A 42096-nucleotide genomic window follows, 5' to 3' on the forward strand; every position below is an offset into this window, starting at 1 on the left:
GAAAGATTAAGATATAAATAAAGTCGCTCATGTATGACGACCTGAACCACGAGGACCATTATGTTCTGATGCAGGAGGGTGAAGCGATGTATAAGCTTGGCGATATAGAAAGGGCCTTTTACGTGTTTTCTCGTGTGGAAGAATTGTATGGTGAACGGGGCTTCAAAGGCGAGCAAAAGGCCTATCTCACGTTCATTAGGGAGGAACGCGGCAAACGAGCGGCCAGCAGTTCTTGATCCAGCAAATGAAGCTCTCTTATCCATTCGCTTTAATCGCTTCTGCCTACTGCTGCCTTGGCAGCGTTGCGCCAGTAGCGGCCATGGCGTCAGCCGAGACGGATATAGAAGTTCAGGCTGTCAGCATTCCTTTATCGAGCAAAGCATAGTAGCTCGACTGTCACTCACAAAAAGAGGGCACCATGAGACCGAGCTTACGGGCTAAAGCTATTTCAGTCTGCGAGGACAAAATCGGGCGAAAGGGCGAAGGTGTCGGTCTGTCATTCTATGCGTTCTTTGCGAACAAGAACGATGACCCCGACCTCCTTATGGAAGCTGCCGAGTGGTGGATCAAAACCAATGCGCTGGACCATTTCGAGAAAGCGGTCAAAATCCGTGAGATGATCAAATCCGGGCAATAGGCAATGACCGCTTCGGGCCAAATCCTGCCTTTCAGTGCGAGATATTATGCCGAGTTTGCCAGGCGCGTTTGCCGGAAATCTCGGACTTTGGAGAACGGGCTCGGTATAGTATCCGGCTCGGGATAAGTGCGAGATCTGCACATCAATATGCTGAAGTTGGAAAGTCGGAACTTTCATTGAGTTAGAGAAAAAAGCTAATCCTCCAGCGCCATGGTGAGCGCTGCCTCACAATGAATCAGCGTGGTATCGAACACGGGCACCGACACGACATCTTGATTGAGCAACATGCCGACTTCGGTACAGCCAAGAATCAGGCAGTCAGCGCCGCGCTCGACGAGACGCGCGGCAATTCCGCGATAAGCAGTTCTGCTTTGCTCCGTAACGACATTACGGCAGAGCTCTTCGTAGATAATCCGATGGGTCTCGGCTCGGTCGGACGCATCCGGGACGAGATGAGAAAGACCCGCCGCTTTCAGCCGGTCTACATAGAATGATTGCTCCATTGTGAATGCAGTGGCAATGAGGCCAGGCCTTCGCAAATCCTGCTTCTTGATGCGCGAGGCGGTCGCGTCTGCAATATGCAGCATCGGAATAGAGACGCCATGCATCATCGCATCCGCAAGCTTGTGCATCGTGTTTGTCGCAAGGATGATGAAATCTGCACCGCCACGCTCCAAGGCCTTCGCCTCCCGGCTCAGAATGTCGCCTGCGTCGTCCCATCTTCCCGATGCTTGGAGGGTCTCTATCGTAGCGAAATCAAGCGAACGGATGAGCAATTCAGGCGAATGAAGCCCTCCGAGACGGTCTCGCGTCATCCGGCAAAGCTCACGATAGTAGATTTGCGTGGAGGCGGCGGACATGCCTCCGAGTATCCCGATCGTCTTCATGCTGATCCTGTTACACCCAATATCGTCAAATAATTCCATTATGTCTGCACCAGAACTCTCGTGAAGTCGATTCGGGTTCTTCCGACATGATGGCTCCGAGACTTGGCGTCGCTTTGCTGTTAAATCTCGGCCTTATTAGCAAGCAACCGGTGACAGGAGACGATCAATGTTTACCCACGTGATGATCGGCAGCAACCACCTCGACCAGTCGAAAGCCTTTTACGATGCGACCTTTACTGCTCTAGGAGGTAAGCCAGGCACAATCGATGATCGAGGCAGACTTGTTTACATTCATAACGGCAGCCGTCTTATGGTCACGACGCCCATCGATGGGAAGCCAGCGACCGTCGCCAATGGCGGAACGATCGGCCTAGTTGCTAGCAGTCAAGAGCATGTGAAAGCATGGCACGACGCCGGGACCAGCCACGGGGGGGAATCGATTGAGACGCCGCCGTCTGAACGTCCGAACGGCTCGTTCGTGGCCTATCTCCGAGATCCGGACGGACACAAGTTGACCGCACGAACGCTACCGTCAGATTGAATTGGCCATAACCGGCATGGTTAGACCGTTTTCATGGCGAAAGAAGTGGGAGAAGAACTGGGAAAGCGTCAAGTTTTGTTCGCAACGTTGTCGAGAGACGAAAGGGAGATCGTGAGTCCATCGCGGTGACCCTCGAGCACATAAGAGGCCGTCCGTTTGGCACCGCGGCACTAACCTAATCCTGTGCGGCGGGACGATCCGCCACGTTCCCGATCTCGACCTCGTCGGGCTGCTAGATTGCGAACGCGTTATGGTTGCGTATTGAGGATCTGTCTTAGATAGAATAACGCTCCGTTCACGGTCGATCTGTGGGGCTCGCTATTTATGAGGGCGGCGGGCAGTTGTTATCAAGATGACAAGTGTCGCCGCCTTATTGCGCGGGGATTACCAGGAATGCAGTCCGTAGATTTTGTACTTATATGAGTTTTCTTAGTGTGAGCAGAAGCTCTGTCTGTTTTGGATTGAACGATCTACGAACCCGTGCTCCGGTTCATAATCGCATGTCTCACCACCCTGATCACGTCAGCCACCCTCGCAAACGGCTACGCCTATGCCGGGTTCACAATCTCTCGGCCGGCTTGCGCATTGACGGGTGGCGTGGTTGGAACCGCCTAGCCAGACGGTGACGGCCTCGGGTGGATCAGGAACCTATACCTATATGCTCGTCTCCGGTACGCTGGCGGATGGCTTGGCGGTACATACAACGACGGGCACATTTTCCGGTACGGCATCGACTGTGAGGAACCACAGCTTCACAATCGCGGCAACCGATGCCGCCCTTGCGACAAACATCGCAACTTACACTCTTGCCGTTCCAGCAGGCAAGCCGGGCGCGCCAGTGATTGGCACCGCGACGACTGGCGATGGTGAGGCCGACGTTGCCTTCACCGCACCGGCCAGCAATGGCGGGTCCGCAATCACCAGCTATACTGTTACCTCAATTTAGCGACCGATTGCCAACAGCGTTTCCGCTACGGCGGACGCCGGTTCGTCGGCAAATCCCATAGTGTGCGGGTTGGACCAAGAGGTGGTCAAACGGAACTTGCTGTAAGAAATTAAGCTGTTGCCACGGAGCATTCCGGCCTATACCGCGCTGTAGAAGATACATGAGGCCTGTAATGACGTCTGTACTCGTAGAAGGCGAAACCTGCTGGAAGATTGCCGATGCGGATCGCGTATCCGTCGTCGTTGATGCCGCGGCTTTTTTTATGCATGCCCGCAATGCAATGCTCAAAGCAAAACGATCGATCTTTATGGTCGGTTGGGATTTTGATAGCCGTATCGATCTCGTGCCTGGCGAAGCGGAAGACGAAGCGCCGGAGAAACTTGGCAACTTCCTCAATTGGTTGGCAAAACGCCGCGATGATCTTGACGTGCGCATTCTCAAATGGGACGTGGGCCTTATCAACTCGATCACGAGGGGTGAGACGCCGTTTTACATTCTGCGGTGGCTGTTCTCTAAACGGGTGCAGTTGAAACTCGATAGCGCCCATCCACCGCTATCAGCCCACCACATGAAACTCCTTGTTATCGACGACAGCGTCGCGTTTTGCGGCGGCATCGATATGACGGTTGGCCGTTGGGATACGCGAGAGCACCTCGAAAACGACAAACGCCGGCGCTCCCCGCTGGGGTTTTCTCAAGGCCCCTGGCATGACGTGACAAGCTGTATCTCCGGCCAAGCCGCAGCTGCACTCGGCCAACTCGCCAGAACACGATGGGAACTGGCGACCGCAGAGAAATTAGAGCCTGTCTCAGTCTCGTCCGACCCATGGCCCGATGAACTCGAGGTCGACTTTCGCGACATCCCGGTTGCCATTGCGCGGACACTACCGGAATTCGATAAGCAGCCCCAGATATCTGAGATTGAGGCCGCTAAGCTTGCGATCATCGCCTCAACAAAAAAATGCCTCTACATTGAAAGCCAATACTTCGCGTCTCGTAAGATTGCTGAAGCCATTGCGATGAGGCTGCAAGAAGCCAACGGCCCCGAGATTATTCTGATCAACCCGGAGGGAGCTGAAGGGTGGCTGGAATCAAAAGCAATGGATTCTGCGCGTATCCGCCTGATGAAGCTCGTTCAGGAATCGGATCACCACGGACGTTTCCTGTTGATGTATCCGGTCAACGATAAAAGAACTCCGATCTATGTTCACGCCAAAGTCATGGTTTCAGACGATCGCCTGATCAAGATTGGTTCCGCAAATCTCAACAATCGCTCAATGGGATACGATACTGAATGTGATATCGTTATCGAAGCTCGCCTGGATCAAAAAATATTGTCGGCCAAAATTATCGAGCACCGCAACGGGCTGATCGCCGAGCACCTCGGCTGCGACCAGAAAGACCTGAACCTTGAAATCGAGAAAAACGGCTCGGTCATACAGGCGATCAATACTCTGAACCGGAAGAATGGTCGTGGGCTGGTAGATGTGCCAATGCGTGATTTAACAGCCGACGAAGAGCTATTTGCAGAATCCAAAATGGCAGACCCCGAGCGACCCAGCGGAGTTAAAGAACGCTTTATGCGTCAGCTTAATCGACGTCGTGCAGGCTGACCTTCAGCTAAGCCACCCTTTTTAGACATGATTTATCTATTTCAACAGTGCCCTCAGCCGTGGCGTCGCAAAGTCCAGAAACGTCCTGAGTTTCAGCGGCATAAGGCCGTCCGATAGATGGACGAGATGGATTGGCGGCGCCTCTCGTTCGAAATCTTCCAGCAGCGGCACCAGCAAGCCGGCATCGACCGCGCGCTTTGCTTGATAGGCCATGACCCGCGTGATGCCGAGACCGGATGCCGCAGCATCGACCGCAGCTTCCGCCGTGTTGACGGAAAGGCGTGTCCGGATCGGCACCGCGATATCTTTTGCGCCGTCGTGGAATGTCCAGAACCGCGTCGAAAGCACGCCGTCGAACGCGATGCAATCGTGTTGCTTGAGTTCGTCAGGATGGGATGGATGGGAATGCCGCTTCAGATAGTCGGGATTGGCATAGACGGTCGTGCGGGTGGAGCCGAGGCGGATAGCCATCAGGCTGCTGTCCGAAAGGCGGCTGATGCGCAGCGCGACATCGATATGTTCGTCGGCAAGACTGATCGGCCGGTCGCTCATGATCAGGTTGATGTTGATGTCCGGAAAGGCTTTCAGAAAATCCGTGACGACCGGCAAGACATGCAGGCGGCCAAAGACGATTGGCGCCGTCATCGTCAGATCTCCCTTCGGTGCGACGTATTCTCCGGTAGCGCGGCTTTCGGCTTCCTCCACCCGTCCCAGAATTTCACGAGCTGCAACGACATAACTCTCTCCGGCTTCCGTGAGCAGCATTCTGCGGCTGGTGCGGGTGAACAGGCGAACACCGAGAAGGCTCTCCAACTCTGAGATCTTGCGGCTGACCGTCGGTAGCGGCGAGTGCAATGCGCGCGACGCGGCGGAAAGGCTACCGTGTTCCACCACTGACAAGAGAACACCCATGGCGTCGAGACGGTCCATCTTTGCCTTCCATAAAACGAGAGGATGGTTACATAAATAACCATCTACTCTAAAAATATGGTTCCCGCTAGGTTTCTCACGTTACCGGATAAAGGTGTCCGGGCCTCAAGGGAGCAAACCATGAAACTCTATCACTTCCCGCTTTCGGGCCATGCGCATCGCGCCCGTCTTTTTCTTTCTTTGCTGAACGTCAAAGCTGAGATCATCGACCTCGATCTGGCCAACGGCGAGCACAAGACGCCGGAATTCCTGAAGCTCAACCCATTCGGCCAAGTGCCTGTGCTCGTCGATGGGGATATCATCGTCAACGATTCCAATGCTATCCTGGTCTATGTTGCCACGAAGCTTGGCCGCAAGGACTGGATGCCCGATGATCTCGCCTCTGTCGCAAAGATACAGAAGTGGCTTTCCGTGGCCGCCGGAGAAATTTCGTATGGCCCGTGCGCGGCCCGCCTGATCACGGTATTTGGAGCAGACTTCCGCGCCGAGGAAGTGATTGCCCGCGCTCACCGGATTCTCGGCCTCATCAATGCCGAACTCGAAAATCACCGTTTCATCATCGGCAATACACCGACGATCGCGGATATCGGGCTCTACAGCTACATCGCTGGCGCACCTGAGGGCAATGTCGATCTGACGCCGTACCCGGAGGTCCGTAACTGGCTGGCGCGGATCGAAGCTTTGCCCCGTTTCGTCGCTCTTCCGAAAACGGCCATCGGCCTCGCAGTCTGACATAGCTTTGCGGCCGAGTGCTGGCCCGGCCGTCGTTCCCATAGGAGGTTCGAATGCCTGTTGAAGAACTCTCACCATCGTCGCCCTGGCATGCGGGAGAACTGCAAATACAGCGCCACGCCGGGGTGCTGGAACAAATGGACCCCGTCGGGCGTCATGTTTTGCGCAGGTTCATGCTTGATCAGCACAGGGAGTTCTATCCGATGCTGCCGTTCATCGTCATCGGAACTGTCGATGGCGAGGGCACTCCATGGGCGACGATCCGCAGCGGACGGCCGGGCTTTCTGCAGGCTCCCGATGCCCAGACACTCCGTATCGATGCCGCCAGCGATCCCGATGATCCCGCCGAAGCCGGGATGAACGACGGCGACCCGATCGGTCTGGTCGGTGTCGATCTCATCACGCGTCGACGGAACAGGATGAACGGTACGGTCATTCGCAGCAACAGCGACCGTTTTTCCGTGGCCGTCGGACAGAGCTTCGGCAACTGTCCGCGCTACATCCAGCATCGTCAGTTCAGCTTCGTGCGCGATCCAGCAACGCGGCAATCTTGCGAAGTGATTGTTTCAGATCGGCTCGACGCACATCAGTGTGGCCTTATCGAAGCCTCCGACACTTTCTTCGTGGCGTCCTATGTGGACCTAGAGGGTGAAGGACGGCAGGTGGATGTCTCCCATCGTGGCGGTCGGCGCGGTTTCGTTCGTGTCGATGCCGATGGTGGCCTGACTGTGCCGGATTTCAACGGCAACCTGTTCTTCAACACTCTTGGCAATTTCGCCGTCAATCCGCGCGCCGGGCTACTGTTCGTCGATCATGAGACGGGTGACATGTTGCAGATCGCTGGCAGCGTCGAGATCATACTGAATTCGCCCGAGATCGCTGCCTTCGAGGGCGCCGAGCGTCTTTGGCGCGTCATGCCGGAAAAGGTGGTGCTGCGCAAAGATGCACTGCCGCTGCGCTGGAGCTTTCTTCAAGATGGCATGTCGCCAAGCAGCTTGATGACGGGAGACTGGCGCGAGGCCGCAAGCCGCTTGAAGGTCGCGGCCCAGGCAAAAACCTGGAGACGCTTCCGCATTGAGCGAACCATCGCGGAAAGCTCGACGATCCGTTCGCTGCACCTTGCGCCGGTCGATGGCGAGGCTGTCATCCCGCATCTGGCAGGCCAGCATCTTCCGATCAGCATCACGGATGGGACGGACACAATCCGCCGCAGCTATACGCTATCAAGTGCTCCATCGGACGGCTTCTACAGGCTGAGTGTGAAGCGCGAAGGCCGGGCATCCACACTCCTGCATAAAATGCGGGAGGGCGATGAGATTGAGGCTCTATTCCCAGCCGGAGCGTTCATAATCGATGCAACAGAACGCACCCGTCCGGCCGTGCTCCTTGCAGCTGGCATCGGCATTACGCCCTTGCTGTCGATGCTGCGCCATGTCGTCCATACAGGTGACAGAACGCGCTATCGCCGTCAGGTATGGCTGTTCAGGTCGTCGCGCACCTCTGCCGAAAGAGCATTCGACCGAGAAATCGGCGAATTGGTTGCGCGCAGCGAAGGGACTGTTCGGGACATCAAGGTGCTCGGTGCGCCAGATGCCAACGGCGACGGCCTTTTTGATGCAGTCGGCCGCATCGACATGACGCTGTTGAAGGCACACTTGCCGTTCGGCGACTATGACTTCTACATCTGCGGACCGTCGTCCTTCATGCAGTCGATGTATGACGGGCTCCGCGGGCTGAACATCGCAGACGGTCGCATCCATGCGGAGGCGTTCGGCCCCTCCGGCCTGAAGCGCGACTACGCCGTTGACGTATTGGCGAGGCCGCGCAAGCCTGCCGCTTCGGTCCCAACGCCAGTCGTCTTCACGCAATCGTCAAAACAGGCGCAGTGGAGGCCGGACGGCGGCTCCTTGCTGGAACTTGCAGAGCAAAGTGGCCTCAACCCACCTTATGGCTGCCGAGCTGGCAATTGCGGGGATTGCCGAACGAAGATCGTCAAGGGAGACGTCAGTTATCTCTCCAAGCCTGGCTATGCGGTCGTAGATGGCGAGGCGCTGATTTGCTGTTCGGTTCCTGCACAAGGGGAGGAGGGTTTGGAACTCGAATTGTGAGTGCGGCGAATTCATTGTCTGTCGAAATGCCGCTTCTGGAAAGCCAGAGGATCATAGCCATCCAGATTTTCTGAACTGGAAATATAAGACTCCGCACAGAGAGAAGATGACTGCCAGGACGACATAGTAGCCGTACTGCGTATCAAGTTCGGGCATATGCTGGAAGTTCATACCATAAATCCCGGCGGTGGCGGTGGGGACGGCCAGGATCGCAGCCCACGCTGCCAGCTGTCTGATAATCGTGCCCTGACGCTGCATTTCAAGCAGATTGCTGGCCTCGAAAACGGACGTCACCACCTCGCGCACGCCTGACACCATTCCCTCGACCCGTTTTGACGTCGTCGTGGACATCGCGAAAATTCGGTCTTGCATTGTCGTCGATGCACGGCAGTTCAAGATGGGTCATTCTGCCGATCATTTCTGACATCGGCCCCAGACCGCGCTGAAAAAGGACAACCTCGCGGCGCATACGGAAAAGCCGTCTGATCTGGCCGCGTTCGAGAAAGGAGATCAACATATGCTTCTCCATTTCGAGAACCCTGTCTTCCTGCTTCTCGACCATCGGCAGGTAGCCATCGACAACAAAATCAAGAATGCCGTGAAGTACATAGTCCGGGCCATGCTCCAGAAGCGTCGGTGACTGTTCGAGTTGCTCCCGCAACTCCCTGTGCCCTCGGGCCGAACCGTGTCTGACAGTGACCACGTGGTTTGGACCCAGGAAAACATAGGTCTCGCCATAGGCAATCTTGTCGCCCTCGAGATGTGCAGTTTTCGTGACAACGAAAAGCCGGTCGCCATAAACCTCGACTTTCGGGACTGGCCTCCCTTCAAGGCATCCTCGATAGCCAATGGATGCAGTCCGAACATAACCTTCAGGCTGGCCATCTCTTGTGCTGTGGGTTCCGTCAGTCAGATCCAGGCAAATGCGTTGCCGTCTGTTTCGAAAGGCTGATCGTCTCAGGGAACGTCCTCCGCCCGTTTGCCCGCACGGTATATGTAGGAGGCGACAACTGTCATCGTGTTCCCTCTAAGAACAGGTTTACGGCTTTGCGCAGAATAATGTCGGGCCAAAGAGGTCCAGTGCGTGGAGGCTGTATAGCAGAGCGCGCTCCATTCCCGTTCTAATTACGTGAAACTAAGGCAGATTGAGAGCCGGAATAGCTAAAAATCGAGACATGAAACTGGCCAATCTTGCCTCTTTTTCCTGTAACTGGATATGCTGGCTGTGGTGCACAAGCACGCAGTTGACGACGGATGCTGCAGTGTACATATAAAAGCGGTCGATTTTTTTCAAAGCGGACCACTCGCTATCTTTCTAACGTTCGCAAAAGCGCGCAGAAACCGAGAGTATGACGTCACAAGCAGCCTTGTTGCTGATCAACCCGAATTCCCGCAGAGGGAAAGACAGTCTGCCCCAAGCGCGCCAGTTACTGGAGCAAGCTGGAATCCGCTTCATCGAGCTGCCGGCTGATCATTCGGGTACGACGTACCAGGCGATCGAAGAGCATATCGGCCTGGTCGATCGTGTCATCGTCGGCGGCGGTGATGGCAGCCTGAACGGGGTGGCGCGCGGGCTTTTGAAATCAGGGCTTCCCTTGGGTGTTCTGCCACTTGGAACGGCAAATGATTTCGCACGCACCATCGGCCTCCCCTTGGATCTTGCCCAGGCTGTGGAGGTCATCGCCAAAGGCAACACGACCGAGATCGACCTAGGCGAAGCGAACGGACATCCATTCTTCAATGTGGCGAGTGTCGGTTTCAGTGCCGATCTGGCTATGTCGCTGACCGAAAAAGCCAAAAAACGTTGGGGTAAGCTCGGCTACGCACTCGTCGCTTCCCGGTTGCTCGCCAGCTCACGACTCTTCACCGCGACGCTCGAGCATGACGGTCAGACCGAAGAACTGCGAACTTTACAGGTGGCGGTCGGTAATGGGCGCTTTTACGGTGGTGGTATGACCGTGCATTCAGATGCCACGGCAACGGACGGCATGCTGGATTTCTACAGTCTCGAGGTTGACCATTGGTGGAGGCTGCTGGCGCTTTTGCCAAGCTTGCGCAAGGGTACGCAGGGCGATTGGAATGATGTCCGGTCGTTCTCGACCAAGCATCTCACCATTCGCACCAGCAAGCCGCGTGCAGTCAATCTCGACGGCGAGTTAAAGACCAATACACCCGTGACGTTTCATATCAGGGAAAAGGCGATCTCGGTCTTCGTTCCGTGATAGACGCGAGTTCATGTTCATTTATTTCAAAATACAAAGGCTCCGTCTTTCATGGCAACAGGTCTCATAGCGCTTCTCGATGATGTTGCGGCAATCGCAAAGCTGGCTGCTGCGTCACTCGACGACGTTGCGGCGCAAACGGTCAAAGCCACTGGTAAAGCAGCAGGCGTCGTCATCGATGATGCTGCCGTCACGCCGAAATATGTGGTTGGCCTCAGTCCCGCCCGAGAGCTCCCCATCATCGCCCGCATCGCATTGGGTTCGTTGAAAAACAAACTCTTGTTCCTTCTACCGGCCGCGCTTCTTCTTGGTTTTTTTGCGCCGTGGATCATCACGCCGCTGCTTATGGTCGGTGGTGTCTACCTCTGCTACGAAGGGGCCGAAAAGCTCTATGCGGTTTTCTTTCCGCATGCTGCGCACGGTCACGAAAAGCAGGTTCTGGGTGAAGAGCTTGATCCGGTCGCTCTTGAAAACCAAAAGGTCAACGGAGCTGTTCGCACCGATTTCATCCTCTCAGCGGAAATCATGGCGCTGACGCTCGCAGATGTATCGCAGTCCAGTATCTATATGCAGGCCTTCGTGCTCGCCGCTGTCGGTATTTTGATCACACTCGCTGTTTATGGCGTCGTCGCGCTCATCGTGAAGGCAGATGACGTCGGCATCGCAATGGCCAAGACCTCGTCGGCGGTCCTACAGACCATCGGTCGCGGTCTCGTCTATGGCATGCCGATCTTCCTGAAAGTGTTGGCAGCCGTCGGTACCGCTGCGATGCTCTGGGTCGGAGGCAGCATTCTGGTTCACGGGTTTGCCCAACTCGGTTATGCTGGTCCAGAACACCTCATCCACGATGTTTCCGCAGCTGTCGTTTCCGCCGTTTCACTGGCTCCATCCCTCGTCGGTTGGCTCGCGACGTCTGTCCAGCAGGCTGTGCTCGCCATCATCATTGGTGCGGTTGCCGTGGCTGCCATGGGAACTGTGATCGTGCCAATTTGGAGAAAAATGCACAGCCGCGATCATGATTGAGGAATCAATTTTAAGAGTGACACTCCACCGGCTGCGCTACGACACTAGTGTTGCCGGTTTGCGGATTGGGGTGGACAAGGTGCCTTTACTTGGCCACTCCCTCGCTATGCCTTGGTTTTTTCCCGTATGGTGTCGACTGATTTCTTGATTGATCGTACGGATTCGGCGTTCAATCCGACGGCTTCCTCGATACAGCGCATGACATCGGCGGCATGGGCTTATGCGTGGCCTGCTGAGTAGAGAGAACGGCGTTGATATCCAGCATCCTCCTATCAACCGCAGTACTCGTTCATGTCGCCACGCGCGATGCATCGCGCCGCAGGCGCTGGTGATTTGGGTACGTTTCGCGGAGCGAATGCGCCCCGTCACAAGCCGTTCCTCTCACCGAGCGGTTGCTGAAGGAACATTCGCGGAAGCGATTGGTTACTAGGCTTCCACATTAACGAGGAGAAGAATTTATGGTCACCATGGTCGGAAACGAAGGAAGCATCGAGAAGCTTGTCAAAGACCTTCTCTATCTCGAACACGACGCTATCGCAGCCTATGACTCCTGCATCGAGCGGCTTGACGACAAGGCGCTGGCAGCGAAGATCGATGAATTCAAGCAGGACCATCTTCAGCACGTGGCTGTGCTGAACGAGATCGCTTTGGAGATCGGTATCGAGCCACCCGCGGAAGGTGATATGAAACAGATGCTGACGACGGGCAAGATCGCTCTTGCCGATCTCTTCGGTGATTCCGCTATCCTCAAAGCCATGAAGACGAACGAGGATGACACGGTGACCGCTTACGAACGTGCGGCAAAACACGAGGATGCCATTCCGAGCACGAAAGCATTTTTCCTGACCGCTCATCAGGACGAGCTGAAACATCGCTCCTGGATGGAAACAAGCGCAAAGTCGATGTGACCTTGAAAAACATGTGGGCGGCGCTTACTTGAGGATCACCACCCACAGTATCGACGGCCTGCAGCAACCATGACGGTTGCGCGTTTGCTGTCGCGGGTGACGAGGGCGCTCCCCATGATGGGTTGAGCGCCCTCTATTTCAGATGGTGGAGCTTTCGACGGACGGGGAACTTCTTCGAATTATTTCACTCGACGGCGTCTCTGACCCGGAGGCCATTGCACACGTGGCTGGGGACAATTTTCTTGTTTCCGATGAGGGCCGCAAGCGCATTCTAGAAGTCAAAATTGGCGAGCGAGCCAGTGAAGTTACCGCAAGCGAGCCATCATATTATGCCACGACGGATTGGCAATTCCCTAATCTCGGATACGAAGGGCTGGATATCGGCAATGGGTTACTCTACGTCGCGCAAGAGATGCTACCCTCGGCTGTCACGGTGGTAACCCGTGCAACACCGACAAGTTCCGGTATCATGTCGACCGTTGGAGAGTGGGGCATGAATGCGTTTTCTCGCCTTTTCATGCTAGATATTTCATCTTTCTCCATTGAAAAAGAAAGTGGTAATGTTTTGGTGATGAGCCATCAATCCGCTCTGATCGCACAATACAGCCCAGAGGGCAGGGTGCTTGGTGGCCTGCTGCTATGGAAGGGCAGACATGGCTTCGGCGAACGATACCGCAGGCGGAAGGGTTAGCCGTCGGTCCGGGGAAAGAGATTTTTGTCGTTTCTGAGCCTAATCTGTTTTATCGCTTCTCGCCATTGGCCGTGAGCGGCGATTAAAGTCGCCATGGCCATTTCCGTGTAATGCCGCTGTCAAGAAGGCTTGGAGGAGTTTTGATGAGCATTGACACCGCGATGAGGCTTGTGGAGGCCTGGAGAACGGTCCATCGAACGCACCAGGTCCATGCCGCAGGTGCCGACTCATGTTAAGAATACGAAGTTGCAATAACTCATAATGAATGGCTTTGGCATCAAAGCTACCGAGTTTGCCAGCCCAAACCCGCTGCTGTGAAAATCAAGTAGTCATCCAAATTACATAATTTGAGACAGACAGAACCACCGAACCGAGTTTCGACAGTTCGTATTCCTTCCAGGCGACGGCTACGAATCCTCAGCTCAGGTTTAGCTACCCATCCCAATCCGCTTCAATTGCATCGAACTTGAGCTTACTGAATGCTGAAGGGGAAGTATTTTGCGTTGATTGCATCATACGCGCCATCAGCTTGTATCTTGTCGAGCGCAGCGTTCAGTTTTGTCAGCAACTCTGCATCGTCTGGTCTAACGGCGATGCCTGCGCCTTCACCAAAAAACTCAGCGTCTTTGATATCTGCGCCTTTGAATTCGCAGCAGGTTCCCGCCTTGGTGTTCGCCAACCAATCGTAAACGGCCAGTTTATCCTCCAAGATGAGGTCGACCTCCCCATCGGCCAGTCCTTTGTAGAGCTCTGGGGAAGCAGCAAAAATCGTAATTGAAGCGTCCGATAAGAACTTTTTTGCATAGGCCTTTTGTGAGGTCCCGGCGGTGACGCCTAAACGAACATTTTTCAGTTTCGTCCTATCAAGATCAACTTTTTTTTTGGCTATGAACACTGAGGGGCTATCATAATATTTGCGCGTGAAGGCGACCTTCTGTTTTCGTTCCAAGCTCATAGACATTGACGAAACGATTGCATCATAACTCTTGGCCAAGAGATTTGGGATCATTTCAGTCCACTCCTGCATCACGAACTCGCATTTAAGCTTGGCTGCGTCACAAAGCGCTCTCGCCAAATCCACATCAAAACCTTGGAGCTGCTTGTTCGAGTCCAGATAGTTGAAGGGTGGAAACGCACCCTCGACCGCAATTTTGACAACTGATGCCGACTGCGTCGATGTTGCCGGTGTTGGCAGTACGACACCAACGGAACATAGAATTACGATACCAAAGGCTTGTTGAAACTTGTTCATTGCGATCCCCAACTAAAATAACGGGCAGACGCTGCATTGAACACCTTAAACATTACAGCCCTCCTAAGGTTTTTCCTCATTTTAGACTGTGCTCACAAAGAATTTTGTAATCTATTTTCTGTAAGGTTGGTGCGTTGTGAGGAACACTACGTGGCTGCCAATAAACGCATCTCAAGTATTTTCCGTAAGGCACCGGTGTCGTCTGGGCTCATTCTCCTACTTCTCACAACGAGCGGGCTCGGAGTTGTGGCGCTCGTAGTGATAGCCGCCATTTGGGCGGGCACCGAAAGTGATGCCGCTGCGCTAGATCGTCAGCGACAGCTTGTAAACACTCGCTTACTCGATCAAGTTGAACGCGTATCCCACGAAGTCCGTTTAATGAATGCTGGACTGGACACGTTGCTGCGCGCCAACGATGACAGAACACGCTTAGATATGACGCCGGTTGAATTTAGGTACCAAGACTCGAACAAGCCAACGGCTGTCGCATCATTCAGAGAATTAGCGACCAATCTATTCGGCTATGATGCGGCCTTCGTGGTTGCATCTGACGGCTCCATGCCCTTCGACACAGATACTTCAATCGTCAAGCGTTTCAGATGGATACGTCCGCTCATCCAGCCAATGATGGACGATCTACAGGAACAGCTACAGATTGTGGAAGCGTCGGATTGGGGAGCTCTGAAAGATGTGCCCAGTCGAGCGGAGTTGCTGCGGATTGAAGGACGGCCGGCTGTGGCAGGAGTTGTGCCGGTTAAGCCCAGCACATCTTCCCAGTCCAAAGCACCTACCAAACTTTATCTTATTGCGTTCCGCTTCCTGGATGGAAAAGCCCTTGATACGCTCAGTCGTGAGCAGGGCTTGATTGGCGCGCGATACGCTAGGGCATCAGATCAGGAGTTGGAAGAAGTCGCATTTCAGATCGAGGCTACGTCGACGCGTGAGCCAATTGGTTTCATTATCTGGGAACCTGATCTTCCTGGAACGCGCGTGATTGGTCGTTTGACGCCAATGCTTTCTTTGGCCGCAATAACCTTCCTAGCACTTTTCCTTGCTCTCATTATCGGCATTCGCCGCAGCATGAAGAAACTCACTGAAAGCGAGCTTTACGCCCGACATCTCGCAAATCATGACGTTCTTACAGGGCTGGCCAACAGGGCAATGTTCAACGAGCGTCTTAACCAGTGCCTAAGCGTTGAGGATAAACATCCTTCGGTCACCGACATCGCTCTTGCTCTTATCGACCTTGATAAATTCAAACAGGTGAATGATGAACATGGCCATCCTGTCGGGGATGAGCTTCTTCTTAAAGTCGTCAATCGGATAGAGGGCATCATAAATGAAGACCACACGCTAGCCCGGCTAGGCGGAGACGAATTCGCACTGCTGTTTCCATCTTGCGCGCTAGATGGCAGTGCCGGATCCGAAATCTGCCAAACGATTATTGAGGCGCTGAGTGAACCGTTCAGCCTCAAGCTGGATAGTGTTAAAGCGACGATTGGATGTTCAATCGGTATAGTCCATGGAAGGGATGCCCGGTTTGACCAGATTGAAATGCTTCGTTGCGCGGACCTCGCTCTCTATGAGGCAAAGTCTCACGGGCGAGGCCGATTGATAAATTACGACCGGCGCATGGATCTTCAGGTCCAAGAAAGAGATTCCCTGCGGAGCGATCTTCAGATTCTACTTCAAGAGCCTGGACTTCAACATCAGGCCGTGGCTTTGAAAGATGTGGGGCAGCTAGAGGTTTATCTGCAGGGCGTGCATGCAGCTGGTGGCCATGGAGCATTGACTTGTGCAGAAGCCTTGGTGCGTTGGCAGCATCCCCAACACGGTCTTTTGACGCCTGCTAGGTTCATTCAGATCGCTGAAGACAGTGGATTGATTGACACATTGGGCCATAGGGTTCTGCAGGAGGCGATCGGAGCCGCGGCGACGTGGTCTTCGGCAATCTCAGTTGCAGTTAACGTATCGCCCTCGCAAATCCGGAAAGCAGGCTTCGCTTCCCAGGTGAAGAAGGTTCTGGTTGAAACTGGTTTGCCTCCTCACCGACTTGAACTCGAGGTCACCGAAGCCGCTCTCCTTAGTTCTGAGGAGATTACCACAGCCAACCTGCGATCGCTTCGTTCAATCGGTGTTAAGATAGCGCTGGATGATTTTGGCACGGGCTTCTCATCGCTAAGCCACCTGATCAACTTCGATGTGGACCGAATTAAAATAGATAAGTCCTTCGTCGACTTAATTGGGACGAGGGCAGAGGGCACAGCAATTGTTTCGGCAATCATAGCTTTGAGCAAATCGCTCGGTAAAGCCGTCACCGCTGAAGGTGTTGAGACAGTAGGTCAAAGAGATTTCTTGGTCGCGCTTGGTTGCACGGATCTACAAGGCTACCTTCTTTCCCGACCGGTGCCGCAACACCTCTTCAGTCGGCAAAATCACGCGTGTTTAGAGGTCGCTAATGTCGATTAGGATGACCGATCGTATTGTAGCTGGCTGTTGAACCCGAGCCGGTGAATGCTCGGAGTGGCCAGTGGGTGTAGACGGCGGAGCTTGCTGGCGCGGCGGAAGCCGGGATCGGCCAACACCGTTGACTGGCCCACCCTGTTCGAGAAGCGCAGGCGCATCGTACTGGGATCCTTTAAAAATGGCGATCTATGGGCGGATTTGACTGCCGTCGGCCCGCCAGGGGTAGTTGATCAGGCAATTAACTCGCCCCCCATTCGATCAAAAACTTCAAAGCGTTAGCCGCTTGAATAACTACGTCGTAGGTTCTGATCCTATCGGTTGATGGAGTTTTCTGCCCGATTGTTCAATCCTTTGTCCTCTCAGAAGCTTTCGCATAACGCTTTACAGGCTTGACATAGGGGCTGCGGCAATCTCACATGCGCGCGCTCATACGGCCAAGGGAGATTTATCGAGATGCGTCATAGGCTTATCACGGCGACGACCGCCATCATCACGGCTTTGATCACTGGGGCGTCCGCGGCGGATATCAGCCAGGATGGCGCCAACGCCATCCGTGACAATCTCAATCATCTGCTGCCCAAGGACATCGCCAAGGGTGCGCCTGTTACGGTCACGCCCGCCGGGTTGCGCTACGAGATCGTCTATGACTTCGCCAAAATGCTGACGAAGATCAAGAAAGGGGATTTTGTCATCAAGGGCCTGACGCCCTTCAAAATGTTCGCAACACCGCAGGACAGCGGGCTCTGGGAAGTCGAAGGCAACAACACCCTCAATGTCACCGGGCATTTCACCGGGCCTGACAAGAAGCGGTCGGACTTCACCTATTCAGTTGCCGACATGGTGTCTAACTCGATCTTTGATCCGACGATCAGCTATTTCCGTTCGGGTGATTTCAGCGCCAGGGATCTGAAATTCACCTCGTCCACCGATACCGAGGCGGTCAATATCAGCTTCGGCGACATGATCTATAAGTTGGCATCCGCCGAAAGCGCCACAGCAGGACGCCTGGATTTTGTTACCAACGGCAAATTCAGCACGTTTGCGGAGCAAATCAGCAGCGAAGAAATGCCGCCGATTCAGATTTCAGCGGACAGCCTGGATTTCGATGCCAAGGTCAATGGCATTGCGGCCAGGGACTTGAAGGAAATAGTTCTGTTCGTGCTCGATCACGTCGAGCAGGAGCATCTCACCAAGGAGAGCGAGACCAAGCTCAAGAATCTCCTCAGCAATGCTTTTCCTCTGCTGAGCTCGATCGAGGAAACCATTAGGCTCAATAACTTTGCGGTCACCAGCGCCGTCGGCGGCGCCGGCGCCAGGTCCCTGGGATATCACTTTTCGGTCGATGGGCCCAGCCACGCGACGCGCATCGGTGTTGCGATGGATGCTGCCGACCTGACGCTCGACAGCGCTTTGGTCCCTGCCGGATACACGGCGCTTGTGCCTCAGGCGCTTGATATCCAGTTCGGCGTCCCGGGCATGGATTTTGCAGCACTCGGCGACGAGTTCATGAAAGTAGACTTTACCAAGTCGACAGGCGACAGCGAAAAGGCGGGACAGCAGGCTGCGGAAAGGCTTTTCCCGGGCGGCATCCTGAAGGTCGAGTTTCCGAAGATCAGCGCCAAGTCTAGCGTCTACGACGTCGAGGTATCCGGGGAATTGGAAGGTCGCGTCGATACGCAGAAGGACTATAAGGTGAACGCGTCAATCGTGGCCCGCGACTACGACAAGACGATCGCGGCCGTGCAGGAATTGGCAAAGACCAATCCGGACATGACCCAGGCGTCCTTCGGCCTGATGATGATCAAGGGCTTTGCCAAGGCCGATCCGGATGGAGCGCAGCGCTGGAACGTGGCGGTTGCCAGCGACGGCTCGGTCAGCGTCAATGGCCAGCAGATCAAGGGGCCGGACGAACCGGTCGCTGACGAGGTCGCGCCCATGGACGAGGAGGCTCCCTCGGATGAGACAGCACCTTCCAACGATACCAGGCCCTGATTGCAAAAGGCCCGCTTTGAATGCAGGCCTTTTCGTTCGGTACAGACTTTGACGGAGAGCCAGATCCCGGCGGCACTCTCCGCCACTGACGACGCGGCGGCCCGCGTTTTGGCCTCGCAAACATGCTGGCAGGCCCAGATGGCGGCCGCGTTCTCCGCAGACCGTGCGATATTCGCTGGTGCAGATGCCATCGAGACGGCGGGGCGGTCTGGCCTGCCTGGACCATCCTGCCGTTGGCACTTAAACGCAAGAATTCGGCCTCTTCGAACCTGCTCGCACTAGAAGGAAGAGGCGCAATGCCATTAATCCCGAGCAGGTGATTACCGTCGTCAAATCGATTTTTCGATGTCACAACCGTCTGAGAGCCACAGACGATCGCGTCAGAAATGATTAGGCAGGAATTCACTATTCCCGACAGATGAGGAGTATGAACGACCGGCGCATGTCGATACACTGTCATTCAGCAATCGGGACTTAATCGAGATCTGCAACAATCTGAACTCCGCGCCGCACAGATGCCCTGGGTGCAAAACGCCGGCAAAAGTATTTCGGCAGAAACTCCTCGCCCTTACCAGGCGCACCGGATAAGGGCGACACGCTGCAGGTCGCAGTATGGCACGAATTCACACAGGTTTCCCGTTTCTATTATCTGATCGCAGGCGAGTTTTGATTTAAACCCCTTGAAGAATAACCAACCAAAAGATGAAAAAGCACTAAGCGTGAACATCTCAATATAGGTACACCATTCTAGATGGCGCAATTAATTCTCGGAGCTTTGCATGAGCATGGAGTCTGACTGGGGTAAGGATCATTTCAATGAAAGTCCGATCGACACAACAAGGCTTATAGAAGTCATAAACAACGGAAAAGCGTCGTGAGTAAATTCATTTACCTGATAATCGTGGCGAGCTTGTCGTCTTCCTACCTATCCTTTACAGCGCGAGCCGAAGGTGCCGCGACTGAGCTGCTTCAAAAGTATTTGGCCAATGGACGCATTGGTGAGGCAGACGAGCAGATGTTGTCCTTAGCTTCCAAAGCCACCGACAATGCTGACGCACAGTTGGGGCTTGGTCTCGTACGCTCGGCCCGTGCATTCGAAAAGCTATCCCAATCGCTATATCGTTATGGCCTTGGCTCCAAATCCGACGGCTACGAGTTGTTTTTTGGCCGTGGTCCCAGCGAACTCGCAAAAAATCACAATCCTGAGCCCATTACATACGAACAGTTTCGCGCTATTCTCGCAGCGTTCATCTCTAATCTTGATGTCGCCAACAAGGCGCTCGCTGCTGTTGGTGCCAAGCCCGCAAAGTTGGAAGTCGATCTCTCTGTCGCGAGATTTGATTGGAATGGCAATGGGAACGTGGAATCGGAAGACCATATTGGGAGCATTTTTTCTGATAAGGACGAAAACGGCGAAGCTCTACCCTTCATTGTTGGTTTTGACACCGCCGATGCAAAATGGCTGCAAGGCTATAACAATTTGCTGATGGCTGTTGCCAAGGCTTGGCTTTCTCGTGATTTTTCCGAAAGCTGGGACAGCAGCTTTAGCGTTGTCTTTCCGCGGGCAGTCTCAACGATGTCGCAAACCAACGGAAAAGGCTCTGAGGATTATACGATGTTCGGCGTCAACAAAGGACAGGCAGATGATATTGCCGACTTTGTTACCTTGGTTCATACGATCAGGTGGCCGGTTTCTGACAAGGTCATGTGGGAAGAAGTGCGCGATCACCTGAAGAAGGTCATTATTCTCAACCGGGAAACCTGGGCACTCATCGACAATGAGACCGATGACGATCATGAATGGTTGCCGGGTCCAAAACAAAAGAGCGGTGTTCTGCCATCCTTTGACGTCACGCCTGAACGCATCCAGGCATGGCTTGCAGTGCTCTCTCAGTTTGAAGCCGCCCTTAATGGAAAAATTCTTGTTCCGCATTGGCGCTTTGACAAAGGCATCAACCTCGCAAAAGTTTTCGAGGATCCCAGGCCTTTAGACTTTGTGCTCTGGGTAACTGGGCCGGCTGCTGTACCATATCTGCAGGATGGCCCTACTATGAGCAGCGGTGAATGGAATCAGATCGCCAACATCTTCGAAGGGAATTTCGCGGCCTACGCCTTCTATTTCAACTAGGGTTTTGCACTGGAATGTAGGCCGACCATACATTTCTGAGTCGACATCCTTTAAAGTGGCAATATCCCCCCCGTCTCGGCTAGCGGCTTTTGCAGCTTGGTGTTCTCGTCTTCGAAAGCCTTCAGCTTGCGGACAGGGGAAATCTCGAAGCAGCCAAACTTCGCCTTGTATGGGTAACGGGTCGCTTCGGCTATCCAACACTTGCAGCAGACATGGCGGGTCGTTTGGCTGTGAGCGGACTATTGGCTATGCTGCCCGATGATCAGTGTTTCGGATGCTTGTCAAAATCTTTGCGCAACTCGTCCTTGGCCCTATCGAGCGTCGCCAACCTGGACTTCGACAGTTGCTTGCCAGCGCGATTGATGTAGAAAGTCAGCATCGACATGGCGGACTGGAAAGGGGAAGCCTTGCGGCGGTCGCTCTGTTCAGCCGAGGCCTTCAGCGAGTCGGCGATCTTCTTTGGGTTGCGCAGTTTGAAGACACCGCCTTTCAGATCCGCATCGCTGCTTTCAGTGACATCCTGCGACCATTTCTTTTTGGATTTCTTCTTCGGCATGAGCGTTTCCTCCATAGAGAAACGGCGCCCCTTTCGTGGCGCCGCGTCCTATCAATGATGTGCGTGGTGCTCGTTGCGCTTGCGGGTGGCAGCGGCCTTCTTAGCTGAGGCCGAGCGCTCTTCTTTGGTGCGCGACGCGGCAGCTGCGCCGCCCTTGTATCCGCCTTTTTTGGAGGAAGTGTGATTTTCGGCGTGGCCTCGGCCTGAGCTTGACTTCTTTCCGCTTTCCTTGTTGACGGTGGCCCAGGCACGGCGTTCTGCTTCCTTCTCGGAGACACCACGGTCCTCGTAGCCTTCCTCAATATGCTCGGCCTTGCGCTTTTGCTTGTCAGCATATGCGGATTTGTCACCCTTCGGCATGGAACATCTCCTCTTGCTTCAATGAAGCAATGAAAACGACGCCTTTCTCGCCGAAGTTCCTCGCAGGAAGCGCAAAGCAGTGCTTTTTGTCCGTTTTCACGGGTTTTGTGCGGTTCCGTACAAGCGCTGCCAGCGAGGAACAAGTCCGGAAGGCTGTCGTTTGAAAGCGAGAGTGGCCTCGCCGCGTACGACGTTAGGTAGCCGCGTCACCGCATCCACAAAGCGCAAGGAGAACGCAAATGGCGATTGAGACCCGCAAAGGCCTTGCCGTCGTCACTGGTGCCTCGACGGGTATTGGGTACGAACTGGCCAAATGTGCCGCCCAGGATGGCTATGATCTGATTATTGCAGCCGATGAGCCCCGCATCAATCAGGCTGCAGCCAGCTTGAAGGAGTTTGGCACCTCGGTGGATGCGATCGAGACCGACCTATCAACGGAGGAAGGTGTCGACCGCCTTCTCGAAAACATTGAGGCATCTGGCCGTTCCGTTGATCTGCTGATGGCCAACGCCGGTCGCGGGCTGGGAAAGGGTTTCCTCGACCAGGACTTCGCCGAGGCTCGCAAAGTTGTAGACACAAATATTGTTGGCACTATCTACCTCGTGCAACAGGTCGGCAATCTGATGCGCAGCCGCGGCCAGGGCCGCATCCTGCTGACCGGTTCGATTGCCGGCTTCATGCCCGGATCTTATCAGGCCGTCTACAATGGCACCAAGGCATTCATCAACAGCTTCTCCTTCGCGTTGCGCGAAGAGCTGAAAGACAGCGGCATTACGGTGAGCTGCCTGATGCCGGGTCCGACGGAGACTGAGTTCTTCCAACGCGCTGACCTGACGGACACTTCCGTCGGTCAGGCGAAGAAGGATGACCCGGCCGACGTTGCCAAGGTCGGTTACGACGCGATGATGGATGGCGAAGGTGATGTCGTCAGCGGCTGGAAGAACAAGCTGCAAGCCGCCGTCGCCAACGTCACGCCGGCGAGCATGCTGGCCCATCAGCATGCCAAGATGGCCGAGCCAGGCTCCGGCAAGAATTGAGCCGGGAGTTGAAACATGGACCATTCTTTCACTCTGCAGCTCAGCCGCCGATCCGTACTCGCGGCTGCAACTGCAACGCTTGCCGCTTCAACATTTCATTTTATTGCGCAGGCGGCCTCAACCTTATCGAAAGCAGCCACTATGGAAAATCCGACGACAAAATATCCGAAGCCTCCATTCGAAAAGCAGTCCCAGCCATTTCCTGGCCTGGCTGGGAAAATGAACCCGAAGCCCGACCACGGCGAGACATCGTACAGAGGCTCTGGCCGCTTGGCGGGAATGAGAGCGCTGATCACCGGCGGCGATTCCGGCATGGGGCGTGCTGCCGCGATCGCATATGCCCGCGAAGGCGCCGACGTTGCGATCAACTATCTTCCAGACGAAGAGCCTGATGCGAAAGAAGTTATTGCTCTTATCGAAAAGGAAGGTCGAAAGGGTATAGCCTTGCCAGGCGACCTTCGCGATGAAGCTTTCTGCGAAAAACTCGTTGAGGATGCGGTCACGGCGCTCGGCGGTTTGGATATCCTCGTCAATAACGCCGGACGGCAACAGCAGGCCGCATCGCTGTCAGACATAACCACCGAAGCTTTTGACGCGACGATGAAGACCAACATCTACGCAATGTTCTGGCTAACGAAAGCGGCTCTCAAGCATTTACAACCGGGATCGGCGATCATCCAGACGACCTCGGTTCAGGCGTATGATCCATCGGAAGATCTGGTGGATTATGCGATCACCAAGGCCGCCGGAATGAACTTCACAAAATCGATGGCGAGGCAACTCGGCCCCAAGGGGATCCGGGTCAACGGCGTGGCACCGGGACCCATCTGGACGCCGCTGCAGGTCAGCGGCGGGGCAACGATGGAGAAGCTTGTAAAGTTCGGCGCCGATACCCCGCTTGGCCGGCCCGGTCAGCCTGCGGAACTTGCATCTATTTACGTCCAGCTGGCCGACCCGTACGCAAGCTATGCTACGGGCCAGATCTATGGCGCCGCCGGTGGCAGTGGCCAGCCATGATGTGCATAATTTCTAGTCCGCCCCCTATCAACTTGTGCTGCTCTTCAGCGAGTTCGATCGGCGAACTCGCAGCCGAAACGGTCCCCGAGACCCCTATGAAGGGTGGGCATTGGCTTCTGTGCTTGCCGAGTAACTTGGCTGCGGACTCAGGAAAGTATCACTTTGAAATGTCACCGGGAGACGGCCTAAGGCGACGTTGGGACTTTTGCAAATAGGAGACTTCACAATGGAAGAGAAGAAACTAACTTCTGGGCCGAACGATAGCCCAAGTGGCGCCTCCATCGGCCAAACGGCTGGAGGTTTTCCAGACGATAGCGGTCGCGCGGTCGATGTCGATAGCGAGAAGATCGAAGCAACGAGGCAAAGACTCGTTGACGAGCCACACAAGAAGCTGGCGCGGGAAGTGAAGGAACAGGAAGAAGCATCGCGGCTTGGGTCTGAGTAGGCGAGGCGCGAGAGTTCTTCAAACGATACGACAGTTGGAAGCATGTTTCCACTTAGGCGTCGCCGCCTTTCCACCGAAAAGCTTCGCAGGGGTGTTCTCTGGCTTCGTATGCCCGTCCAGCTCGACCAAACGGTTGTTGCAATTTCAACTCTCTTTTTGCTCACTGACCCCATCATGGTTTGGCTTTTTGGGTTCATCACGTAACACGCAAAAGCGCCAGAATGTCTGGGAGTCTATCGTGAGCTACAGCTGCTTCGCCATGATGATCGCGTCAGGGGCCGCCCGCCATTGAGCCAACGACGACCATAACCAGGGCGTCGACGTCGATCTCGCGGTTGACGGTAACCGTCCCGCCAGTCCGCGTCACGTTGACACCATTTCCGGCGCAACGCGGTTTGCAATTTTCCTGGCGAAATCGAAGGTGACCCGACCTGAATGGGCAAGGCGAACGCCCATGGTTTCCATACCGCGAAGTGCCAGCGCGCAGTCATCAGGCGAGACCCCCATGCCGATCATCCGCATGGTGTCCTTTAGCTTCTTGTGCAGCGCGATGTCCTTGACTGCGATCGATCCCATGAGAAGGTCGGAATGGCCGCCGACATATTTCGTCAAGGCCATCGACGAGAAGTCCATGTCGTGGGCGAGCGGCTTGAAATAGAGCGGCGTTGCCCAGGTGTTGTCGCAGCCGGTCAGGACGCTGCGGGATCTCGCCGCTGCGACGACGGCGGGAATGTCCTGGATCTCCATCGTCGTGGAACCGGGTGATTCCGTCCAGATGAGCTTGACGGTCCCGTCGATGAGGCTGGCGATGCCAGCGCCGATCATGGGATCGTAGATGCGGTGGCTGATGCCGCGCGGCTTCAGGTAGTTTTCGCAAAAGCCCGCCACCGGCGGATAGGCGCTGTCCGGGATGAGAACGGTGTCGCCGGGCATCAGCACCGAGAGGAACACCACAGTAATGGCCGCCTGGCCCGATGGCACCAGGACCGTTCGAAGGCCCTGTTCCAGAGCGGTGATCGACGCCTCGAGCGTACGCGATGTTGGCGTGCCATGGAGCCCATAGGTGTAGCCATCGGGACCGCGCTTGGACCGGTTGGCATAGGCTTCGGCGCTGTCGAAGACAATTGTCGATGCCCGGTAGGTCGGTATTGCAAGGCTCGCAAAACCTTCATGGGAAACTTCGGGCCGCTTTACGCAGAGTGTCTTGTCACGCATGGACTGTCCTCATTCGATAATTTCCAACAGTCTAGGCCGGAGCGGGGTAGACAAACAATTGACCCGAGCGTCTAAGTCTATGCGTAAACCGTATAGGTGATAGATGAACTTCAGGCAGATCGAGGCGTTCCGCGCCGTCATCATCAGTGGCACGGTCTCGCGCGCAGCCGAACTTATGGGCGTGACACAGCCGAATGTCAGTCGCCTGGTCGGCGAACTGGAAGAGGCTGTTGGCTTTGCACTGTTCGATCGCGTCAAGGGTAGATTGATCCCGACGCCGGAAGGCCAGGCATTCTACCGGGACGTCGATTCCAGCTTCAAGGGACTTGATCTGCTGCGTTCATCCGCAGCGCGCATCCGGGATTTTGGCTCGGGGCAGATCCGCGTCGCAAGCCTGGCAGCTGCTGGCTCAACGATCGTGCCACGTGCGGTGAAGCTCTTTAGAGAGACCTACCCTGCGGCAATCGTAACACTTAGCGTTATGTCGTCTGCTGCTGTGCGCAACCATATTGTCGATGGCGATTTCGACCTGGGCCTAGCTGCCGACGAGGTCGACTTGTCGGGGGTCGAACATCAGGTTTTTGGGAGCTTCCCGGCCCTCTGCGCTATCCCGCCAGGACATCCTTTGGCAGAGCGAGAGGTTGTCAGGCCGGAGGATTTTCATGACGTTGATTACATAGCATTGTCGGCAGAGGATCGGGCCCGGCTTCAGTTCGAGCGTCATTGCGCCGAAGCTGGATCCAAGCCCAACCTTGTGATCGAAACGCCTTTTGCCATCACAGCCTGCGCACTCGCGCTCGAGGGGGTCGGATTGGCGGTCGTCAATCCACTTGCTATTGATGGCTTTGCCCAGCGCGGCCTGATCTTTCGACCTTTCGAGCCGTCAGTCTATTTCAAGAGCTATCTGTTGTTTCGGCCGGATATGCAGAAGGCGAGCCTCGTACGCGCCTTCGTCACGGCGCTGATGGCGGTTCGCAACGCTAGATAGATTGATCCAATTCGATTTTTTTGGGGGCTCCTTCTGCGTCGTTCGTACCCTTGCGAGGATGAAGGCAGATGTTCGCGCATCCGTCGTTAAGGCACCGCCGGCGCTCTTCAAAGCGGTCGATCCGGTCAACAAGCGGGAAACCGAGACGCGCAGCAAAGCGCTATTATCTGTAGCATAGTGTGTCCGGGCTGCGATGCAGTACCCTGCGATACCGTTTAGAGCGCTGTTTTGAAAATACCCGACACATCGTGCCACCATTAATGCCTTCAACGCTTCCTACGTTGGAGAACCGAATTGATGAATACGACAACGTCGCTCCTGTTGATCCGCAGGGTGTTGAACGAGTTTTGTGAGGAACACGGCATGTTGATTGGGGGTGCAACCGCGAAGAACGCTGCACGGTATCTTATGCAATGTAATTCAGAAGATGTTCCCTCGATGTCGACGCTGCGATCTTCGTTGTCAGCATGGATCCGAACGCATGCCGGAGCGACGTCTTAGACGGCCATAGATACAGGGCCGGGTGGGCATGAGGACCTATTTATGTTTTCTCTGTTGCCTCTTCTTTCCCGTAGATATATAGGATCCTATACAATAAGCTTTTCAGAGGTTGAAATGATTACAATTATTGGCGCAGGCATCGCCGGACCGTTGCTCGCCTTGATGCTGCATAAAGGTGGAGTCGATTGCACCATCCTCGAAGCGGACCCGTCGCTCGAGGCCCGTCACCAGGGTGGAATGCTCAATCTGAATGAGGGAACAGGGCAATTAGCGCTGCAGTCTGCTGGTTTGTATCCAACGGTGCTCGATCATGTCCTGCCAGGTGGCGACGCTCTGCGTCTTGTGGGACGCGACGGCAAGATCTTGTTTCAAAATAAAGGAAATGGGAGCCGGCCAGAAATCGACCGCGGCACACTGCGCCGCCTGATAGTGGAGGCTCTGCCGGGTGACGTCATCCACTGGGGCAGTAGTGTCAAAACAATAGAACGGGACGGCACGGGTTTCAGAATCAGGATGCAAGACAACTCGGTCAGGCACGCCGATGTTGTCGTCGGAGCGGACGGTGCATGGTCTTGCGTTCGGCCGGTTCTCACCGAGAAAAGACCGATCTACTCCGGAATTACCTTTGTTGAACTGCGATATCTTGAAGCGACCCGCAATCATCGCCTTACGCAGCGCCTCATCGGCGATGGTCTGATGTTCGCACTCGCCAAAGGACAGGGGATTATCGGACACAGAGAGCCTAACGATGAATTGTGCGTTTACGCTGCTCTAAGCCTGCCTGAAAAGATGTCCCGGAACGAGATCGACCGAGCTGCGCTGCTCGATCATTTTGAGGGATGGGGCGGAGACTACCACACCATGCTAGCCACTAGCGACGGGGCACTGGTCTCCAGGTCAATCTACGCCTTGGCCACGGGCGAATATTGGCCAAGGACACCGGGTGTCACGCTGATTGGCGACGCTGCTCATCTCATGTCTCCCTTTGCGGGCGAGGGCGTCAACCTCGCAATGGCGGATGCTAGCGATTTGGCAACGGCCATACTTGCTCAGCGAGATAACCTCGATGCGGCTCTGGCAAATTACGAGGCGAAGATGGTCGAACGTACCACGCCTTACCAAGAGCAGTCCGCCGCCAATCTGACCCTTGCCTTCGCTGACGATGCGCCCAGGGGATTCCTTGAATTCTTCGAAAACCTGAGCAACCAGCCGCAACAAGTAACATGAGCAGACCAATAATTGAGATCGCTGTGGTAACCGGAACATCGCGACCCGGTACAAAGGAGCCTGCAGTGGTCGACTGGGTCATTTCACATGCCCGTGCTCGCAAAAATGCACGATTCACAAGCCTCGACATCGGCGCATTTGACCTGCCAATGCTTGATGAGGCAGTGCCCCGGCGCGGGGCCATTATTCTCATGACCATACGAAGCCATGGGCCGAAGCTGTTGTCAAATTCGATGGGGTCATTTTCGTAACGCCCGAGTACAACCACGGGCCAGCTCCAACGCTGATCAACGCGATCAATTATCTATTCAAGAAATGGACAGATAAAGCCGCTGCCTTTGTGAGTTATGGCGTTCAGGCGAATGGCAGTCATGCTCTCCATTGCTTCGTTGCAACGAACGACTGGAAGCTTCCTCACCAACTTCATCGTTCCCCACGCGCGGTGCCCTTGCTGCATGTGACGAGACCGCTGCGAAGGCGGAACGATAAGATTCTACATTGCGGTACACTTACCAGGGGAGATGAACACATCCGAGATACGTCACGCCGACAGATTGGGTCTATGGCTGGTGGTGCTTCGTCGCTGGCCGAAACAAAAATCGATTCCAAGGAACGACGATGACCCTCCTCATCATTGCCTATCTCGGCGGAGCGCTGACCATACTCAGCCCATGCATTCTTCCCATTCTCCCCTTCGTTTTTGCCCGGGCGGGAAAGCCTTTCATCCGAAGCACGCTCCCCATGCTGATCGGCATGAGTGTCACTTTCGCACTGGTCGCGACGCTTGCAGCGGTCGGTGGCAGTTGGGCGGTCAATGCCAATGAATATGGTCGCCTTACCGCTCTCTTGCTGCTCGCACTTTTCGGGATCAGCCTTTTATCACCGCGCGTTGCAGGCTTTGTCACCCGGCCGCTTGTCAACATCGGCAACAGATTGCTGAATGCGTCGGGCAAGCCCGGGTCCGTGCCGACTGCCGCGAGCTCCTTTATCCTCGGCGTTGCAACTGGACTTCTCTGGGCACCCTGCGCCGGGCCGATCCTCGGTCTTTTACTGACAGGTGCGGCATTAAATGGTGCCAATCTTCAGACGACCTTTCTGCTGGCCTCATATGCAGGTGGTGCCGCAACGTCACTTGCCGTTGCTCTCTTGGTAGGGCGTAGGATCTTTGCCGGCATGAAACGATCGTTCGGCGTCAGCGAGCGTATTCGCCAGACGCTCGGTACCGCGGTCCTAGCCGGCGTTGCCGTGATTGCCGTTGGCCTGGACACCGGCCTCCTCGCACGGCTTTCCTACGGCAGTACGACCGCATTTGAACAGGGGTTGCTCAATCGGCTGCAAGACAAGCGTCCTGCCCAAATTTCGTCTGAGGTTGCCAACAGCGGCACAATATCAGCTGTCGTCGATCAGGCTCAGCCTTTCCGGAGCAATTTGCCGATGGAGGGCAACGCACCCCCGTTGATTGGCGCCATTGAATGGCTAAACTCACCTCCGCTGACGACAGAAATGCTTCGTGGCAAGGTCGTCCTCATTGATTTCTGGACCTATTCCTGCATCAACTGCATTCGAACCCTCCCGTATATCCGTGCCTGGGCCGAAAAATATAAGGATCATGGTTTGGTCGTTATTGGTGTTCATGCGCCGGAGTTTGCGTTCGAGAAAAAGATAGGCAATGTGAGAACGGCGATCAAGGATCTTAAGATCGCCTATCCAGTTGCGATCGACAACGACTACAAGATCTGGCGCGCTTTTAAGAACAGCTATTGGCCGGCGCTGTATCTCATCGACGCTGACGGCCAGATCCGCTACCACCAGTTTGGAGAAGGCAGCTACAGGCAGTCTGAACAGGCAATCCAAGACCTTCTACGTGAGGCTGGAAGCAAATTGACGGCGACTGCACCGGTAACACCCGACGCCAAAGGCGCCGAGGCGGGTCCCGACTTCGACAATATCCGCTCAAGTGAAAGCTATCTAGGCTACGACCGCGCCTCGGGCTTCATCTCCCCGGAGGGTCTGCGTGCTGATGCGAGTAATACATATTCCGTTGGCCAGCCGGGCCTGAACGAATGGGGTCTCGCGGGAAAATGGAAGTTCGGCAAGGAGGGGGCCGTATCGCAGGAGCCTGGTGGAGCGATCGTGTACCGCTTCAGCGCCCGAGACCTGCATCTCGTGCTTGGCCCCGGCGCTTCCGGCAATCCGGTCCGTTTTCAGGTGAAGATTGACGGCAAGGCGCCAGGGTCAAATCACGGTGCGGATACCAATGCAGAAGGCTACGGCACGATAACCTCCACGAGGCTGTACCAACTCGTACGTCAATACGGCAACCCAGTGGAACGGACATTCGAAATCCGCTTTCTCGATCCAGACGTCGAAGCCTATGCGTTCACTTTTGGATGAGGACTGTGTCACCTGAGGCCTCGGTAGCGATACCCGTACTTGTGAGCATCAGGTAGGCACTCTTCAGGCGGGAAATGCTTCCGCCGTGCGGCCGCCAAAAAACACTTTACTCAGTCCGCTGACACAAACAAATAGCAGCTGTAGAGCGCCCAATGAATGAAACCGGAAAGACCAAGATGGAGCATGTCGATCACATCCTGATTGTCGATGACGATCGTGAAATTCGCGAATTGGTATCGAGCTACCTGAAAAAGAACGGGCTTCGCACCACTGTTGCTGCTGACGGGCGGCAGATGCGAAGCTTCCTCGAAGCAAGCTCGGTCGATCTCATTGTACTCGACGTGATGATGCCGGGCGATGATGGACTGGTTCTCTGCCGAGAACTGCGTGCCGGCAAGCACAGAGCGACTCCTGTCATCATGCTGACGGCACGCGACGATGAAATGGACCGGATCATCGGGCTTGAGATGGGCGCTGACGACTATCTACCAAAACCATTTGCGGCGAGGGAACTCCTCGCCCGGATCAAGGCCGTCATTCGACGGAGCCGGATGTTGCCGCCCAACCTTCAGATCAGCGAAGCCGGAAATTTGCTGACCTTCGGCAACTGGCGCCTCGACACCGTAGGTCGGCATCTTCTCGACCAGGAAGGCACTGAAGTTGCGCTCAGCGGTGCGGAATACAGGCTGCTGCGAGTGTTCATCGATCATCCGCAGCGTGTCCTTAACCGCGACCAGATCCTAAACCTGACGCAAGGTCGCGACGCCGAGCTCTTTGATCGTTCAATTGATCTTCTAGTTAGTCGACTGCGTCAGCGGCTAGGCGATGATGCACGTGAGCCAACCTACATCAAGACGGTGCGGGCCGAAGGCTATGTGTTCTCAGTGCCAGTCGAGATTTCGGTGCCACGGTCATGAAGGAAAATAACTCACTTCTCCGATGGTGGCCGAACACGCTTCGCTCACGACTGTTTCTGATTCTCTTCGCCGGGCTGGCTGTGGCGTATGGCCTGTCGTTCAGCATCCTATTCGCTGAGCGGTACATGTCGGCAAAAGCGATCATGCTCGGGACATTGGAGAGCGATCTTGCAACATCAATCGCGGTCATCGATAGGCTTCCTGCGGGAGAGCGGACTGATTGGTTGAATCGTCTAAGCCGGGGTAGTTACCGTCTTGTTCTGGGGCCTGGACTGCCCGGCGTGCCCGATTTGTCTGGCCGCGGTCAAGAAATTGCCGACCGGATAGAAGAGGCGGCAGGCTACAAGTTCCCAGTTCGGGTTGAATCCATTCCGGGCGATGGAAAACGGCTGCAGGGTCATCTTACGCTCTCTGACGGTTCACCGCTTACAATCGACGTAACCCCACGCGGTGTCGTGCCCTTGGCCAGCTGGCTGCCGTATGTCTTTCTCGCCCAGATGGTTCTGCTGATCCTCTGCACTTGGTTTGCCGTCCGCGAGGCTGTTCGCCCGTTAAGTGATCTCGCTGCTGCTGCAGATGCACTCGACCCGAACAAGAAAGCATCTCCGCTGGCCGAAAACGGCCCTAGCGAAGTTGCCAATGCGGCGCGAGCCTTCAATGCGATGCGCGACCGCATCGCCGATAATCTGGCAGAGCGCGTGCAAATCCTAGCGGCAATTTCGCATGACCTGCAGACCCCAATCACGCGCATGCGGCTGCGAGCGGAGTTAGCGGACGATAGCGTGGAAAAAGACAAGCTCGTGAGAGATCTAGCCGAAATCGAAAGGCTAGTGCAGGACGGTATCGCTTACGCGCGCAGCTCCCATGGCGATGGAGAAAAGCCTACGCGCATCGACCTCGCGTCTTTCATTGACAGCATAGCCTACGACTACCAAGATATCGGCAAATCAGTTACGTTGGGAGGCGTCGTCCCAGGCACAATTGTCACCAAACCACATTCACTACGGCGCATCCTGACCAACTTCATCGACAACGCCCTGAAGTTTGCGGGTGCAGCTGAGGTCAGCGTCACAAGATCGAGCGACGGAATGCTTGTTATTAGGGTTACAGATGACGGACCGGGTATTCCAGACGATAAACTAGAGGCTGTGATGCAGCCTTTTTTCAGGCTTGAAACATCACGCAATCGCGAAACGGGGGGCTCAGGTCTTGGACTGGCTATCTCCCAGCAGCTCGCATTCACAATCGAAGGGTCGGTGAAACTCTATAATCGACCTGCCGGGGGGCTCACTGCCGAAGTGACTTTACGTTGACCCCGACCAATAGCCGTGAGGTTTCCAGCATTTGACGGTCCGCGCTGTATCCTTCCCCTCGAAACTACACGGTGATACGTTTTCCGGCAGATTTAAAAATATCGTGGATACATGGACGGTTTGAATCTCGAGGCATTCGGAGCCGATTGGCGGTGAAGCTATCGGCAAGTCCGAAGACCACCAGTGACCTCGGATCTAAAGTCATCTGATGACCTTGAACAGGAGACACCTATGAAAAAAGCTATTGTTGCTATCCTTGTTGCCGCGGTATTTGCGTCACCATGCATCTATGATGCAGTCTCACCGGAGCCGTCACCAATAGCCGGACTGGTTGCGATGATGACACCGCAGGACACCCATGCCATCGCATTGTCGCATGGTTGGGACGCATTCTACTCGTGCGAAGAGCATTTGGAGGATATTTGCGGCTGATGTGCTTTAATGGAGTAGCAATCGTGGCTTTCACTTGCGGTATCTAGCAAAAAGTTAGATCAAGCGGATCCTATGCACACACAGAGGATTTGATGTTAGTGGATACTCCGACACCAAGATGGAAATTACGAGAGAGGCCAGGCTATCTCGTAGTCCGGCTGGCCCGGCTGATGTCACGCTATGCGGAGGAGCGTATTCAGCCCTTAGGGACAGGGCTTGCCGGCTATCCGGTCATAACCGCACTCACGGAGGGCGGCGAGATGACGCAAAAGCAGTTGACCGAACTGCTTGGAGTGGAGCAATCCAGCACTGCGCAACTTTTAGGCCGGCTTGAGCGTGACGGGTTCGTAACGCGTAGAAAAGACCCTGAGGACGGCAGAAGTAGTTTCATTTACCTCACCGAAAAGGCCAACTCCGCGTTACCGGCTATTGCTGAGATAATGGATGACGGAAATGATTTGGCTGTGGATGGATTTACCGCTCAGGAGATCGCTCAAGTGATCGACTTGCTGAAGCGCATGCTTGCAAATTTCGAAAAGCGCTAGTTGGTGAATGTGAAATTGAAAGGCCGCTCCTCGTGTTAACGGGAGAAATACTTTCAGGTTCATAAAACTTTAAATTCGGCAAAGGGCGTTGAACATTTTCAGCGTGCAAAGGCTCCCACTTGCACGATCTCTTGACTATATATATAGGATCCTATGGAGATTGTTTACGCTCGGACGTCACGGTATCTACCGTTGGAAGCTCATATCTTGAAGGAGAGTGATTTGAGGAAATTGTTGGCGACATGTTCGGTCGTCTCAGCCGCTTTGGCGTTCACGATATACGCTTCCATCGGCAGCGCTGGAGAAAATGTTTCACCAGTGTATGGCGTTGGTCTTCCTGAGGGTTATCGTGATTGGAGGGTGATAACCGTGGCGCACGAGGCAGGCCGAAACAACGATATCCGTGCGGTTATAGGCAACGACATCGCCTACGAAGCGTTCCGCGCTGGTACGCTTCCCTTCCCCGACGGAGCGATCATCGTCCGGCTTGCTTACGAGTTCAGATCTTCCCCGCGCAACGATGCCGTCTTCCCGGCACCACAGTCTTTCGTCGCTGGGAACCCGACAAACGTGCAGATCAGTGTCAAGGATTCAAAAAAGTTCACTGATACGGGTGGCTGGGGTTACGGGCAGTTTGAGAGCGGGATTGCAAACCCGAGCGTCCCGTTGACTAATTCTTGTTTCGCGTGTCACCAGAAACTCGATCGATCAAGTGATTTCGTGTTCAGCCATTACTCGCCATGACGTCTAAAGCCGACTGGGAAGCGACCAGTGCTCGGCAGGATGAGTGCCCAGAGGCAAAGTGAAGCGACTAAAAACCGTAGCTATCGACCGCTGTCTGGACAACACCAGGCCTAACATTACCACTATACACCCGGCACCACATACGGCGTCTACACTGGGTTACAATGCGATGCTTTGCCGGACACACCCTGAATACATGGATCCGGCCATATGAGCGTGCTGATGAAGATCAACATCGGCAGGAGAAGCCTCAATCCATGAAAGAAGGATAACGTCATGAAGCTCATCAAGTCCATCGCAGGCGCACTGGTAATCGCAGGTACTGCGTTCGCAGTGTCGACGCAGGCGCAGCAGAACAGTCCGCTGAAGCGCACCGATCTAGTGCAAAGCCAGATAAGCGCCCCGGGTCTACAGGTCGTTCAAGCGCGCGTTGACTTCGCACAGGGTGCCGTCTCCATCAAACACTCCCATCCAGGTGAAGAAGTGGCCTATGTCCTGAAGGGCTCAATCGAGTATCAGCTCGAAGGTAGAGAGCCTGTGACGCTGAAAACCGGTGAAGCCTTGTTCATTCCAGCTGGCGTCGCCCATGTCGCTAAAAACGTAGGTGATGGCGAAGCTTCAGAACTGGCCACTTATGTCGTTAAGAACGACGAGAAGCTTGTCGTTCCTGAGAGGTGAGGCGTCCCGTTGTCGTATCGTATTAATTATTGGCCCACGCTGGATGCTTGGCCGCAGATCGGCATCTAGATTACAACGCATGATGAAATCGGCACCCGTCTTGTAACGTATCCACCCCTCTCTAAGCCCTCCAACTAGCGTTCGCCCGCCGCAATCAATGTGGGCGTTCCACATGGAAAACTATAATGTCAAATTTCACCACCACCGACGGTACCCGCCTCTTTTACAAGGACTGGGGAACAGGCCAGCCTATCCTCTTTGCCCATGGCTGGCCGCTGTCGTCCGATGCCTGGGACCAGCAGATGCTGTTCTTCAGCCAGAATGGCTTCCACGTGATCGCCCATGATCGCCGCAGCCACGGCCGCTCAGACCAGACATTCGACGGCAACAACATGGACCAGTATGCTGACGATCTTGCCGAACTGATCAATGCACTCGACCTGTCAGACCTGATCCTGGTTGGCCACTCGACCGGTGGCGGCGAAGTTTCGCATTATATCGGCCGTCATGGCACGGCTCGTGTCGCCAAGGTGGTTCTGGTGGGTGCGGTTCCGCCGCTGATGCTGAAGACCGCCGACAACCCGAACGGCACGCCGATGGAGGTTTTTGACAGCATTCGTGAGAACACCGCGAAGAACCGTTCGCAGTTCTTCTTTGATCTGACGTTGCCCTTCTACGGCTTCAACCGGGACGGTATCGCGACCAATGACGGCTTGCGTGAGAACTTCCGCCGTATCGGTCTACAGGGCGGTATCAAAGGTCAGTACGATTGCATCCGGGAGTTCTCGGAGGTCGATTACACCCGGGATCTGAAGAGCATCGACCGCCCAACGCTAATCATCCATGGCGATGACGACCAGATCGTGCCCATCGACGCCTCGGCTCATCGCGCTGTGGAACTCGTCGCAGATGCCACGCTGAAGATCTATTCAGGCGGCTCCCACGGATTGGCAGAGACCGAGGCCGATCGTTTCAATGCCGACGTACTCGCCTTCATCCGCAGCTGACCAAACCCAGCTTCACCAGCCAACCGACGTCATTATTCCCCATCAACCTCATCTTGAGAAAAGGAACTACCATGTCCAAGTTTGTTGCAAGCCTTGCAGTTGCCGGCGCTCTCCTCTCGGGTAACGCGGTTGCCCAGCCTACCAAGCCCACCGTTGTTCTCGTTCATGGCGCATTTGCCGACTCCTCGAGCTGGAACGGTGTCACCCGGATCCTGCAGAAGGATGGCTACCGTGTCGTTGCTGCCGCCAATCCATTGCGCAGCGTATCATCCGACGCTGCCTATATCTCCGATGTTGTTGCGAGTATCGGCGGCCCTGTCGTTCTCGTCGGCCATTCCTATGGCGGTCAGGTGATCACAACCGCCGCCAATGGAAAGGCTAACGTCAAGTCACTGGTCTATGTGGCGGCCTTTGCGCCAGATGAAGGTGAAGCCGCGGCCGATCTTGCTGGAAAGTTTCCGGGTGGTACGCTTGGGCAGGCGCTTGCGGCTCCGGTCAAGCTTGCCGATGGTGGTACCGATCTCTCCATCGATCAGGAGAAGTTCCACGACCAGTTTGCACATGATGTGGGCGTCGAGGACGCTGCCCTCATGGCGGCCGGCCAGCGGCCGATCACCGAGGCGGCGCTGACGGAAAAATCAGGCAAGCCGGCTTGGAAGGCGCTACCGTCTTACTTTGTCTATGGTGACGGCGACAAGAACATTCCTGCCAAGGCGCTCGGCTTCATGGCTGAGCGGGCTACCTCTAAGCACACGGTCGTCGTGGAAGGCGCCTCCCACGTGGTCATGGTCTCGCAGCCACAAGCGGTCGCCGACCTTATTGAAGAAGCGGCGAAATAAGCTTCGTTCTCTCGTGGAAGACTGGCTCCTATGACCGGTCTTCTGCGGAACGACGGGATCATTTGATCGAATGATTTCAAGTCGTATATCCGCTGACCTCTTATGCCAATGATGCGGTAACAGATGTCCATGCCACGCCTAGACCCGCCGAAAGCAGCAGTGTCGCGATCACGGACATCCTGAAACGGAAGATCGCCACGGCCGCCGATGTGGTCAATACAAGTGACGGCCAGATGATCGAGGTCATCACTGGCACATCTATTCCCCAGACTCCTAACGACACTCGTCGGACTTCCGCGAACAAGACATGCAGACCAAACCAGACGGCAAGGTTGAGGATTACCCCGACGACTGCAGCGGTGATTGCGGACATCGCGCCTTCGAGAGCCACGTTTCCGCGCATCTTCTCGATGAAGGGCGCGCCTGCGAAGATCCAGAGAAAGCTCGGAAGGAACGTCACCCACGTGGTGAGGATCGCACCGAGCGTGGCTGCCATGATTGGCGACATCGAGCCCGGATCGCGGTAGCCAGCGAGAAAACCGACGAACTGCGTGACCATGATCAGCGGGCCGGGCGTCGTTTCCGCCATTCCCAGACCGTCGAGCATCTCTCCGGGCCGAAGCCAGCCGAACTGATCAACCGCTGCCTGCGCCACGTAGGCTAGGACGGCGTATGCTCCCCCGAAGGTGACGATCGCCATTTGGCTGAAGAACACCGCGATCTTCGAGAATACGTTGTCAGGCCCGAGCGTGAGCAGCAAGGCCGCCACGGGGAGCAGCCAGAGAAATGCCAACACGCCTGATGTCTTCAGTGACCAGGCGAGGTTCGGACGCGCATGGTGCGGAATGCTCTCGCCGAGGACAGAGTCGCGGTCCTCGAGGATCTCACTCGAACCCGATTTATGGCCGCCGCCCACCTTAAAGATGGACATCCCGGCTCGTCCGCCGAAATAGCCGACGATACCAGCCGTGATGATGATCAGCGGAAACGGCGCATGGAGGAAGAAGATCGCCACGAACGCCGCGGCTGCGATGGCAATCATCGCTCGGTTCTTGAGCGCCCTGCTACCGATCCGGAAGACCGCCTGGATAACGACGGCGAGCACAGCGCATTTCAACCCGAAGAACATTCCCTCAATGGTGGTCAAGTCACCGAACAGGATGTAGATGTAGCTGAACGCCAGGATCGAGGTAAAGCCGGGCAGGACGAACAGCAGGCCGGCGATCATGCCGCCTTTGGTCTTGTTGAGCAGCCAGCCGATATAGATGGCAAGCTGATGGGCTTCGGGGCCGGGCAGTAGCATGCAGTAGTTCAGGGCGTGCAGGAAACGATGTTCTCCGACCCACCGCTTCTCGTCGACGATGATGCGGTGCATGACGGCGATCTGGCCCGCAGGGCCGCCGAAGCTGAGCGCTGCGACACGGGCCCAGACCTTTACAGCTTCGGAGAGCGGAACGGCGTCTCCGTTCGAGATCGGGCGGTCGGTGACGGAAGTTTTCGTGAGGTCGGTCATGATCGTTATCCCTTCCTCGTATTGGGCCAATTATGCGTTTCGTTCGTCGCGTCTCGGCACCAGCGGTAGAACGCGTCGTAGATCGTCAGACCCGCCTCCAGTTGCTCCAGGTCATCGTTGAACATCCTGGATAGTCCGAGAGAGACAGCCACCAGGCCGGCAACTTCGGGAGCGAGATCAGGGCGGGCCGTGTCTGCACCGCGCACGATGGTCGCGAGACGCAGGAGGGCCTCAGAGCTCAGGCCGAACTCCTCGATCATGACGTCGAAGGTGCAGAGTTCGCTCCGGTGGCTCCAGAACGCGCCCTCGACATCGAACGGCGTGGCGTCGAACCGGTCCGCGACCAGTTCGACCTCGCTTGCCGGCACGAAGAGGAACGTGGCGGACGGATCGAGGAAGCGCCGGATCAGCCAGGGGCACGCGATGCGGTCGATCTTCGGCCGGGACCGCGTCACCCAAACAGTTCTTCCCTTCACATCCCGAGGCGGCATCTTGTCTTCAGGGACGAGAAGTCTTTTGGCATCGCGCCAGGCTTCGAACCCTCCTTCGAGGACTTCTGCTTCAACGCCCATCGCTCGAAGATGTGCGGCCACGCCGTGGCCGAGCTTCTGCCCTTTCTGGCAGAGGACGATGGCAGGCCCGTTGATCTGGGGACCCCATTCCGTCACCTGTCGGAAGTCGCGGCGGATTGATCCGGGAATGCGGCGAGGGTCACTGCCGAAGTCGTCGTCGATGCGGACATCGATGACGGTCGGCGGGTTCGGCGTACCGATGATGCGGGCAAGTTTGTGGGGCGTGATCTCAAGAAATGACGGCATAACGCGTCCTCCGTTGTCGCGGGTTTATGGACGCGATACTTCGACCGTAGCCTCGTGGGGCGATCGCAACCCCATGCTCAAGAATTTGCTTTTCCCAAGCCGGATGTCAAGCATCTCGTATTCCATGGCTATGGCGCCAAACTTCACCGCAACAGCTCGAGGGTGCGCTTGGCGTTCTCCAAGCGACGCCTTTGTCTGTTGCCGCTGATGTTGCGCCGCTAAGAGCCCTCCGGCTTCCCGCTATATGCTGTCGTTCCTTCCAATCTTACATGCTGTAGGCGACCTACAACGGTCCGTATCGGGATAACCGGACGATTTGGTTTTCGGCAAGAAACGGGTCGTCGCGCATTTACCCCATCGCCTATGCCTAGGCTCCCAAATAAGGAGCCAATCATGGGAATGTTGCAGGACAAAGTTGCTGTCATCACCGGCGCATCATCAGGAATAGGACGCGCCGCAGCCTTGCTGTTTGCTGCCGAAGGTGCTGCCGTTATTCTCAATGCCAGAGGCACGCTGGGCTTGGAGAAGGTCGCGGAGACGATACGGGGCCACGGCGGCAAAACCCACATCGTCGTGGGTGATGTCAGTCAGTCTGAAACCCATGACGAACTGACTGCTGAAGCCGTGCGACTATTCGGCGGCCTCGATATCGCCTTCAACAATGCAGCGATGGTCGGACCATTAAAGCCACTTGCAGACGTAACCCTCGCAGAATGGCAGGAGACGCTTGCGACCAACCTGACTTCGGCCTTTATGGCAAGTCGAAGCCAAATCCCTGCTATGCTGGAGAGAGGCGGCGGCTCTATCATATTCACATCCAGTTTTGTCGGGACCAGTGTTGGTCTGCCGGGCATGGGCGTCTACGCAGCGTCCAAGACCGGATTGATGGGGCTCGTAAAGGGGATCACCGCCGACTATGCCAGCAGGGGCATCAGGGCAAATGCACTGATGCCCGGCGGCTCCGATACTGCAATGGCTGGTGACGAAGCGCAGAAGGAGTGGGCCGCAGGCTTGCACGCCTTGAAACGGATTGCGCAGCCGGAAGAAATTGCAAGAGCCGCATTGTTCCTTGCCAGTTCCATGTCAAGCTTTGTTGCCGGTTCTGCATTGTTCGCGGACGGTGGGAATTCAGCTGTCAAATAGCAAACCCGTCCGGACCTCGTTGATATTGCCACGCGGTCGCAAGGTTGTTAGGCGATATCAGTCGGGCCGCCCGACAAGCAAATAGAAGCCATTTGCTGGAAGGGCAACTTAGAAGGTGACTAGTGGGCGTGCTGGAAGCAACTCGTCGTGGAACTTATGGAAACTGCCTGCAAGACCGGAATGAGACTTTCTTGAGAAGTGAGGGGTGGAAAAACAGGTGATCGTTGCTGCACGGTCCACCCATAGAGGCTATCCCCCACAACGAATTCCTGTGGATCGACCGTCCACGTCCGCCCTGTTGCGGGACCTAACGCAGGCATAGCCTGCTAGGGGTTTGTCTTTGTGATCAAATGTATGGGAATAGCCCAGCGAGTGCCGACTAAACGTCATTCCTTGTCCGAAGCCCTCGGTCCAGTTGATAAGCCAACGGGCCCATCACACATAATGCAATGTCGCAATATCAGGATCAACTGACTCAGGCGTAGACATCAGTATGTACTGGCACCGGGCTGGCGTCGTGTTTGGCTGCTATGGACACGGTATAACTGGGCTCAAATACAACGGGACGAGTGTCATTTTCAGAATTAAACTACTACTCGGAATCGTCATTTTTCCTGTCCTCGCGACCTACTTCTCCGGGATAGCTGCGGTGGCCTATTTTGAATGGTTCTCAAAAAGCAATGTGATCCCGGGCTCTTCGTTGCAGTTGGATCGATACATTGTGACTATACAGGAAAGGCAAGTCGGCCGACTCAGCGATCTGTCAGGTCTGACGTATTCAGCAACAACCGGAACCCTTTTTGGCGTTTCCGGGCGACCCAGTCAGATAGTGGAGCTTTCGACGGACGGGGAACTTCTTCGAATTATTTCACTCGACGGCGTCTCTGACCCGGAGGCCATTGCACACGTGGCTGGGGACAATTTTCTTGTTTCCGATGAGGGCCGCAAGCGCATTCTAGAAGTCACAATTGGCGAGCGAGCCAGTAAAGTTACCGCGAGCGAGCCATCATATTATGCCACGACGGATTGGCAATTCCCTAATCTCGGATACGAAGGGCTGGATATCGGCAATGGGTTACTCTACGTCGCGCAGGAGATGCTACCCTCGGCTGTCACGGTGGTAACCCGTGCAACACCGGGTATCATACCGACCGTTAGAGAGTGGGGCATGAATGCGTTTTCTCGCCTTTACATGCTAGATATTTCATCCCTCGCCATTGAAAAAGAAAGTGGTAATGTTTTGGTGATGAGCCATCAATCCGCTCTGATCGCACAATACAGCCCAGAGGGCAGGGTGCTTGGTGGCCTGCTGCTATGGAAGGGCAGACATGG

At 55.4% G+C, this 42096-nt stretch carries 37 protein-coding genes and 5 pseudogenes; 33 read left to right on the top strand and 9 right to left on the bottom strand.

The features are described 5' to 3' along the window. The first annotated feature begins 29 nt into the window (after positions 1-29). Both ACQZ51_RS22640 and ACQZ51_RS22645 read left to right on the top strand, forming a co-directional pair. Positions 30-236: a hypothetical protein gene (locus ACQZ51_RS22640; RefSeq protein ID WP_448780762.1), complete on the top strand. Its 207-nt coding sequence runs from the start codon at positions 30-32 to the stop codon at positions 234-236. 182 nt (positions 237-418) lie between these two features. Further along, positions 419-637, top strand: coding sequence for a DUF6500 family protein (locus ACQZ51_RS22645; protein WP_062442050.1), 219 nt, complete (start codon positions 419-421; stop codon positions 635-637). Positions 638-831: 194 nt separating this feature from the next. On the opposite strand, the gene ACQZ51_RS22650 is transcribed toward ACQZ51_RS22645, so the two are convergent. Beyond that, positions 832-1524: an aspartate/glutamate racemase family protein gene (locus ACQZ51_RS22650; protein WP_042620183.1), complete on the bottom strand. Its 693-nt coding sequence runs from the start codon at positions 1522-1524 to the stop codon at positions 832-834. A 166-nt stretch (positions 1525-1690) separates the two neighbouring features. Between ACQZ51_RS22650 and ACQZ51_RS22655 the strand changes: the two genes are divergently transcribed. The 4 genes from ACQZ51_RS22655 to ACQZ51_RS22670 all read left to right on the top strand — a co-directional run bounded on the left by ACQZ51_RS22655 (position 1691) and on the right by ACQZ51_RS22670 (position 4623). Further along, positions 1691-2065, top strand: coding sequence for a VOC family protein (locus tag ACQZ51_RS22655; RefSeq protein ID WP_243258207.1), 375 nt, complete (start codon positions 1691-1693; stop codon positions 2063-2065). A 16-nt stretch (positions 2066-2081) separates the two neighbouring features. Beyond that, on the top strand, positions 2082-2180 hold the full coding sequence (locus tag ACQZ51_RS22660; RefSeq protein ID WP_448780764.1) for a DUF2256 domain-containing protein: 99 nt from the start codon (positions 2082-2084) through the stop codon (positions 2178-2180). A 486-nt stretch (positions 2181-2666) separates the two neighbouring features. Continuing rightward, positions 2667-3011 carry a putative Ig domain-containing protein gene (locus ACQZ51_RS22665; RefSeq protein WP_448780766.1) on the top strand — a complete coding sequence of 115 codons (345 nt, stop codon included), beginning with the start codon at positions 2667-2669 and terminating at the stop codon, positions 3009-3011. Between the two features lie 172 nt (positions 3012-3183). Beyond that, on the top strand, positions 3184-4623 hold the full coding sequence (locus tag ACQZ51_RS22670; RefSeq protein ID WP_448780767.1) for a phospholipase D-like domain-containing protein: 1440 nt from the start codon (positions 3184-3186) through the stop codon (positions 4621-4623). 36 nt (positions 4624-4659) lie between these two features. Here the strand turns inward: ACQZ51_RS22670 and ACQZ51_RS22675 are convergent, their stop codons facing one another. Then, positions 4660-5553, bottom strand: coding sequence for a LysR family transcriptional regulator (locus tag ACQZ51_RS22675; protein WP_448780769.1), 894 nt, complete (start codon positions 5551-5553; stop codon positions 4660-4662). A gap of 120 nt (positions 5554-5673) precedes the next feature. Here ACQZ51_RS22675 and ACQZ51_RS22680 point away from each other — a divergent pair, with 120 nt between their 5' ends. Both ACQZ51_RS22680 and ACQZ51_RS22685 read left to right on the top strand, forming a co-directional pair. Continuing rightward, positions 5674-6285, top strand: coding sequence for a glutathione S-transferase family protein (locus tag ACQZ51_RS22680; RefSeq protein WP_448780771.1), 612 nt, complete (start codon positions 5674-5676; stop codon positions 6283-6285). Between the two features lie 53 nt (positions 6286-6338). Continuing rightward, positions 6339-8393 (top strand): 2Fe-2S iron-sulfur cluster-binding protein, encoded by a 2055-nt coding sequence (locus ACQZ51_RS22685; protein WP_448780773.1) that lies wholly within the window; start codon positions 6339-6341, stop codon positions 8391-8393. A gap of 51 nt (positions 8394-8444) precedes the next feature. On the opposite strand, the pseudogene ACQZ51_RS22690 reads toward ACQZ51_RS22685, so the two are convergent. Beyond that, a pseudogene (locus ACQZ51_RS22690) lies at positions 8445-9410 on the bottom strand (magnesium and cobalt transport protein CorA). Between the two features lie 332 nt (positions 9411-9742). Here ACQZ51_RS22690 and ACQZ51_RS22695 point away from each other — a divergent pair. From ACQZ51_RS22695 to ACQZ51_RS22710, 4 genes and pseudogenes are all read left to right on the top strand, one after another. Continuing rightward, positions 9743-10615, top strand: coding sequence for a lipid kinase (locus ACQZ51_RS22695; protein ID WP_448780775.1), 873 nt, complete (start codon positions 9743-9745; stop codon positions 10613-10615). Positions 10616-10666: 51 nt separating this feature from the next. Beyond that, positions 10667-11638, top strand: a complete 972-nt coding sequence (locus ACQZ51_RS22700; RefSeq protein WP_448780777.1) for a DUF808 domain-containing protein — start codon at positions 10667-10669, stop codon at positions 11636-11638. Positions 11639-12096: 458 nt separating this feature from the next. Continuing rightward, complete coding sequence (locus ACQZ51_RS22705) at positions 12097-12546, top strand: DUF892 family protein (protein ID WP_448780779.1); 450 nt, start codon at positions 12097-12099, stop codon at positions 12544-12546. 142 nt (positions 12547-12688) lie between these two features. Continuing rightward, positions 12689-13323, top strand: a pseudogene (locus ACQZ51_RS22710) (SdiA-regulated domain-containing protein). 386 nt (positions 13324-13709) lie between these two features. Here ACQZ51_RS22710 and ACQZ51_RS22715 read toward each other — a convergent pair. Beyond that, positions 13710-14489 carry a transporter substrate-binding domain-containing protein gene (locus tag ACQZ51_RS22715; protein ID WP_448780781.1) on the bottom strand — a complete coding sequence of 260 codons (780 nt, stop codon included), beginning with the start codon at positions 14487-14489 and terminating at the stop codon, positions 13710-13712. 150 nt (positions 14490-14639) lie between these two features. On the opposite strand from ACQZ51_RS22715, the gene ACQZ51_RS22720 reads away from it, so the two are divergent. From ACQZ51_RS22720 to ACQZ51_RS22735, 4 genes and pseudogenes are all read left to right on the top strand, one after another. Next, on the top strand, positions 14640-16958 hold the full coding sequence (locus ACQZ51_RS22720) for an EAL domain-containing protein (RefSeq protein WP_448780783.1): 2319 nt from the start codon (positions 14640-14642) through the stop codon (positions 16956-16958). A gap of 450 nt (positions 16959-17408) precedes the next feature. Beyond that, entirely contained in the window at positions 17409-18947 is a 1539-nt protein-coding gene (locus ACQZ51_RS22725) for a hypothetical protein (protein WP_448780785.1), read from the top strand. A 444-nt stretch (positions 18948-19391) separates the two neighbouring features. After that, positions 19392-19535, top strand: a pseudogene (locus ACQZ51_RS22730) (IS30 family transposase); the annotation flags it as partial. Between the two features lie 286 nt (positions 19536-19821). Further along, entirely contained in the window at positions 19822-21075 is a 1254-nt protein-coding gene (locus tag ACQZ51_RS22735; RefSeq protein WP_448780786.1) for a hypothetical protein, read from the top strand. A 262-nt stretch (positions 21076-21337) separates the two neighbouring features. On the opposite strand, the gene ACQZ51_RS22740 is transcribed toward ACQZ51_RS22735, so the two are convergent. Next, a complete protein-coding gene (locus tag ACQZ51_RS22740; protein ID WP_448780788.1) occupies positions 21338-21631 on the bottom strand; it encodes a DUF3175 domain-containing protein in 294 nt (97 codons plus the stop codon). A 51-nt stretch (positions 21632-21682) separates the two neighbouring features. Further along, positions 21683-21991 (bottom strand): plasmid stabilization protein, encoded by a 309-nt coding sequence (locus ACQZ51_RS22745; protein ID WP_448780790.1) that lies wholly within the window; start codon positions 21989-21991, stop codon positions 21683-21685. A gap of 239 nt (positions 21992-22230) precedes the next feature. Here ACQZ51_RS22745 and ACQZ51_RS22750 point away from each other — a divergent pair, with 239 nt between their 5' ends. The 3 genes from ACQZ51_RS22750 to ACQZ51_RS22760 all read left to right on the top strand — a co-directional run bounded on the left by ACQZ51_RS22750 (position 22231) and on the right by ACQZ51_RS22760 (position 24490). Then, positions 22231-23028, top strand: a complete 798-nt coding sequence (locus tag ACQZ51_RS22750; RefSeq protein WP_448780792.1) for an SDR family NAD(P)-dependent oxidoreductase — start codon at positions 22231-22233, stop codon at positions 23026-23028. A gap of 141 nt (positions 23029-23169) precedes the next feature. After that, positions 23170-24045 carry an SDR family oxidoreductase gene (locus tag ACQZ51_RS22755; RefSeq protein WP_448780820.1) on the top strand — a complete coding sequence of 292 codons (876 nt, stop codon included), beginning with the start codon at positions 23170-23172 and terminating at the stop codon, positions 24043-24045. Positions 24046-24271: 226 nt separating this feature from the next. Beyond that, on the top strand, positions 24272-24490 hold the full coding sequence (locus tag ACQZ51_RS22760; RefSeq protein ID WP_448780794.1) for a hypothetical protein: 219 nt from the start codon (positions 24272-24274) through the stop codon (positions 24488-24490). Between the two features lie 384 nt (positions 24491-24874). Here ACQZ51_RS22760 and ACQZ51_RS22765 read toward each other — a convergent pair. Then, positions 24875-25705, bottom strand: a pseudogene (locus ACQZ51_RS22765) (trans-sulfuration enzyme family protein); the annotation flags it as partial. A 103-nt stretch (positions 25706-25808) separates the two neighbouring features. Between ACQZ51_RS22765 and ACQZ51_RS22770 the strand changes: the two are divergent. The 12 genes and pseudogenes from ACQZ51_RS22770 (at position 25809) to ACQZ51_RS22825 (ending at position 37290) form a co-directional block, all read left to right on the top strand. Next, entirely contained in the window at positions 25809-26693 is an 885-nt protein-coding gene (locus ACQZ51_RS22770; RefSeq protein WP_448780796.1) for a LysR substrate-binding domain-containing protein, read from the top strand. Positions 26694-27308: 615 nt separating this feature from the next. Then, positions 27309-28421 (top strand): FAD-dependent oxidoreductase, encoded by a 1113-nt coding sequence (locus tag ACQZ51_RS22775; RefSeq protein WP_448780798.1) that lies wholly within the window; start codon positions 27309-27311, stop codon positions 28419-28421. 193 nt (positions 28422-28614) lie between these two features. Beyond that, a pseudogene (locus ACQZ51_RS22780) lies at positions 28615-29043 on the top strand (NADPH-dependent FMN reductase); the annotation flags it as partial. Then, positions 29040-30815, top strand: coding sequence for a cytochrome c biogenesis protein DipZ (locus tag ACQZ51_RS22785; RefSeq protein ID WP_448780799.1), 1776 nt, complete (start codon positions 29040-29042; stop codon positions 30813-30815). The pseudogene ACQZ51_RS22780 and the gene ACQZ51_RS22785, both read left to right, overlap by 4 nt. A gap of 176 nt (positions 30816-30991) precedes the next feature. Next, entirely contained in the window at positions 30992-31732 is a 741-nt protein-coding gene (locus ACQZ51_RS22790) for a response regulator (RefSeq protein WP_448780822.1), read from the top strand. Then, positions 31729-33045 carry an ATP-binding protein gene (locus tag ACQZ51_RS22795; protein ID WP_448780801.1) on the top strand — a complete coding sequence of 439 codons (1317 nt, stop codon included), beginning with the start codon at positions 31729-31731 and terminating at the stop codon, positions 33043-33045. Before ACQZ51_RS22790 ends, ACQZ51_RS22795 begins: the two co-directional genes overlap by 4 nt. Positions 33046-33276: 231 nt before the next feature. Further along, a complete protein-coding gene (locus tag ACQZ51_RS22800) occupies positions 33277-33477 on the top strand; it encodes a hypothetical protein (RefSeq protein WP_448780803.1) in 201 nt (66 codons plus the stop codon). Positions 33478-33647: 170 nt separating this feature from the next. Further along, a complete protein-coding gene (locus tag ACQZ51_RS22805) occupies positions 33648-34022 on the top strand; it encodes a MarR family winged helix-turn-helix transcriptional regulator (protein ID WP_448780804.1) in 375 nt (124 codons plus the stop codon). A gap of 207 nt (positions 34023-34229) precedes the next feature. After that, the gene (locus ACQZ51_RS22810) at positions 34230-34766 is read left to right on the top strand and encodes a cytochrome P460 family protein (protein ID WP_448780806.1); all 537 of its coding nucleotides are present in this window, start codon (positions 34230-34232) and stop codon (positions 34764-34766) included. Positions 34767-35042: 276 nt separating this feature from the next. Then, positions 35043-35444 carry a cupin domain-containing protein gene (locus ACQZ51_RS22815; RefSeq protein ID WP_448780808.1) on the top strand — a complete coding sequence of 134 codons (402 nt, stop codon included), beginning with the start codon at positions 35043-35045 and terminating at the stop codon, positions 35442-35444. Positions 35445-35629: 185 nt separating this feature from the next. Further along, entirely contained in the window at positions 35630-36451 is an 822-nt protein-coding gene (locus ACQZ51_RS22820) for an alpha/beta fold hydrolase (protein WP_448780810.1), read from the top strand. Between the two features lie 71 nt (positions 36452-36522). After that, positions 36523-37290, top strand: coding sequence for an alpha/beta fold hydrolase (locus tag ACQZ51_RS22825; protein WP_448780812.1), 768 nt, complete (start codon positions 36523-36525; stop codon positions 37288-37290). A gap of 100 nt (positions 37291-37390) precedes the next feature. Here the strand turns inward: ACQZ51_RS22825 and chrA are convergent, their stop codons facing one another. Together chrA and ACQZ51_RS22835 are read right to left on the bottom strand one after the other, a co-directional pair. Beyond that, entirely contained in the window at positions 37391-38803 is a 1413-nt protein-coding gene (gene chrA, locus ACQZ51_RS22830; protein ID WP_448780814.1) for a chromate efflux transporter, read from the bottom strand. 5 nt (positions 38804-38808) lie between these two features. Next, on the bottom strand, positions 38809-39621 hold the full coding sequence (locus ACQZ51_RS22835) for a chromate resistance protein ChrB domain-containing protein (protein ID WP_448780816.1): 813 nt from the start codon (positions 39619-39621) through the stop codon (positions 38809-38811). A 393-nt stretch (positions 39622-40014) separates the two neighbouring features. On the opposite strand from ACQZ51_RS22835, the gene ACQZ51_RS22840 reads away from it, so the two are divergent. Both ACQZ51_RS22840 and ACQZ51_RS22845 read left to right on the top strand, forming a co-directional pair. After that, positions 40015-40764, top strand: coding sequence for an SDR family oxidoreductase (locus ACQZ51_RS22840; RefSeq protein WP_448780818.1), 750 nt, complete (start codon positions 40015-40017; stop codon positions 40762-40764). Positions 40765-41413: 649 nt separating this feature from the next. Next, positions 41414-42096 (top strand): SdiA-regulated domain-containing protein (locus tag ACQZ51_RS22845; protein WP_448780819.1); only part of this gene is annotated, 683 nt, incomplete at its 3' end.

The organism is Agrobacterium sp. CG674, assembly GCF_053521645.1.

Coding starts and splice junctions, on each gene's coding strand:
- ACQZ51_RS22775 (WP_448780798.1), top strand. CDS start 27,309: ATGATTACAATTATTGGCGCAGGCATCGCCGGACCGTTGCTCGCCTTG.
- ACQZ51_RS22745 (WP_448780790.1), bottom strand. CDS start 21,991: ATGCCGAAGGGTGACAAATCCGCATATGCTGACAAGCAAAAGCGCAAG.
- ACQZ51_RS22800 (WP_448780803.1), top strand. CDS start 33,277: ATGAAAAAAGCTATTGTTGCTATCCTTGTTGCCGCGGTATTTGCGTCA.
- ACQZ51_RS22645 (WP_062442050.1), top strand. CDS start 419: ATGAGACCGAGCTTACGGGCTAAAGCTATTTCAGTCTGCGAGGACAAA.
- ACQZ51_RS22650 (WP_042620183.1), bottom strand. CDS start 1,524: ATGAAGACGATCGGGATACTCGGAGGCATGTCCGCCGCCTCCACGCAA.
- ACQZ51_RS22825 (WP_448780812.1), top strand. CDS start 36,523: ATGTCCAAGTTTGTTGCAAGCCTTGCAGTTGCCGGCGCTCTCCTCTCG.
- ACQZ51_RS22805 (WP_448780804.1), top strand. CDS start 33,648: ATGTCACGCTATGCGGAGGAGCGTATTCAGCCCTTAGGGACAGGGCTT.
- ACQZ51_RS22700 (WP_448780777.1), top strand. CDS start 10,667: ATGGCAACAGGTCTCATAGCGCTTCTCGATGATGTTGCGGCAATCGCA.
- ACQZ51_RS22785 (WP_448780799.1), top strand. CDS start 29,040: ATGACCCTCCTCATCATTGCCTATCTCGGCGGAGCGCTGACCATACTC.
- chrA (WP_448780814.1), bottom strand. CDS start 38,803: ATGACCGACCTCACGAAAACTTCCGTCACCGACCGCCCGATCTCGAAC.
- ACQZ51_RS22820 (WP_448780810.1), top strand. CDS start 35,630: ATGTCAAATTTCACCACCACCGACGGTACCCGCCTCTTTTACAAGGAC.
- ACQZ51_RS22670 (WP_448780767.1), top strand. CDS start 3,184: ATGACGTCTGTACTCGTAGAAGGCGAAACCTGCTGGAAGATTGCCGAT.
- ACQZ51_RS22760 (WP_448780794.1), top strand. CDS start 24,272: ATGGAAGAGAAGAAACTAACTTCTGGGCCGAACGATAGCCCAAGTGGC.
- ACQZ51_RS22795 (WP_448780801.1), top strand. CDS start 31,729: ATGAAGGAAAATAACTCACTTCTCCGATGGTGGCCGAACACGCTTCGC.
- ACQZ51_RS22840 (WP_448780818.1), top strand. CDS start 40,015: ATGGGAATGTTGCAGGACAAAGTTGCTGTCATCACCGGCGCATCATCA.
- ACQZ51_RS22750 (WP_448780792.1), top strand. CDS start 22,231: ATGGCGATTGAGACCCGCAAAGGCCTTGCCGTCGTCACTGGTGCCTCG.
- ACQZ51_RS22640 (WP_448780762.1), top strand. CDS start 30: ATGTATGACGACCTGAACCACGAGGACCATTATGTTCTGATGCAGGAG.
- ACQZ51_RS22685 (WP_448780773.1), top strand. CDS start 6,339: ATGCCTGTTGAAGAACTCTCACCATCGTCGCCCTGGCATGCGGGAGAA.
- ACQZ51_RS22715 (WP_448780781.1), bottom strand. CDS start 14,489: ATGAACAAGTTTCAACAAGCCTTTGGTATCGTAATTCTATGTTCCGTT.
- ACQZ51_RS22695 (WP_448780775.1), top strand. CDS start 9,743: ATGACGTCACAAGCAGCCTTGTTGCTGATCAACCCGAATTCCCGCAGA.
- ACQZ51_RS22740 (WP_448780788.1), bottom strand. CDS start 21,631: ATGCCGAAGAAGAAATCCAAAAAGAAATGGTCGCAGGATGTCACTGAA.
- ACQZ51_RS22790 (WP_448780822.1), top strand. CDS start 30,992: ATGGAGCATGTCGATCACATCCTGATTGTCGATGACGATCGTGAAATT.
- ACQZ51_RS22680 (WP_448780771.1), top strand. CDS start 5,674: ATGAAACTCTATCACTTCCCGCTTTCGGGCCATGCGCATCGCGCCCGT.
- ACQZ51_RS22655 (WP_243258207.1), top strand. CDS start 1,691: ATGTTTACCCACGTGATGATCGGCAGCAACCACCTCGACCAGTCGAAA.
- ACQZ51_RS22815 (WP_448780808.1), top strand. CDS start 35,043: ATGAAGCTCATCAAGTCCATCGCAGGCGCACTGGTAATCGCAGGTACT.
- ACQZ51_RS22725 (WP_448780785.1), top strand. CDS start 17,409: ATGCGTCATAGGCTTATCACGGCGACGACCGCCATCATCACGGCTTTG.
- ACQZ51_RS22660 (WP_448780764.1), top strand. CDS start 2,082: ATGGTTAGACCGTTTTCATGGCGAAAGAAGTGGGAGAAGAACTGGGAA.
- ACQZ51_RS22675 (WP_448780769.1), bottom strand. CDS start 5,553: ATGGACCGTCTCGACGCCATGGGTGTTCTCTTGTCAGTGGTGGAACAC.
- ACQZ51_RS22770 (WP_448780796.1), top strand. CDS start 25,809: ATGAACTTCAGGCAGATCGAGGCGTTCCGCGCCGTCATCATCAGTGGC.
- ACQZ51_RS22835 (WP_448780816.1), bottom strand. CDS start 39,621: ATGCCGTCATTTCTTGAGATCACGCCCCACAAACTTGCCCGCATCATC.
- ACQZ51_RS22755 (WP_448780820.1), top strand. CDS start 23,170: ATGGAAAATCCGACGACAAAATATCCGAAGCCTCCATTCGAAAAGCAG.
- ACQZ51_RS22705 (WP_448780779.1), top strand. CDS start 12,097: ATGGTCACCATGGTCGGAAACGAAGGAAGCATCGAGAAGCTTGTCAAA.